Source organism: Pseudonocardia sp. C8 (assembly GCF_014267175.1).
Taxonomy (GTDB): Bacteria; Actinomycetota; Actinomycetes; order Mycobacteriales; family Pseudonocardiaceae; genus Pseudonocardia.
Window position 1 is genome coordinate 4,084,256 of record NZ_JACMTR010000002.1, and the last position, 56,500, is coordinate 4,140,755.

The window sequence follows — 56,500 nt, forward strand, 5'->3', positions numbered from 1 at the left end:
GGCGCCTCCGGGAGGTCCCCGACCAGGCGCAGCAGCAGCGCCGTCGTCTCCTCGGAACCCGGCGCCTCGCGGGGAAGGTCCTCGTGCGCGGCGCGGAACGCCAGCTCCAGGGGTGTGCTCACGGGCGGATGATGCCGGGCGCGGGCTGGTTCCGCGAGCCCACCACATCGTTTGCGCGCGAGGCCCCGCGGCGGCACGGCCGCTCGCGGGGCCCTGCGGGCTCGTCAGCGGCGGTCACCGCGCTGAGCGGTCACGGGGTGATGACCACCTTCAGCGCCTGGTTCGCGGCCGCGTTCTTGAACACGTCGTAGGCCTCGTCCATCTGGTCGAACGTGAACGAGTGGGTGCCCATCTTCTCGGCCGGGATCCGCCCGCTCGCGACCATCGTCAGCAGCGTCGGGATCGAGACGGTGTCCACCAGGCCCATCGTCAGCGTCACGTTCGAGATCCACATGTCCTGCATGGGCAGCTCGACCGGGGTGCCGTGCACGCCGACGTTGGCGATCGTGCCACCGGGCCGGACCAGCGACGCCGCGGTCAGGAGCGTCTCCGGGTAGCCGACCGCCTCGATCGCGACGTCCACGCCGAGGCCGTCGGTCAGCGCCGTCACGTCACCCACCGTGCCAGGGCCGACCTCGACCGCGTCGGTCGCGCCGAACTCCAGCGCCTTCTCCAGCCGGAACTTGTTGGAGTCGATCGCGATCACCCTCGATGCGCCCCACAGGCCGGTGGTCAGCACCGCGGACAGCCCGACCGCCCCGGCACCGACGACGGCGACGGTGTCCCCCGGCCGGACCCGCCCGGCGAGCACTCCCACCTCGTAGCCGGTCGGCAGCGAGTCGGCCAGGAAGATCGCCTGCTCGTCGCCGACGCCCTCGGGCACCGCGTAGAGGGAGGTGTCGGCGTAGGGCACCCGCACGAACTCGGCCTGGGTCCCGTCGATGAGGTGGCCGAAGATCCAGCCGATCCCACCGACGGTCTGGCAGTGCGAGGGCATTCCGCGCTGGCAGTAGGCACACCGACCGCACTTCGTGATGGCCGGGACGAGCACGCGGTCGCCGACCGAGAACCCGCTGACCGCGGCCCCGACCTCGGTGACCGTGCCGACCGCCTCGTGACCGAGGATCCGTCCGTCGGTGACGGCGGGTACGTCCCCCTGCAGGATGTGCAGGTCGGTGCCGCAGATCGTGGTGGTCTCGACCTTGACGACGACGTCGGTCGGGTCCTGGAGGGTGGCGTCCGGCACCTCCTCCCACGACTTGCTGTCCGGGCCGTGGTAGACGAGCGCCTTCATCCGGTGCCTCCGTGGTCGCAGGATCGTGCTGTGGCGCTGACCGACGCTAGTGACCCGTGACACAGTCGGGTGTCGCGTTATGAGACGGTCCGTCGCCGGCCGCGCCGGTCCCGATCGCCGGGTGTCCCGTCCGCGGGACAGTTCAGCCGATGTAGCTGATCCCGAACGCGTCGATCTTGCGGTAGAGCGAGGACCGCGCGATACCGAGCATCTCCGCTGCCTTGTACCGGTTCCCCCGGGACTCGTAGAGCGCCTGGATGATCGCGTCGCACTGGGCGGCCTCGAGCATCGACATCCTCGGGGCCCGGGCCGCGAAGCAGGACACCGGAAGATCCGGTGCCTGGATCACGCCGACCGGCTTGCGGGCGACGACGTAGCGCAGCACGTCCTCGAGCTCGCGGACGTTGCCCGGCCACGCGTATCCCTCCAGCACCCGTACGACCTGCAACGACATCCGCAGCGACCGCCCGCCCGACAGCGAGTGCAGGATCGACAGCGCGATCCCGCCGAGCTCGTCGGCGCGATAGCGCAGTGCCGGGACGCGGACGGTCTCGTGGAAGTGCCGCAGCAGCAACCCGTAGGGACGGGTCGCGTCGACCGAGGAGGAGTCGACGCACCCGATGACCACGAGCGCATCGGGCACGGCGACCAGCGTCCGCAGCGACTCGTCGAGCCTGCGCGCCGCCACCGGGCCGAGCAGGTTCATCTGGTGCAGCACCAGCAGGTAGGGCCGGCTGCCCCGCTCCCGGCGGACCCGGGCGAGGGCGTCCGGACCGTCCGCCCCGATCGCCGAGCAGTCGACGACCCGGACCCGGCCGTCCGGGTGCGCGCGGCGGAACTGCTCCACGGCGAGGGTCCGCTTCCCGGCCCCGGTCTCCCCGATCAGCAGCTGGTGCCGGCCCTGGCCGACCGCGGCCGCGACCTCCTGGCGGGCCCGGAGGTACGGGCTGAGCAGCTCCCGGTTGGCCCGCCGGCGGGCCTCGGCGTGCGCCCGCGTGCCGGCGGTGCGCAGGTCGGCCGCGTAGTCCCGCCGTGCGGTGGGCGCCACGTGCGAGCCCTGGCGGCGGACCGCCTCGGGCACGGTCACCGTCCGCGACTCGACGACCGGCCCACCGGCGACCACGCACCCGCCACCGGGCACGGGCTCGACCGTCACCTCCGCGCACCGGCCCGACGGCAGGTCGACGTGCCGGCTCGCGCCCTCGGCCAGGACGGCCCCGGCGAGCACCAGATCGCCGAGTGTCCGCTGGTCCTCCGCCGGGAGCCGGCGCACTCCCGGCGAGGTCAGCAGGAACGCCCCGTCGGTGGCGAGCACCCAGGCGTGCCCGTCGGCCAGCGCGAACCGCTGGTGGACCGCCCGCGCGGTGCGGTGCCGGCGGTCGCGGACGAGCCCACCGATGTCCGCGGCCAACCGCCGGGCGACGGCGAGGCCCATCTCCCCGGGGGGCTCGGCGACGTGCCCGAGGACGACGACGGCGTCGGCCGGGCCGCCGTCCTCCCGCGGGACGACGGCGGCGGCCTCGGCGAGCCACGTCAGGTCCGGGTGCAGGTGCTCCGGCCCGTCGACCCTGGCCGCCCCGCCGACGTGGGGGGCGAGCATCGCCGCGGTGGTCCCGACGTCGGTCTCGTCGTGCCGGAACCCGGGGGCCAGCAGGACGCCGTCGAGCAGCCCGGCCAGGCCGTCGTCACCGTCGCGCCGGACGCGGACGACGCCGTCCTCCCCGACCAGTGCGAGCGTGCACCGCAGGTGCGAGGCGAGCCGGAAGAAGCCGGTGAACGTCTCACCGGCCTCGGCGACCGCGGAGCCGGCCGGCTCGTGACCGACGAAGGCCGGTCTCCCGGTCCGGGACCGCTCCCACGACGCGTGGATCTCGGAGCGGACGGCGGCCGGTACCGGGTCGAGCCGGCCGTCGCGCAGGAACCGGCGCCGCGCGGACTCGACCGCGACCAGATCCATCGCCGTCGTCACGCCTGGGTGCCGAGCGGTTCCAGGTACCGGTCGACGTGGTCGATGCAGGTCGGAGCGACACCGAACAGCGCGAGGTGCCCGCACAGGTCGCTCTCGATCACCATCGCTCCTCGTTCCTCCGCCACCACCGGGATTCACGCCGACTCTCCCCGGAGGTGACGCCGGACACAAGGATCAACGCTGCGCGTCGGTCAGCTCCACAGCACCGTCAGGGCGAGCATGACCGCCACGATCAGGCAGCCCAGCACCACGAGGGCCAGCCAGGCCCCGGTCGCGGGTGCCGCGCCCTGCCCGGCGACGCGGGCGGACTCCGCCCGGCGCAGCTCTTCGATCCCGGCGCGGTCCAGGATCGGGACGGTGTGGTCGTCCGGGTTGACGTTCATGCCAATTCAACGCGCGACGGCGACGGGAGCCACCGAGGTCCAGCCCCTCGGGTGCCCTCTGCAAGATCGATGTCGCCGGCCGTGTCAGCTCGCCCCGATCAGGCGATGGATCATCCGTCCGTGGACCGTCATCGCGTCACCCTCTGTCCTCGGCGGATCCGCAGCAGGACCCAACCGACCGCGCCGGTGACGATCCCGACCACGAGCCCGGTCAGCAGGCTGCTGCCGAACGCGAACGCCCGCAGCACGATCGCCTCGGCCGTCGGCGACAGCGCGCCGGCCAGGGTTCCGCCCAGCCGCGGCGGGGAATCGAATGCCCACGGCCACAGCAGCTGATGCGTGACGCCGACCAGCACGCCGTAGATCAGCCCGACGACCACGAGGGTCGTGAACGGCTGCGGGACTCCTCGCCACACGACGACCACCAGCCAGACCGCGATCGGCACGAACACGAGTAGCGCGTTCGTCACGCCCCCGACCGGTCCCAGGTCGTGCGCCACCACGCGAGGCACGCCCAGCGCCGCGAGCCCGACCATCACCGCCGGTGACAGCCCGAACCGACCACCTTCACCGTCGCCCACCGTCTCCCCTTCACATCCCTGCTCACGGGTGGTCGCCGTGATGCCGGTACACCGGCTGCCGCGTCAGCGCGCCGCGGGGTCACCGCGCCGCCGGGTCGGTATCCGGAGCCGGCAGATGACCTCAGAGGCTTGCGGCGAGCGGTCGGTTGGCGCGCCGAACGGCCGGGAGAGTGTCGTGGCCAAGCGCTAGAATTCGAACATGCGAGCGAACTCGAGCGAGGACGGGGACCCGGTCACGGCCGCGCTGTTGGCGATGCTCGACCAGCTGTCCACGCTCGCCGACACCGACACCGACACCGACCCCACCGGCGGGGTGACCGCCGCGACCCGGATCGACCGGATCGCGCTGCTGGAAAAGCTCCGTGGCGCGGTCGCGGCCGCCCAGCACACCGAGGCGATCGGGTTCGCCCGCGCCCAGGTCGAGGACACGATCGCCCGCGGCGACATTCACCCCAGCAGGGTGCAGCGCGGGATCGCCGACCAGATCGCCCTCGCTTCTCGCATCTCGCCCACCGCGGGGTCGCGGCGGTTGAACACCGCCCGCATCTTGCGCGCCGACCTGCCCGGCGTGCGCGGGCTGCTCGTGCAGGGCCGGGTCTCCGAAGACCTGGCTGCCCAGGTGGTGTCGGAGATCCGGCACCTGTCGCCGGAGCTGCGCCGGCAGGTGGACGCCCAGATCGTCGCCGCCCGGGTCGAGGACCTGAATCCGCGCCAGGCCGCGTTGAAGGTCCGCGACCTGGCCTACCAGGCGGACAAGGCCGCTTATGTCCAGCGGGGTCGCACCGCCCGTAAGGACCGCCGGGTCACCCTGCGGCCGGCCCCGGACACCATGGCCGTGCTCTCCGCCCTGGTGCCGGTCGAGCAAGGCGTGGCCGCGCTGGCGGCGTTGCGCCGGCACGCCGATGCCACGGTCGGGGTCGGCGACGAACCGCGTAACCGGGACCAGGTGATGGCCGACACCCTGGTCGAACGCCTCACCGGCCAAGCCGAAGCCGCTGATGTGAACGTCGAGGTCGGCATCGTCATCCCGGTCGACGCCCTGATCGACCCCCGCTCCCCGGCCACCGCCCAGGTGGTCGGGCACGGCCCGATCCCGGCCTGCCTCGCCCGCGAGGTCCTGGCCGGCACCAAAGGCCGCCGCTGGTGGCGACGCCTGTTCACCCAACCGGCCGGCGGCCCGCTGATCGGCACCGACCCCCGGCGCCGCTACTTCGACGGCGTGCTCGCCGCGTTGATCCGGATCCGGGACGACGACCGCTGCCGGGATCCCTACTGCGGGGCACCGTGCCGCAACATCGACCACATCCACCCCGACGCCCAGGGCGGACCCACCAGCTACACCAACGGCCGCGGCACCTGCGTACGCGGCAACCAGGTCAAGGAACTGCCCGGCTGGACCGCCGAGGTCGTCCACGACGGGCTCGGCGACCAGCCGCACACCGTGCGGACCACCACCCCGACCGGGCACACCTACACCAGCCGCGCCGGACCCTGAACGATCAGACCCCCTCGGCCCGGGTGAGCACCAGCGGTCCGTACTCGGTGATGGCGATGGTGTGCTCGGAATGGGTGGTCCGCGATCCGTCGGCCGAGCGGATCGTCCACCCGTCGGGGTCGAATCGGATCCGGTCGGTGCCGCGCGCGAACCACGGCTCGAGGGCGAGTGTCAGGCCGGGCTGCAGCCGGAGGCCGCGCCCCGGACGTCCACGGTTGGGAACGTGCGGGTCCTCGTGCATCGTGCGCCCGAGCCCGTGCCCGCCGAACTCGAGGTTCACCGGGTAGCCGTGCTGCGCAGCGACAGCACCGATCGCCGCCGAGATGTCACCGAGCCGGTTGCCGGGCTGCGCCGCGGCGATACCGGCGTCGAGAGCCTCCTCGCTCGCACGCACCAGGCGCAGGTCCTCCGTATCCGGCGTCCCGACGATCACCGTGACCGCGGAGTCGGCCACCCAGCCGTCGATACCCACGGCCAGGTCCATGCTCAGGACGTCACCGTCGCGCAGCGCGTAGTCGTGCGGCAGGCCGTGCAGGACCGCATCGTTGACCGAGAGGCAGACGACGTTGCGGAAGGCGCCCCGCCCGAAGGACGGCGCGTAGTCCCAGTAGCACGAGTCGGCCCCGCGGTCGCGGATCATCCGCCGGGCATGCCGTTCGAGGTCGAGCAGGTTGATCCCCACCTGTGCACGGGCCGCCAGCTCGGACAGCACCTGGGCCACGAACCGGCCTGCGACGTGCATCCGCTCGATCTCGGCGGGGGTCTTGAGCTCGATCACGACACACTCCTGGGCGGGATACTTATACCGGTATTAGTATCACGCGCATGGTGCGTGTGCCATTGACGGCCGACGATCACGAGCGGGGCCGGCGCCTCGGCCGGCTGCTCAGGGAGGCGCGCGGCCCGCGGAGCATGACCTCGGTCGCCGCCTCGGCCGGCATCTCGGTGGAGACCCTCCGGAAGATCGAGAGCGGGCGCGTGCCCACCCCGGCGTTCTTCACGATCGCCGCGCTGGCCGCGGAGCTCGACCTCCCGCTCGGCGACCTCGCTGCGGCCTGCGAGGGACCACTCGTCGCCCGGTGAATCAGCGGGAGCCTCCGGCACTTCCCGCATTTACCTACTACTGAGGACGATGGACCCGGAGATCTCCGATACGCTCACCTCCGATACGATCACCGGTGAACGAGCAGGGAGCCAACAATGGCGGTACGCCTGCAGTCGATCAATTTTCCGGACTTCTTCATCCGGCACCAGAACTTCGAAGCGGAGCTGATGAAGCCCGACTCCCCCGGCTTCGCGGAGGACTTCCTGTGGGAGGAAAGGTTCCGCGGGAAGGATGATGCCGGCTTCACGCTGGTTCGCTTCGAGTCGATCAATCGCCCGAACCACTTCCTCCGGCACACGGACTTCCGGCTCGTCCTGCAGAGGGACGAGAACAACGAACTCTTCAAGAAGGACTCCACATTCCGCCGAAGAAACGGTCGGGCCGGTGACCCGGAGGACGGCTGGAGATCCTTCGAGGCGAGCAACTTCGAGAATCGCTTCATCCGGCACCGCAACTTTCACGTATTCGTGGAGTCGAACGAGAAGAACCCCAGCACCTTCAATTCGGACGCAACGTTCCGAAGGGTCGATGCGTAGGGGTCAGTGGCTCGCTTCGAGGTAGAGCCCGCGCTTGGAGATGTACTGGACGACCCCGTCCGGCACCAGGTACCACACCGGCCGCCCCGCGGCGACGCGCGTCCGGCAGTCACTCGACGAGATCGCCATCGCCGGCACCTCGACCAGCGTCACCGACCCCTCCGGCAGGTGCCCGTCGGCCAGCTCGTACCCGGGCCGGGTCACGCCGACGAAGTGCGCGTGGCTGAACAGCTCGTCGATCTTGTGCCAGGAGAGGATCTGCTGGAGCGCATCGGCGCCGGTGATGAAGAACAGCTGCGCGCCGGGCATCGCGCCCTGCAGGTCCGCGAGGGTGTCGGCGGTGTAGGTGGGGCCACCGCGGTCGACGTCGACCCGGCTCACCGAGAACCGGGGGTTCGACGCGGTCGCGATCACCGTCATCAGGTAGCGGTCCTCGGCCGGGGAGACCTCGCGGTGCGACTTCTGCCAGGGCTGCCCGGTCGGCACGAAGATCACTTCGTCGAGGTCGAAGCGGGCCGCGACCTCGCTGGCCGCCACGAGGTGGCCGTGGTGGATGGGATCGAACGTCCCGCCCATCACGCCGATCTTGCGCTGCATCGCCGCAGATTATGCGGCGCGCCCGTCCGGCGGAATCCCCGGTGCCCCCGGGTACAGGTGCCGGAACTGCAGGCTGATCCGCGGCCCGGAGGCCGCGACCTTCGGGACGCTGTGCTGCCAGGTCCGCTGGCACGTCCCGCCCATCACCAGCAGGTCCCCGGACGCCGGGGTGAACGACACCGACGGCCCGCCGCCGGCCGGGCGCAGCCGCAGCGGCCGGGCGGCGCCGAGCGACACGAGCGCGACGACGGCCTCCGCGCACTCCCGCGCGACCCGGTCGCCGTGCCAGGCGACGCCGTCGGCGCCGTCCCGGTACAGGTTCGCGCCGACCTGGGTGAACCGCACGCCGTAGCGGGCACCCAGCTCGACCGCCATGTCCCGCAGCCGCCGGGGCGGCTCGTCGCCGTCGGCGAGGAGCCAGCGGTGGGTCAGCCGCGGCTCGTCGACCATGCGGTCGTACATCCGCCGGCGATGCGCCCGGAACGGCACGCTCGCCCGCAGCCGGTCGAACAGCACGTCCGGGTCGGGCACCCAACCGGGCATCACGTCGACCCACGCGCCGTACCCCAGCTCGTGCCGGACCGTCGACGCGAGGCCGCAGCCACCGTCGCCGACCACGGTCGCGAACAGCGATCCCTGCCAGCCGACGTCCACACCCCCACCCTACGCCGGATCGAACGAAGGTTCGACCCGAATGGGGTGCACCTGCCGCTCGGCGGCGCTGGGCCCGCACCCACCGCGCCGGACCGCCTCCGCCGGCTGAGCCACGGTGACCCGCCGGTAACGTCGACCCCATGCGCGTTCCGGACACCGGTGACCGGGCTCCCCACCACTCCGGTCCCCGCTCCCCCGCCGACGGCCCGGACCTCCCGTCGTACCCGGCACCACCCACCCCGGCAGGCCCGGCCGGTCAGGCGGGCCCGACCGGGCGCCGCCGGCTGCGCGAGGGCGCGCTCCCCGACGAGCGGGGCGCCGGCGAGACACCGGCCCACGTGACGCCCGCGGGCCCGTGGCCGACCGTGCAGCCGCCGTCGACCCGCGCGGTCCTGGTCACCCGGGCGGCGGCCGTCGTCGCCGTCGTGTGGTTCTGCGTGGTGTACACGATCGCCACCGACGTCCTCTCCCGGGCGGAGTACCTGCTGACCGGTGTCGTCGCCGGCGGGCTCCTGTGCCTGGCCGGCGCGATGCTGCTGTGGCTGTACGCGCCGCGGACCCCGGCCCGCGTGGCGCCGGCACGCGGCCCCGAGATGGGCCTCGCGCGCGACCGCGCCGCCGCCCGGACGCTGCTGCGCTCCGGCGGCACCCCGGACGCCGAGCAGCGGCGCCTGATCGCGATCGAGGTCCTCGCCGACGCGAAGCTTCCGCTGGTCACCGGCGCGACCTTCGGGTTCCTCGGGCCGCTGGTCGTCGCGGTCGCGCACAACAGCGGCGGTGTCGGCTGGCTGGGCCCGGTCACCGCCGGGCTGATCCTCCTCGTGCTCGCCGGGCTCGGCTGGCGGACCGGGTCGGCCTGGGCGCTGCACCGGGCGGCCGACCGCAGGCACACCGTCCCGCGCTACGCCGACTCCGGTTCACCCTGGCGCCCCTGGCCCTGACCGGCCCCGGTCACGCGAACGCCGCGGTCACGAACGCCAGCTCGGGTTCCATGCCGTCCCGGTCGTCCGCGTGCCGGGCGACCGCGTGCCGGTGCCCGATCGCCGCGGCGAGCAGCCGGGCGGCTCCCCGGACCCGCTCCGGGTCACCGCCGGCCGCCGCGAGAACCTCGTGCACGGCCTGCTCCAGCTCGCAGGCGCGGCGTTGCAGGGCCTGGCGGACCGCGGGGTGGGTGTCCGCCTCCCGCCACAGCAGGTGCGACAGCACCGCCGAGGAGTCCAGCGCCCGGTCCAGCGCGGCCACCAGCGCACCCAGCCCGGCCCGGAGATCACCGGGCACGGCGACGTCGCAGCCGCGGACCGGGTGCGGCAGCCGCTCGACCAGGGCCTCCAGCAGGTCGGGCTTGCGCCGGAAGTAGTAGTGCACCAGCCCCTTGGGCACGCCGGCCTGCTCGGCGATCCGGGACGTCGGCGTCGCGTCGAAGCCGTGCTCGGCGAACAGGGACTCGGCCGCGTCCAGGATCCGCTCCCGGGCCGGGCCGCCGTCGGCGGGCGTGGAGATCGATGACACGCGCCGATCCTGCCGGGCGCGCCGGGGGGACCGCGACCGGCGCGGCCGCGGTCCCCTTACCGATGTGTCGACGGTCGCGTCAGTGTGCGGCCAGGCCGCGGTGCTCGGCCTGCGCCGCCGGGAGCGCGGCCGCGGCCACGGCCACGGCGAGCACGCCCGCGATCCAGGACGTCCACGACGCCCCGGTCATCTCGGTGTATCCCATCACCCACGGCGCCAGGAACAGCAGGACACCGATGACGCCGTGGGTCCATTCACTCGCCACCGAACCGGGCATGGCGAGCGACCAGAGCGACGTGGCGGCCAGCACCACGCCCAGTACGACCATCGTCCACGCGGCGGCCATGTTGGTCGCCGTCACCAGCGGGGCGAGAGCCGTGAGCACACCGATCACCAGGGCGGCCCAGTCCTGCCACCGCTGCCACGTGTGAGCCGTCCGTGCCATCGCGATCACCTTCTCCGTGAGAACCCTGTTGGGGTAGCACCGGTGTACGCCTGATTGGCCAGCCGGTCAAGAAACCGGACGAACGGGCCGTTACCGGACCGTGACCAGCGGCGTCAGACCGGCAGCAGGGCCTCGACGACGTCGGCCAGCTGGGCGGCCGTCCGGCACTCGTGCATCGGCAGCACCTCGCCGTACCGGTGCGCCGCCGAGTCCCCGCTGCCCCACATCCGTTCGGGCTCGGGGTTCAGCCAGTGCGCATGCCGGGCGCGGTCGCGCATCATCCGCAACCCGCGCAGGTTGGGGTCGCGATAGTTGGTCCGGCCGTCGCCGAGGACCAGCAGCGACGTCTTCGGGGTGATCGCGTCGGCGTACTGCTCGAGGAAGTCGCCGAACGCGCTGCCGTAGTCGGAGTGCCCGTCGAACGCGGTCAGCTGCGCCTCGCGCAGCACCCGCTGCATCACCCCGGCAAGCTCGGCGCCGGGCTCGAACAGGTGCGTGACCTCGTCGGTGCGCTCGACGAACGCGAACACCCGCACCTTCGAGAACTGCTCGCGCAGCGCCTGGACCAGCAGCAGCGTGAAGTGGCTGAACCCGGCGACCGACCCGGAGACGTCGCACAGCACCACCAGCTCCGGGCGACCGGGCCGCCGCGTCCGGTACGCCGGGTCCATCGGCACCCCGCCGGTGGACATCGACCGGCGCAGGGTCCGCCGCAGGTCCATCTGCCCGCGGTGCGCGCGTTTGCGGCGCACCGAGAGCCGGGAGGCGAGCCGGCGGGCCAGCGGGTGCACGGTGCGGCGCAGCTCGGCGAGCTGGACGGCGTTCGCGCTGAGGAAGTCCACCTGGTCCGGCTGCTTCGGCGTGGTCGAGCGGGCCACCTGCTCGCGGCCGCGCTGCTCGGCGGTACGCCGGCGGGCCTCGTCGCGGATCATGTCGCGGAAGCGGGCGATCCGGGCGCGGATCTCGCGCCGCCGCACCTCGGAGACGAAGTCGGTGTCCCCCTCCTGCCGCAGGCCGTCGAGGATCTGCGCCAGCAACGTGTCCGGCGACAGCGCGTTCAACGCCTGGTAGGCCGACCAGTGGGGCTTCGCGGCCTGCCCGCGCACGCCCTGCCCGGCGGCACCGGCGTTGCCGATCGCGTCCACCGCGGCCCGGGCCAGCTCGCGCAGTGTCTCCTCGTCGCCGTCGCGGAGCAGGTCGGCGAGGATCTCGCGGAGGGCGTCGACGTCGACGGCGCCCTGCCCGCCGCCGGCCTGGCCGTCGTCGACCCGCGGGACGTCGACCTCGGAGGCGCCCGCACCGAGCGCGGGCGGGAACCACAGGTCGAACAGGGCGTCGAAGGTGTCGCGCTGGCCGGACCGGCGCAGCAGCGCCGCGGCCAGGCCCTCCCGCAGCTGCTCGCGCTCCAGGAGGTCCAGCACGCCGACGACCTGCGCAGCATCCACGGTCTCGCCCGGCCCGACGGCGACGTGGTGCCGGCGCAGCGCCGCGACGAAGTCGACCAGGTGGCCGGGCAGGCCGTGCGCGGACGCGACCGGCGACGGCGGCGGGACGGTGCTCACCCGCCCATCATGCGCGACGATGCGGACCGTGCGCGACGCTCCGGCCGGCCGCCGAGCTCCGGCCGGAGCGCCGTCGTGCGCCGCGGTCCCACACCGCGGGGCTCGTGCCCGTCAGCCGCCCAGGTCGACCGGGACGACGTTCGGGTTGAACGGCTTCTGCCCGTCCACCAGCTCCAGCGAGCCGTCGTACCCGCCGGGCCCGTTGGCGTAGTCGAGCGCGGACCGCAGGTCGGAGACGCCGTTGGTGCCGGCGGCGGGCGCCAGGTTCAGCGTGGACAGTACGCCCAGCGCCGAGCCGTCCTTGGACAGGTAGCCCGAGCCGGAGTCACCGGGGATGCCCGGCCCGGCCGTGGCGACGGTGTGGGTCCAGCCCTCACCGGAGGTGCCGACCGAGGCGCCGGTCTTCGGCCGGAGCGCCGCGATGCCCCCGCGCAGCGAGGAGTTCCCGTAGCCGAAGAGCATCTCGCCGGCCGCGGTGCCGTCGGGGTCGACACCGGTCGGGCCGCCGTAGAACGGCATGGTCGGGTTGGCCTTGCCGACGTCGGCCGGGTCCAGCTTGACCAGCGCGAAGTCGTTGTACTGGCAGGCGTTGGGGTCCTTCTCGCCCTTCTCCTGCATGGTGAGCCAGGACGAGTACGCGAGGGTGCCCGGGTTGTCGGCGCCTTCGATCTCGACCGGCGTGCCGAGCGGCAGCGAGGGTGCCTCGCAGCCGTTCACCTCGGTCGAGGAGCCGGTGCCGGCGCAGTGCGCGGCCTGCCCGAGGAACACGTCGGTGCCGTCGGTGAACACGAAGTTCGCGGTGCACTGGGCGTCACCGTTGGTGTACGTCATGACGCCCGGGGTGATGGTCGCCTCCTCCGGGGCGGCGAAGCCGGGATCGTCCTGGGCCGACGCGGCTCCGGCCGCGGCGACGGTCAGGGCCAGCGCGGCGGCGGCCGCGAATCCGGCCCGGACGAGCCGGGGCCTGCGAGATGCGTGCGGGACGGGGCGGTCGGGGTCCGGCGGGACGGCGGTCATCGGCGTGGTGCCTCCGGGTCGCTTGGGGAGCGGTCTACCGGCACAACTCGCAGTGGGGACCGCTGGTTACGCGGCGCACCCGTCGAGTGCCGATCTTCACTCCATCGTGGGTCGCGGTGTACCGCCGATCGGCGGTGAGTGACCGACCGATCAGTTCAACCGCAGCTCGGCGACCGCCTTCTCCTCGTCCGAGCGGTACTTGAGCACCACGCCGAGTGTCGCCCGGACGGCGTCGTCGTCGAGGGTGTCCATCCCCAGCGCGAGCAGCGTGCGGCCCCAGTCGATCGTCTCCGCGACGCTCGGCACCTTGCGCAGCTCCATCGCCCGCAGCACCCGGACCGTACGGACCAGTGCATCGGTCAGCTGGCCGGTCAGCTCCGGCACCCGGGTGAGCACGATCCGGCGCTCCGTGTCGGCGTCCGGGAAGTCCAGGTGCAGGAACAGGCACCGCCGCTTGAGCGCCTCGGACAGCTCACGGGTCGAGTTCGAGGTGAGCAGCACGAACGGCCGCCGGTTCGCGGTGACCGTGCCCAGCTCGGGGATCGAGACCTGGAAGTCCGACAGCACCTCCAGCAGCAGCCCCTCGACCTCCACGTCGGCCTTGTCGATCTCGTCGATCAGCAGCACGGTCGGGTCGGTCCGGCGGATCGCGGTGAGCAGCGGCCGCGGGAGCAGGAACTCCTCGGAGAAGACGTCGTCGCGGGTCGCGTCCCAGTCCTCCTGTCCCTGACCGGCGGTGATCCGCAGCAGCTGCTTGGCGTGGTTCCACTCGTAGAGCGCCCGGGCCTCGTCGATGCCCTCGTAGCACTGCAGCCGCACCAGGCCGGAGCCGGTGGCCTGGGCGACGGCCTTCGCCAGCTCGGTCTTCCCGACCCCCGCCGGCCCCTCGACCAGGAGCGGCTTGCCGAGCCGGTCGGCGAGGAACACCGTGGTCGCGACGGCCGTGGACGCCAGGTACCCGGCCTCGCCGAGCCGCGCGGTCACGTCGGCGACGGAGCCGAACACGGGCTGGTGGGCTGCTGTACTCACGGCCGCCATCCTGCCCTGCGCCCGGCCGGGACGGCGCGCGCCCCGGGTCGCCGGGTGACCCGGATCACCGCGTCCTCAGCGGCCGCGGCGGGCGAACACCCACGCGGCAGCCACCGACGACACGGTGGCGATCCCCGCGCACCAGGCGAGCGCGGTCGCGGCCGTCGGGCCGAGATCACCGACCGGGGCGCCGTCCGGTCCGAGACCGACCAGCAGGCCGCGGACCGTCTCGATCACCGGTGTCACCGGCTGGTTCTCGGCGACGCCGTGCAGCCAGCCCGGCATCGTCTCCGGCGGGACGAACGCGCTGGAGACGTACGGCAGGAACAGCATGACGAAGCCCAGCCCCCCGGCCGCGGCGGGCGTGCGGGCGACGACTCCGACCAGGGTCGCCACGCAGGTGATGGCCACGACGTAGGCGGTGACCACCCCGACCGCCCCGAGCCAGCCGAGCGGACCCGCGTCCGGCCGGAAGCCGATCGCCGCCGCCACCGCGAGCACGATCGCCGTCGTCACCAGGTTCTTGAGCACGCTCGCCAGCACGTGCCCGGCGAGCACCGTCGCGCCCGTGACCGGCATCGACCGGAACCGGTCCATGATCCCGCCGGAGGTGTCCTGGACCAGCGCGATCGCGGTGCTGGAGGCCCCGTAGCCGGCGCAGAGCAGGATCACCCCCGGCGTGGCGTAGGTCAGGTAGTCGGTGCCGACCTCGATCGCCCCGCCGAAGACGTAGACGAACATCAGCATGATCATCGTCGGCAGGAGCAGCGCGACGAGCAGCTCGTCGGGATCGCGGCGGGCGAGCCGCAACACCCGGCCGGTCATGGTCATGGTGTCCGGCACGACCCGCAGCCACCCGGACACCGGTCGCGGATCTCCTGTCGTCGCGGTCACGCCGCCACCTCCTCGGGCACGCGGTCGCCGGCCGCCCGGGTGGCGTGCCCGGTCAGCGCCAGGAACGCGTCGTCCAGGGTGGGCGCGCGCAGCTGCCAGTGTTCGGGGACGACCCCGGCCGCCTCGACGCCGGCCAGGATGTGTCGCACGTGCCCGACCGAGCCGTCGGTGGGCACCCGCATCTCCCGTGCGGCGGGCGCGGCGACGCCGAGCTCGGACGCCACCCGGGCCACGTCCGTGACCGCGGCGAAGGTCAGCTCGACGCTCGCGTCACCCACCTCCCGCTTGAGCTGCGCGGGCGTGCCCTCGGCGACCACCCGGCCACCGTCGATCATGGCGACGCGGTCGGCGAGCCGGTCCGCCTCCTCCAGGTACTGGGTGGTGAGCAGCAGGCTGGTGCCGTCGGCGACGACGCGGGCGATGACGTCCCACATCCCGTGCCGGCTGCGCGGGTCCAGGCCGGTGGTGGGTTCGTCGAGGAACAGCACCCTCGGGTGCCGGAGCAGCCCGGCGGCCAGGTCGAGCCGGCGGTGCATCCCTCCCGAGTAGGTCCGCAGCTGCCGCCCGGCGGCACCGGTGAGTTCGAAGCCCTCGAGCAGCTCGTCGACCCGGGGCCGGACCGCGCGGCGGGGCAGGTGCGCCAGCCGCGCCATCATCGTCAGGTTCTCCCGGCCGGTCAGCTTCTCGTCGACCGCCGCGTACTGCCCGGTGAGGCCGATGACCTCACGGACCCGGCGGGCCTCGGTGACGACGTCGTGTCCGGCGACGAGCACGCTGCCGCCGTCCGGCCGGGTCAGCGTGCTGAGAACGCGGACCGTGGTGGTCTTCCCGGCCCCGTTCGGCCCGAGCAGCGCCAGCACCTCCCCCTGCTCGAGCCGCAGGTCGACGCCGTCCAGCACCCGGACGGGGCGGCGGGCACCGCCGTAGCTCTTGCACAGGCCCCGTACCAGCACCACGGGTTCGTCCATCTCGGTTCCTCCTACTGCTTATGCTGAAAACTGTTTATAGCATCAACAGCGTACGACGGACACGGTGGATCCGCGGCGAACCGGCCGCGGGAGGATGGGCGACATGGGCGAGCAGGAGGTGCCGTCGACCCTGCGACGGCTGTGGGGGCGAACCGACCGGCCCCGGCGCGGGCCGAAGCCGTCCCTGAGCGTGCAGCAGATCGTGACGGCGGCCGCGGACCTCGCCGACGCCGAGGGGCTGGGCGCGGTGTCGATGGCCCGGGTCGCGGAGTCCCTGGGCTTCTCGGCGATGGCGCTCTACCGGCACGTCGCGAGCAAGGACGAGCTGCTGGCCCTGCTGGCCGACCATCTCGCCGCGGAGCTGGCGATGCCCGAGCACGCCGGCGACTGGCGCTCCGGGCTGGAGGCGTGGACCCGCGCCCAGATCGAGGGGGTCCTCGCCCGGCCGTGGTTCCTGGAACTCCCGCTGGCCGTCCTGCCGCCCGGCCCGCACCGGATGCGGTGGATGGAGGAGGCGTTCGCGCTGCTGCGGGGGGTCGATCTGACCGGCGAGGAGAAGCTGGCGATCATCGGGTTGCTCGCCCAGCACGTGCTCGCCGAGGCCCGGGTGCAGTCCGAGGCCGCGCGGGCGGCGGCCACCGACGTGCGCCGCACCCGGGGGCTGCCGGTCGACACCCCGGAGTCCGAGCTGGACCCGGCGGATCTCGACGCGGCGAACCCCATGCACGACTTCGAGGCGGTGCTACGCCACCTCGCCGCCCCCGGGGACTACCCGGAGATGGCGGCGGCACTGGCCGGCACCGGCCCGTCCCCCGGCGGCGCACGCGACGTCGACGCCGACATCGACTTCGGGCTCGGGATCGTGCTCGACGGCATCGAGGCGTACGTGCGCCGCCGCACGAGCTGACCGGGTCCCCGCGAGGCTGTCGGGGGTCGGCGCCACCATGGTGGACGTGACCACCGCATCGACAGACCTGCGTGACCGCGCCGAGGCCGTCCTGGAACAGCTCGCAGGCGAGGGCGCCCGGCTGCGCGAGGACCAGTGGACGGCGATCGAGGCCCTCGTCGCGCAGCACCGGCGGGCGCTGGTCGTGCAGCGCACCGGCTGGGGCAAGTCCGCGGTCTACTTCGTGGCGACCGCGTTGCTGCGCGAGCAGGGCGCGGGGCCCACGGTGATCGTGTCCCCGCTGCTGGCGCTGATGCGCAACCAGATCGACGCGGCGATCCGGTCCGGGATCGTGGCCGTCACGGTGAACTCGGCGAACGCCGACGAGTGGGACGCGGTGTACGCCGACATCGCCAACGGCGACGTCGACGTCCTGCTGGTCTCCCCCGAGCGGCTCAACAACCCCGACTTCCGGGACCGGGTCCTGCCGAAGCTCGCCGCGACCGCCGGGATGCTGGTGGTCGACGAGGCGCACTGCGTGTCGGACTGGGGCCACGACTTCCGCCCGGACTACCGGCGGTTGCGCACGCTGATCGCCGAGCTGCCGCCAGGCATCCCGGTGCTGGCGACGACGGCGACGGCGAACGACCGGGTGGTCACCGACGTCTCCGAGCAGCTCGGCATGGGGACCGGGGGCGACACGCTGGTCCTGCGCGGGTCGCTGGACCGCGAGTCGCTGCGGCTGGCCGTGGTGCAGCTGCCCACCCCGGCCCGGCGGCTGGCCTGGCTGGCCGCGAAGCTCGGCGAGCTGCCCGGCGCGGGGATCGTGTACATGCTGACCGTGCAGGCCGCCGAGGAGGTGGCCGAGTTCCTGCGCGAGCGCGGGTTCGCGGTGCGGTCCTACTCGGGGAAGACCGACCCGGAGGAGCGGCTGGCGGCCGAGTCGGACCTGCTCGAGAACCGGGTGAAGGCCCTGGTGGCGACGTCCGCGCTGGGCATGGGCTTCGACAAGCCCGACCTCGGGTTCGTCGTGCACCTGGGCGCGCCCGCCTCACCGGTGGCGTACTACCAGCAGATCGGGCGGGCCGGGCGCGCGCTCGACCGCGCCGAGGTGGTGCTGCTGCCCGGCCGGGAGGACCGGGACATCTGGGCGTACTTCGCGTCGCTGGCGTTCCCGCCGGAGCCGCTGGTCCGCCAGACCCTGGCGGTCCTGTCCGAGCAGCCCCGCTCCACGGCCGCGATCGAGACGCAGGTGGACCTGTCCCGGACCCGGCTGGAGATGCTGCTCAAGGTGCTCGACGCCGACGGCGCGGCGAAGCGGGTCAAGGGTGGCTGGATCGCGACCGGGGCGGACTGGGTCTACGACACCGAGCGGCACCAGCGGGTGAACGAGGCACGCAAGGCCGAGCAGCGGGCGATGCTCGACTACATCGCGACGACCGAGTGCCGGCTGGTGTTCCTGCGCCGCCAGCTCGACGATCCCGACCCGACGCCGTGCGGGCGCTGCGACACCTGCACCGGCACCGTCTGGTCCGGCGAGGTGCCCGCCGACGGCGAGCAGGCCGCGCAGGAGCGGCTGTCCCGGCCCGGGATCGAGATCGCGCCGCGGAAGATGTGGCCGGCCGGCATGAAGGAGATCGGCGTCCCGCTCTCCGGGAAGATCCCGCCGGCCGAGCAGGCCGCGCCCGGCCGGGCGATCGGGCGGCTGTCCGACATCGGCTGGGGCACCCGGCTGCGCGAGCTGCTGGCCGGGCCCGACGAGCCGGTCCCGGCGGACGTGCTCGACGCGGTGGTGCGGGTGCTGGCCGGGTGGGGCTGGGAGCGGCGCCCGGTCGGCGTGGTCGGGATCGGCTCGCGCACCCGCCCCCACCAGCTGGAACACCTGGCCGCCCGGATCGCCGGGATCGGCCGGTTGCCGCTGCTCGGCACGCTGCCGCCGGCCGGCGAGCGGCCGGGGGCCCGGGAGAACTCGGCGCAGCGGCTCGCGGCGGTGTGGGAGGGCCTGGACACCGCGGCCCTGCCGGACCTGTCCGGGGTCGGCGGCCCGGTGCTGCTCGTCGACGACCTGGTCGACTCCGGCTGGACGATGACGGTGGCGGCGCGGGCGGTCCGGCGGGCCGGGGCTACGGAGGTGCTGCCGATGACGCTGGCGATCGCCGGCTGACGCGACGTTACCGACAAGTACGATCAGGGTGTGAACCCACCGGACGTCGTGCTGAAGGCGATGAACGCCGCCCACCGGCTCCTGATCACCCTCACCCGCGGGAAGGTCGGCTACTCGGCGGCCGGCATGCCGGTCGTCGAGCTGACCACGACCGGCCGGCGGACCGGCGAGCCGCGCACCGTGCTGCTCACGGCACCGCTGCACGGCGACGGGCGCTACGTCGTCGTCGCCTCCCGGGGCGGCGACGACCGGCACCCCGCCTGGTTCCTCAACCTGCGGGCGAACCCGGACGTGCGGGTGGCGGTGCAGGGCGGGCCGGCGGTGCCGATGCGGGCCCGGGTCGCGGACCCGCAGGAACGCGCGCGGCTGTGGCCGCAGATCGCCGGGCGGTACCGCAACTACGCCGGCTACCAGCGCAGCACCACCCGCGAGATCCCGCTGGTGCACCTCGAGCCGGCCTGACCGGCTCCGCATCCTCAGGATCGATGATTCTCCTGGGCGGTACCCGGATCCTAGGGTGATCGCCGTGCCGAGGACCGGAGTTCCGCGCTGAGCGCCGGGTCCGGCCTGCACATCTCCGTGTTCGGCGGCGTGCGGGCCACCCGCGACGGCGAGCCGCTCGCCCTGGGCGGGCCGCTCCCGCGCTCCCTGGTGGCCGCGCTCGTCGTCGCCGGCGGGCGCCCGGTCGGCGAGGACGCCCTCATCGACGCCGCCTGGGACGGCGTCCCGCCACCGGCGGCCCGGCAGGCGCTGCACACCTACGTCGCGCGGCTGCGCGGCGTCCTGGAACCGGAACGGTCCGCCCGGAGCGCCGCCACCGTGCTCGTCCGGGACGACACCGGGTACGCGCTCGCGCTGCCCCCGGACCGGGTCGACGCCTGGGCGCTGCGCGACCTGGCCGCCCGCGGCGCCGCGGCGCTCGCCGCGCAGCGGCCGCACGAGGCGCTCACGCTGCTGGACCGGGCCGCCGCGGCCGCGACCGGTGCCCCGTTCGCCGATCTCGACGGCCGGGCGTTCCTGCAGGCCGAGACGGCGGCGATGGACGAGCTGCGCACCGGTGTCCGGGAGGACCGGGCCGCGGCCGGGCTCGCCACCGGCGCGGACGCCGCCCTCCTCGGTGAGCTGGAGGCGCTGACCCGGGAGCACCCGCTGCGCGAGCGCGGCTGGGAGCTGCGCGCCCGCGCCCTCTACCGGGCCGGCCGGCAGGCCGACGCGCTCGCCGTGCTGCGCACCGCCCGGGCCACCCTCGCCGAGGAGCTCGGCGTCGATCCCGGGCCCGGCCTGCGGGAGACCGAGCGGGCCGTGCTCGCCCACGACCCGGCGCTGCTGCACCGCGCCCCGGCCGCCGACGCGCCGGTGCCGGCGGCCGCCCGCCCGCGCCGCGCGCTGCCGGCCCCGCTCACGCCGCTGCTCGGGCGGGACGCCGACCTCGCCGGGCTGGCCGCCGGCCTGGACGCGCACCGGCTGGTGACCGTCGTCGGGCCGGGTGGGGTCGGCAAGACCCGGCTGGCGCTCGCGGCCGCCCGGGAGCGGGCCGGGACGGTGTGGCTGGCCGAGCTCGCCGACCTCGCCGTGACCGGCGCGGACCTGCTGGCCCCGGTCGTCGCCGAGACCGCGGGAGTGGTCACCGCGCAGGCACCGGACGCGCTGGCGGCCGCGCTCGCCGGCACCGAGGCGCTGCTGGTGCTCGACAACTGCGAGCACGTGCTCGACGCCGTCGCCGGCCTGCTCGCGGTGCTGCTGCCGGCCTGCCCGGGGCTGCGGGTCCTGGCGACCAGCCGGGAACCGGTGGCGGTGCCCGGCGAGCACCTGCGCGTGCTCGACCCGCTGGCCCCGGCCGACGCGGAGGCGCTGTTCCTGGAGCGGGCCGGGGCGGCCGCGCCCGGCTGGACCCCGACCGCCGGCGACCGCGCCCGGGTCGCCGAGGTGTGCACGGCCCTCGACGGGCTGCCGCTGGCCGTGGAGCTGGCGGCGGCCCGCAGCCGCACGCTGTCGGTCCCGGAGATCGCCGACGCCCTGGGCGACCGGTTCGGGTTGCTCGTCGGCGGCCCGCGGACGGCGCCGGCCCGGCACCGCAGCCTGCAGCGCACCGTGGCCCTGTCGGTCGACGAGTTGACGGCGGCCCAGCGGGACCTGTTCGGGCGGGTGTCGCTGTTCGCCGGCGGGTTCGACGCCACCGCCGCGGCCGCCGTCGCCGGGCGCCCGGTCCGCGACGAGCTCGCGGCCCTGGTCGCGAAGTCGCTGGTTCGGGTCGACGTCACCGGCCCGGGCCCGCGCCGGTTCGATCTGCTGGAGACCCTGCGGGCCTTCGGCGGCACGGTGCTGGACGAGGGTGCCCGCCCGGACGCCACGGCCCGGCACCGCCGCTGGGTGCGCGACCTCGTCGCCGAGGCCGACCGGAACTGGCTGGGGCACGACGCGGCGCGCTGGTTCGGCCGGGTCCGGGCCGAGCAGCCGAACGTCCGGGTGGCGTTCGCCACCGCGCTCGCCGACGGTTCTGCGGAGGCCGTGGACGACGCGCTGCGCCTGGCCGGGGCGCTCGGCTGGTACTGGTACCGCTTCGGGCGGATCGCCGAGGGCATCGGCTGGACGTCCGCGGCGCTCGCGGCGGCCGGCCCGGACGCCGACCCGGCCGCCCTCGGGCTCGCCCACTTCGCGGCCGGGCCGCTGCGCTACCTCGCGGGCGACCACGCCGGGGCCGGCGCGGACGTCGTCGCCGGGCTGGAGCGGATGGACCCGGCGCTGCACCCGACGAAGGTCGCGCGCGGGCTCGCGTTCCGCGCGTACCTGGCCGCGGCGACCGACCCGGCCGCCGCGGCGGCGTTCATCGAGCGGGCGCACGCGGTGGCGCGCGCCGCCGCGGACGGCCCCGGCGAGTCCGAGACGCTGGCCGCGCTCGGTCAGCTCGCCCGGTTCGGCGGCGATCCCGCCACGGCGATCGCGCGGTTCGAGGCGAGCGCCGCGGTCGCCCGGGCGTGCGGGCACGGGTTCGCCGAGGGGTCCGCCCGCTGGAACCTGACCAAGGTGTACATGGACCGCGGTGACGCCGCGGCGGCGCTCGCCGAGGCGCTGCCGACCGTCCGGCTGATCGGCGACCAGCCGGACGTCACGTCGTGGCTGGTCGGGCTGCACGCGTTGGCCGGTGCGCTGGGCCTGTTCGGTGACGGCGAGCGGGGTGCCCGGCTGCTCGGTGCGGTCTCGGCGGTGGGTGGGGAGGTCGGCTTCCAGCCGGCGCAGATGGACCCGCAGGACTCCGATCGGAACGTGGCGCTGGTCCGGGCCGCGCTGGAGGCGGGGCCGCACCCGGCGGAGCGGTTCGCCCGGGCGTTCGGCGAGGGGGTCGCCGGCGGGCGGGCCGCCGTGGAGACCGTGCTCGCCGAGCTGGACGGCGCCCCGGCGGTGCTGCGGCCGGCGGACCGGAGCGCCTGACCCCGGCCCGGTTGCAAGCGCCGGTGCAAGTCGGCTGCCAGTGCCTCGGCGCAGAGTCCTCCCACCAGCCCTCCGGCCGACCGGGCCGGCGGGCACCGTCCGAGGAGGACCGCCGTGAGCACGGCCCTGCGCACCATCACCCGCCTGACCATGATCGGCGCCGCGACGACCGCGACACTGCTCTCGACCACCGCCTGCACGTTCTACTCGGTGCCGGCCGAGAGCGTGGAGAGCCAGATCGTCACCCAGCTCGGCGCCCAGGGCGTCGCGATCGACGGCGGCACCGCGGACTGCCCCACTGACCTCGACGCGACCGTCGGCACCACCCAGACCTGCGAGTTCCGCACCGGCGGTCAGCCGGTCGGCGCCGTCGTGCGGGTGACCGCGGTGAACGGCGACGACGTGTCGTTCGACATCAGCACCGAGGCCCGGCCGGTCCCGAAGGCGCTGCTGCAGGACATGGTGACCTCGTCGCTCGCCCGGCAGGCCGGCCTGCCGGTCGACGCGACCGCGTGCGAGGGCGACCTCCCGCCGACCACCGGCGGGAAGGTCGGTTGCACGGTGACCGTCGCCGGCGAGGGCATCCCGGTCGCGGTGACCGTCACCGGCATCAACGGCGGCAAGGTCGACTTCGAGATCGTGGAGGCCTGAGCCGACCACCCGGCCGCGCTCGACGTCGTCGCGATGACCGCGCCGGGTCAGGGGCCGGTCCCCCACGCGATCCGCAGCCGGGTGCCCGCGCCGTCGACGATCTCCCGGCCACCGTCCGGCACCGGAGGAGGATCGTCGGCCAGTTCCGGGACGACGGCGTCGACCCGCAGGTCCGCGGCGTGCGGGCGCCCGGCCCGCACCCAGCCCGCGGCGAGCGCGGCCAGCCGGTCGGCCGCGCCGTCCCCGCCCGGGCCGAACGACCGGATCGTCGCGGGCGGGTCGGCGACCAGCAGCGCGCAGCCATCCTCGGTCACCAGGCCCAGCCCGGCCCGCACCCCGGCCAGCCCGAACAGCGACCGCGCGAGGCACCCGCCGTCCGGGCCGAGCAGCCGGACCACGCGCGGGTCCGCGAGCGCGCACCACAGCCCGAGCCCGTCCCACAGGTCCGACACCGAGCCCGGTACCGGTGCGTCCCGGTCCCGGCCCGGCTCGTGCAGCGCCCGTTCCAGCACCTCCAGGCCGGCGTCCCCCTCGGCCACGTCCCGGCAGGCCGGCTGCACCGTCCAGCCGCCACCGGGCAGCACCGTGTCCCGTCCGGGGTCGGCGCCCGCCCCCCGGAGCCGGACGAACGCGCAGCTCCGCACGGACGTCGAGGTCAGCAGGCCCGGGCCGGTGTGGGTGAACGCGATCGACAGCTGGCTGCCGCGCACCGTCAGCGGCAGCAGCAGCCGCCCGTCCGGCACGAGCTGCGCGACCCACTCGGGGCGGATCGCGGTCGCGCCGACCGTCAGCTCGATCCGATCGTAGGGGGCCCCGGCGGGATAGCCGCCCGCGCCGTCCGCGGTGACCGCGGTGACCCGCTCCAGGCCCGCCGCGGCGAGGTTCTTCCGGGTGCCCTCGACGAGGTCGTCGTCGATATCGACGGTGATCACCGCCCCGTCCGGTCCGACGACGTGCGCGAGCAGGCCGGCGTTCCACCCCGCGCCGGCGCCGATCTCCAGCACCCGGTGCCCCGGTGCGGCCTCCAGCTGCTCCAGCATGATCGCCACCATCGAGGGCTGGGACACCGAGCTGACCGTGACGCCGCCGTCGGTCTTGATCGGGACGGCCTCGTCGGCGTAGGCGGCCGCCGGGTCGAGCCCCGGCAGGAACAGGTGCCGGGGCACCGCCTCCATGGCCGCGCGGACCCGCGGGCTGCGCACGCGGCCGTCCCGCACCAGGTCGGCGACGAGCCGCTCCCGGGCCTGCTCCGCCGTCGCCATGGCCGGCATCCTCGCGCTACCGCGCGCCGGACGCCAGCCGGACCTACAGCAGGACGAGGTCGTCCGCGTGGACGAGCTCCCGCCGCTGTTCGGGGGGCAGCTCCCGGGTCCGGCGGCCGATCATCGACGGCAGCTCGGTGGCGTCGTAGGACACCACGCCGCGGGCGATCGCCCGGCCGTGCGGGGCGAGCAGCTCGACGACGTCACCGGCCACGAAGTCCCCGGACACCCCGTGCACGCCGGCGGCGAGCAGCGACCGCCGCTTGGCCCGGACGGCCTCCACCGCGCCGTCGTCGAGGTCCAGGGCCCCGCGGACGTCGGCGGCGTGCCGCAGCCAGAACCGGCGCGCGCTCATCCGCCGCCCGGACGCCCGGAACGCGGTGCCGACCTTCGGTCCCTCCGCGCCGGTCTCGACCGCGGCGGCCGCCTCCTCCGCCGAGGTGAGCAACACCGGGATCCCGGCCGCGGACGCCATCGCCGCCGCCGTGACCTTGGTGGCCATCCCGCCGGTGCCGAGCCCCGACCCGGGCCGGGTGACGCTGATCCCGGCCAGCTCGGCGGGATCGTCCACCTCGGTGACCAGCGACGCCCCGGGGGTGCGCGGGTGACCGTCGTAGAGGCCGTCGACGTCGGAGAGCAGCACGAGGGCGTCCGCGCCGACGATGTGCGCGACGAGCGCGGCGAGCCGGTCGTTGTCGCCGACCCGGATCTCCTCGGTGGCCACGGTGTCGTTCTCGTTCACCACCGGCAGCATCCCCAGCTGCAGCAGGCGTTCCAGGGTGCGCTGGGCGTTGCGGTAGTGCGACCGGCGGATCATGTCGTCGGCGGTGAGCAGCACCTGCCCGATGCCCTGCCCGTACCGGGCGAACGACGCCGAGTACGCGTGCGCCAGCAGCAGCTGCCCGACCGAGGCGGCGGCCTGCTGGGTGGCGAGGTCGCGGGGCCGCTTGCCGAGCTGGAGCGGGGCGAGCCCGGCCGCGATCGCGCCCGAGGACACGAGCACCACCTGGCTGCCCGCCTCCCGGCGGGTCATCATCGCGTCGACCAGCGCGTCGAGCCGGGCCGGGTCGAGGCCGCCGGTGAGGCTGGTCAGCGACGACGACCCGACCTTCACCACGACCCGGCGCGCCGCCCCGATCGCGGCGCGGGTGCTCACTCCTCGATCTCGCGGTCCGAGGCGTACCGCGCCCCGGCCGCGAGCTCGGCGTCCGACAGGTGGGCCCGGCGCGCGGCACGGGCCCGCTTGCGGTCGGCGGCGCCGACCCGGTCGTTCGTCTCCAGGCGGACGTCGGTGCCGCGCCCGGTGAGCAGCGCCGCGACCCCGGCCGGGGTGGACGGCTCCCAGTCGAAGGTGACGTCGCCGATCGTGACCGGGCAGCCGGGGACGGCGCCCGCCCTGGCCAGCTCCTCCTCGACGCCGAGCCGGGCGAGCCGGTCGGCCAGGTAGCCGACGGCCTCGTCGTTGTCGAAGTTGGTCTGCCGGATCCACCGCTCGGGGCGCTCGCCGCGCACCACGAACCCGCCCTCGAGCTCGGGGTCGGGCCCGACGGTGAAGCCGGAGTCGTCGACCGCCTTCGGCCGGATGACGGTCCGGGCCGGCTCGGACTCCGGCTGCGCGGTCCGGGCCGCGGCGACCCGCTCGGCCATCGCGAACGTCAGCTCCCGCAGCCCGGCCCGGGACGCGGTGGAGATCGGGAAGACCGGCCAGCCGAACCGCTCGGTGAGGTCGTCGCGGACCATGTCGACGAGCTCCGCGGCGTCCGGGACGTCGATCTTGTTGAGCGCGACGAGCCGCGGCCGCTGGTCGAGCCGTTCCCCGAGCGCGCTGGTGCCGAGCTGGTCGGCGTAGTGCGCGAGCTCGGTCTCCAGGGCCTCGATGTCGGAGACCGGGTCCCGCTCGGTCTCGAAGGTGGCGCAGTCGACCACGTGGACCAGCACCGCGCAGCGCTCGATGTGCCGCAGGAACTCCAGGCCCAGGCCGCGCCCGCCGGCGGCGCCGGGGATCAGCCCGGGGACGTCGGCCACGGTGAAGCTCTCGTCGCCGGCGCTGACCACGCCGAGCTGCGGCACGAGCGTGGTGAACGGGTAGTCGGCGATCTTCGGCCGGGCCGCGGAGAGCGCGGCGACCAGCGACGACTTGCCCGCGCTGGGGAAGCCGACCAGGCCGACGTCGGCCAGCGACCGCAGCTCGAGGGTGTAGTGCACCTCCTCGCCGGGCTCGCCGAGCAGCGCGAACCCGGGCGCCTTGCGCGCCGTCGAGGCCAGCGCGGCGTTGCCGAGCCCGCCCCGGCCACCCTGCGCCGCGACGAACCGGGTGCCCGCCCCGACCAGGTCGGCGACGATCTCGCCGTCCTCGTCGAGGATCACGGTGCCGTCCGGGACGCGCAGTTCCAGGTCCGGCGCGTTGGCGCCGTTCTTGAACGAGCCCTGGCCCTGCGTGCCGTTCTTCGCGGTCGCGTGCGGGCGGTGGTGGTAGTCGAGCAGCGTGTGCACACCCTCGTCGACGACGAGGACGACCGAGCCGCCCCGGCCGCCGTTGCCCCCGTCGGGGCCGCCGAGCGGCTTGAACTTCTCGCGGTGCACCGAGGCGCAGCCGTTGCCCCCGGCTCCGGCGGTCGCGTGCAGCACGACGCGGTCCACGAACCGGGACATGCTCGGTGCCTCCCTACGATGTCGGATCGCCACACGACGAACGGCGGGCCACCCGTGGGGTGACCCGCCGTCGGCGCTGGCTGTGCTGGCGCGGGTCGCTCAGACCTCGGCCGGCACGATGTTGACGGTCTTGCGGCCGCGCTTGACACCGAACTGGACGGTGCCGGCGGCGAGGGCGAACAGCGTGTCGTCGTTGCCCCGGCCGACGTTCACACCCGGGTGGGTGCTGGTGCCGCGCTGGCGGATGAGGATCTCACCGGCCTTGACGGTCTGGCCGCCGAAGCGCTTCACGCCCAGGTACTGGGCGTTGGAGTCGCGACCGTTGCGGGAGCTGGACGCACCCTTCTTGTGTGCCATGACGCGGGCTCCTTACTTGCCGATCGCGGTGACCTGGACCTTCGTCAGCGGCTGGCGGTGGCCCTGACGCTTGTGGTACCCGGTCTTGTTCTTGAACTTGTGGATCCGGATCTTCGGACCCTTCGTGTGCTCGACGACCGTGGCGGTCACCGCGGAGGTGAGGCCGTCCACGTCGGTGGTCACCTGGTCGCCGTCGACGAGCAGCACGGCGGGCAGGCTGATCTCGGCGCCGGGCTCACCGTCGATCTTCTCGACGGTGACCACGTCGTCGACGGCCACCTTGTACTGCTTGCCGCCGGTCTTGACGATCGCGTACATCGCTGACGCACGACTCCTGAACATCGGGGGCGCTCGTTCGCGCTCGGGTCTTCACAGCTCGCGCCGGTCCCGGCGCGCACACCACTGCCCCCAGTTTCGAGCACAGAGGCGTGGTTTCTGTCGGTCAAGGGTACGCGACCCCGCTTCCGGGGCCGCACTCACCCCCCGTCCTGGGGCGGGCCCGCCGGGCGGGACGCCGCCCGGCGGCGGCGCCGGGGCCGGGCGACGGCCGGGGACGGCTCCGGCTGCTCGGGGACGGCCGGGGCGGGCGCCGCCGGGTCCGCCTCGGGAACCGACGACGCGGCCGGGACCGACGGCGCCGCCGGGGCGGTCGCGGCCTCCCCGGCCGGGGCCGGGGTGGTGATGACGACCGGTTCGGCGGCCGTGCGCGGGGCGCCCGCCGAGCGGCTGACCCGGCGCCGGCGCGGTGCCGGGGCGTCGCCGGCCGCGGGGGTGTCCGGCGCGGCCGGGACGGGGGCCGGGGTGGCGGCGGTGGTCGTGCCATCCCGGTCACCGGCGGTCGCGGGCGCGCCCGGGGTGGGTGCGGTCGGGGTGTCGCGGTCGCCGGCGGCGCGGTCCCCGGCCGGAGCCGGCGCGGGCGTCGCGCGGCTGTCCGGGGTGGGCGGTGCGGTCGTGCCGCTCTCCGCCACGGGTGCCGGGGTGGCGCCGCGCTCCCCCGACGGCGCGGTGGCGCCGCGCTCCGGCGACGGCGCGGTGGCGCCGCCCTCCCGCGAGGGCGCGGCGGCGCCGCCCTCGGGAGCAGGCCCGGCGGTGGGGCCGGCCTCGGTGTCCGTGGCCGGCGCGGGCGCAGCGTCGACCACGGTGCTGTCCCCGGTGCTGGGGACCGAGGAACCGGCGGATGCGCCGTCGTCACCCCGGAGGCTGCGGCCCGCGGCGACCGCCGCGACCCCGGCGACCGCGGAGCTGGTGTCGACGCTGCGGTCGGCCTGCCCGTTCCGCTCGGAGCTGCGGTCGGAGCCGGTGCTGCCGTTCGCCCCGCCGCCGGAGTCACCGCCCCCGCCGCCACGACGCCTGCGGCGGCGTCCCCCGCCGTCGCCGTTGCCGCCGTCGGAGCCGCTCACGCGGCCGTCACCGTGGGAGTGCTCCACCGGCAGGTCCGTCGAGACGATCACGCCCCGGCCCCGGCAGTGCTCGCACGGCGTGGAGAAGTTCTCCAGCAGCCCGCCGCCGACCCGCTTGCGGGTCAGCTGCACCAGGCCCAGCGAGGTCACCTCGGCGACCTGGTGGCGGGTCCGGTCCCGGGCGAGGCACTCGGTGAGCCGGCGCAGCACCAGGTCCCGGTTGGCCTCCAGCACCATGTCGATGAAGTCGACGACGATGATCCCGCCGATGTCCCGGAGCCGGAGCTGGCGGACGATCTCCTCCGCCGCCTCCAGGTTGTTCCGGGTGACGGTCTCCTCGAGGTTGCCGCCGGAGCCGGTGAACTTGCCGGTGTTGACGTCGACGACGGTCATCGCCTCGGTCCGGTCGATCACCAGCGTGCCGCCGGACGGCAGCCAGACCTTGCGGTCCAGCGCCTTGAGCAGCTGCTCGTCGATCCGGTGCTCGGTGAAGACGTCGGACGGCCCGGTGTGCCGGTGCATCCGGTCGGTCAGCTCGGGCGCCACGTGCTCGACGTAGCCGGAGACGGTGTCCCAGGCGTCGGCGCCGGACACGACCAGCTTCGAGAAGTCCTCGTTGAACTGGTCACGGACCACCTTGACCAGCATGTCCGGCTCCTCGTACAGGAGCGTCGGCGCCTTCGGCGCGCCCGGACCGGTCTTCTCGGAACGTTCCTTGACGACCTCCCACTGCGCCTGCAGGCGGCGGACGTCGCGCTCCAGCGCCTCGTGCGAGACGCCCTCGGACGCCGTGCGGATGATCACCCCGGCCTCGGACGGGACGATCTCCTTCAGCATCTCCTTGAGCCGCTTGCGCTCGGTGTCGGGCAGCTTGCGGGAGATCCCGGCGGCACCGCCGGAGGGCACGTAGACCAGGAACCGGCCGGCGAGCGAGATCTGCGTGGTCAGCCGGGCACCCTTGTGACCGACCGGGTCCTTGGTGACCTGCACCAGGACCTGGTCGCCGGACGACAGCGCCTGCTCGATCTTGCGGGCCTTGCCGTTGAGCCCGGCGGCGTCCCAGTTGACCTCGCCGGCGTAGAGGACGGCGTTGCGGCCGCGGCCGATGTCGACGAACGCCGCCTCCATCGACGGCAGCACGTTCTGCACCCGGCCGAGGTAGATGTTGCCGACCATGCTCGCGCTGCCGGAGCCGCCGCCGGTCATGAAGTGCTCGACGAGGACGCCGTCCTCCAGCACCCCGATCTCGGTGCGGTCGGCCAGCTGGCGGATCACCATCTGCCGGTCGACCGACTCGCGGCGGGCCAGGAACTCGGCCTCGGACAGGATCGGCGGGCGCCGGCGGCCCGCGTCACGGCCGTCCCGGCGGCGCTGGCGCTTCGCCTCGAGCCGGGTGGAGCCGCGGACGGCCTGGACGCCGTCGTCGGCCGCGTCGGTGCGGGCCTCGCGGACCTTCGTGACGGTGTTCGGCGGGTCGTCCTCGGAGCGGTCCTCGGCCTCGGAGCCCCCGCGACGGCGGCGGCGACGGCGGCGGCGGGAACCGGCCGACCCCTGGTCCTCGCTCGCGGTGGCCCCGGAGTCGGAGCCGGCCTCGTCGTCGGAGTCCTCGGTGGCGGTGCTGTCGGTGCCGGCGGTGCTGTCCTCGGACTCGTCGTCGGACTCGTCGTACCCGTTCTCGCCCTGCTCGTCGCCGCCCTTGCCGCGACCACGGCCGCGGCGGCCACGGCGGCGCCTGCGGCGGGCGCCGCCCTCGTCGTCGTCGGCGCTCTCGCCGGAGTCGGCGGCGTCCCTCGTGTCGGTGTCGTCGTCGGTGTCGTCGGCCGCCGCCTCGGGGGCCGGGGCCTCGCCTGCGGTCTCGCCCTCGTCGTCGCGCTTCTTCTTGCGGGACCTGCGGCCCTTCTTGCCGGTGTCGGCGGGCTCGTCGGCGGCCGGTTCGGCCGCGGGCCGCGCCGGGGCCGGGGTGGTCGCACTCGGCGCCTGGAACATCGGCACCGCGAACACCGGGGTGGGCGCGGCCTGCTCGGCGGGTGCCGGGCTCGGCGCGGGGTCGGGGGCCGCCGGCGCGGGGGCGAACGGGTCGAGCCCGGCCGGGCGCTCGGCGGGCGCGGGTGCCGCCTGCGAGGTGTCCGCGGCCGGGGCGCCGCCCGCGGCCGGCGCGGGCCCGGCGGGCGCGGGGACCTCGGTCGCGGTGGCCTCCGGGGCCGGAGCGGTGGCCTCCGGGGCCGCAGCGGCGGCCTCCGGGGCCGCAGCGGCGGCCGCGGACGCGTCGGCGGGCTCGGCCAGCTCCGCGACCACCTGCTCGGCGATCACCCGGGTGACGTTGGACTGCACGCTGCGGACCTCGTAACCGAGACCCGCCAGGGCGCCCAGGACGTCCTTGCTGGTGCGGCCGACCAACTTGGCCAGGGCATGCACCCTGATCTTCTCCGGGAGGTCCGGAGTGGGGACGGGCTCACCGGAGAGCCCGCCGGTGCCACCGGCGGGCGCGTCGTTCACGGACATTCAGCTCCTTCGCCCCCGGGCGCCTCGGGAGGAGGCGGCCGCGCAGGGACCTTGCGCGTACTCGTTCCGCAGCTCGCGCGGGTGCGCGGTGCGGCACATCTGGTGTCGCTGTCCCGGATCTCCGGGCTGGTGCTCGGCGGCGTGCCGGCGGCGGCGTTCGCGCCGTCCGTGTCAGGACCCGGCCGGGCGATCCCGGGTCGCCGGTGCCGCACCGAGCGGGTCCACCAGGTCACCCCCGTCGTCGAGCAGGCCCTGCGCCAACCGGGTGGCCGTCACCGGTACCGGCGGCGCCAGGTCTGCGACAACGGCAAGTGCACCCAGCACGTCGTCGGGTCGAACGGTCGGTGTCGTCTGCCGAACGACCGCCGTCAGTATCGCACAGTCCGGAGCCTGAGCCGGGGAACCCGCCGCTGCCGCCGCAGCGTCGGCGCTCACCTGCGGTTCGACCGTCAGCGCGGCCAGCGCGGCCCGCACGTCGATCTCCTTGCGCCCCGATGGCGTGACCCGGATCACGGTCACCGAGTCCCGGGCCATCAGCTCGGCGACCGCCTTCTCGACGTCGGCGCCGGGCACGCCCCGGATCTCGAGGCGCCACCGTCCGGCGTCGATCCGGTCGGCCAGCGCGGGTGGTTCGGCGACGGCGGCCTCCAGCACGTCCAGCCCGTCGGGCAGGGCCCGGTCCATCGCGTCCCGCACCAGCTCGGGGTCGACCTCGCGGGTGAGCCCCATCTCGACGTACTCGGCCTCGCTGGCCGCCCCGGTGGGGGCGGCGCCGACCCAGGACAGCCGCGGGTGCGGGCTGAACCCGTGCGAGTGCGACACCGGGACCCCGGCGCGGCGGACCGCCCGCTCGAAGCTGCGGGCGACGTCGCGGTGGGACAGGAAGCGCAGCCGGCCGCGCTTGGCGAACCGCAGGCGTACCCGTTGCACCGTCGGAGGTGCCGGGTTCGCTGCCGCTCCCGCCTTCACGCGCGCCATGGATCCGAGTCTAGGAGCAGACCGGTACCGCGAAGCCTTCGGGAGCACGCCCGCCGTGCTCGCGCAGGCCGCCCGGGACCTGGAGAAGAGCGGCGGCCGCGCGCCTCCGACTCGATCAGCACGGATCCGCCCCGCCGGCCCGACGACGGGTGCGGCAACACCCTTCCCGGGAGTCGATCAGCGCGTTCCGGTCCCCGCCGGGGCGACAGCGTGCGCACCGACCAACGCCCGCGAGTCGATCAACACCATCTCGCCCCGGTGGGGGCGATAACGTGCACGCCGACCGGCGCCCGCAACTCGATCAGCACAGTTCCGCCCACCTCGGGGCGAGAACGTGCGCCCCGGACCCCGCCACGGACTCGATCAGCACGTTCCTGCCTCCGCCGGGGCGACAACGCGCACGCCGACCCGCGCCCGCAACCCGACCAGCACAGTTCCGCCCACCTCGGGGCGAGAACGTGCGCCCGACGGACGCGCGCTACGGCTCCAGCACCAGCAGCGTGTCGCCGGCGGGCCGGAACCCGGCCCGCTTGTAGAACGCGGCGCTGCCGGCCGTCGGCGCCAGCATCAGCCGCCGGTACCCGCGCTCCCGGGCGTGCGCGACGACCGCGGACAGCAGCGCCCGCGGCACCCCGGCCTCGGCGAACGCCGCCAGCACGAACGCGTTCCCGACCTGCCCGGTCCGGGCGCCGCGTCCCCCCGGGCGGGGCATCTGCACGGTCTCCAGCACGTTGATCGAGCCGATCGGCGTCCAGCCGGCCCGGTCGCTGCCGGCCTCGGCGACCCAGAACGCGCGGCGGGGCTGCTCGACCCGCCACCACGCCGCGAACGCCTCCTCGAACGCCGGGTCGGCGACCGCACGCCCGGCCCGCTCCTCCAGCCACTGCCGGCGCAGCCGGGCCAGCGCGGCGACGTCCCGCTCGTCGGCGACCCGGACCCGCAGCCGCCGGCCGCCGTGCTCCCAGTCCGCGTCGCCGTCGAGGACGCCGGGGTCGGGGATCGAGGACAGTCCGTTCTGCTCAGTCACCCGCGCCCGGTCCCTGCAGCGATCCTGTGGCGGACGCCGTCGGGTTGACCACCGTCAGGGGCAGCAGCGTGGTGCCGCTGGGACCGACCTCGATGTCGGTGCCGGTGGACGGGCACACCCCGCAGTCGAAGCACGGGGTCCAGCGGCAGTCGTCCTGCTCGCGGCCGTCGAGGGCCTCCTGCCAGTCCTCCCACAGCCAGTCCCGCTCCAGGCCGGAGTCCAGGTGGTCCCACGGCAGGATCTCGTCGCCACCCCGCTCGCGGGTGGTGAACCAGTCGAGGTCGACACCCAGCGGTTCGAGCGCCTCCGCCGCGCAGTCGACCCAGCGCCGGTAGGAGAAGTGCTCGGACCAGCCGTCGAACCGGCCGCCGTCCCGCCAGACCTTCTCGATCACCGCGCCGACCCGGCGGTCGCCGCGGGCGAGCAGTCCCTCGATCAGCGAGGGCTCGCCGTCGTGGTAGCGCATGCCGATGTTGCGGCCGATCTTCCGGTCGGTGTTGACGGCCTCGCGCAGCTTGCGCAGCCGCGAGTCGACGACCTCCGGGTGGCACTGCGCCGCCCACTGGAACGGCGTGTGCGGCTTCGGCACGAACCCGCCGATCGAGATGGTGCAGCGGACGTCGTTGCGGCCGGACGCCTTCCGCCCCGCCTCGATCACCCGGTAGGCCATCCCGGCGATCTCGAGGACGTCCTCGTCGGTCTCGGTGGGCAGCCCGCACATGAAGTAGAGCTTCACCTGCCGCCAACCCTGCGAGAACGCCTCCGCGCAGGTGCGGATGAGGTCCTCCTCGGACACCATCTTGTTGATCACCCGGCGGATCCGCTCGGAGCCGCCCTCGGGGGCGAAGGTCAGCCCGGAGCGGCGCCCGTTGCGGGAAATCTCGTTGGCCAGGTCGATGTTGAACGCGTCGACCCGGGTCGAGGGCAGCGACAGCGAGGTGTTGGTCCCCTCGTAGCGGTCGGCGAGGCCCTTGGTGATGTCGGCGATCTCGGAGTGGTCGGCCGACGACAGTGACAGCAGGCCGACCTCGTCGAACCCGGAGGCGCGCACGGCCTCGTCCACCATCTCGCCGATCCCGCGCAGCGAGCGCTCCCGCACCGGACGGGTGATCATCCCGGCCTGGCAGAACCGGCAGCCGCGGGTGCAGCCGCGGAAGATCTCCACGCTGGCCCGCTCGTGCACCGTCTCGGCCAGCGGGACCAGCGGCTTGCGCGGGTAGGGCCAGTCGTCGAGCTCGGTGGTCGTGCGTTTCTGGACCGTGGCCGGGACCCGCTCGTCGGCCGGGGTCACGGACGCGATGGCGCCGTCGTCGCCGTAGGTCACGTGGTAGAGCGAGGGCACGTAGCAGCCCGGGGTCGCGGCCAGCCGGAGCAGCAGCTCGCGCCGCCCGCCGGGGCGGCCCTCGCCCTTCCAGGCCTTGACGACGTCGGTGACGTCACCGACGACCTCCTCGCCGTCACCCAGCGCCGCGACGTCGACGAAGTCGGCGACCGGCTCCGGGTTGAACGCGGCGTGCCCGCCGGCGACGACCACCGGGTGGCTCTCGTCGCGGTGATGAGCGTGCAGCGGGATGCCGGCCAGGTCGAGGGTGGTGAGCAGGTTCGTGTAGCCGAGCTCGGTCGCGAAGGACACGCCGAGCACGTCGAACGCGCCGACCGGGCGGTGGGCGTCGACGGTGAAGGCGGGCACGCCGGACTCGCGCATCAGCGCCTCGAGGTCCGGCCAGACCGCGTAGCAGCGCTCGGCCAGCGCGTCGTCCCGCTCGTTGAGGACCTCGTACAGGATCTGGACGCCCTGGTTGGGCAGGCCAACCTCGTAGGCGTCCGGGTAGAGCAGTGCCCACCGGACGGCCGCGGACTCCCACGGCTTGACCTGCGAGTTCCCCTCACCGCCGACGTACTGCACCGGCTTGGAGACGCGGGGCAGGATCGGCTCCAGGGCGGGGAAGACGGAGGTGGGTGCCACGCTGCACCAGGGTAGCCCCGTCCGATCCGGGCGTCCGGCCGGGTGGTGCGGCTAACCGCGTTCCTGCAGGGCGGCGCGGGTGGCGGCGTCGGCGGGCAGGAACGTCTCCAGCGCCAGCTCGGCCAGGGTGACGTCGTGCGGGGCGCCGAAGGTCGTCATCGTCGAGTGGAACGCCAGGGGCCCCCGCGGGGTGTCGAGCAGCAGCGGGAGCAGGACGTCCGATCCCGGCGCCGGGAGGGCCGTCTCCGCGGGGGCCGGGTAGCCGCGGCACTCGGCGAGCAGCGCCCCGAGGCGCCGGTCGGCGGTCATCCGGAGCTGGCGTTCCAGCCGGTGCAGCAGGTGCTCGCGCCACTGAGCGAGGTTCCGGATCCGCGGGGCGAGGCCGCCGGGGTGCAGGCAGGCACGGTAGATGTTCAGCGGCGGCCCGAGCGCGGCCGGGTCGAGCCCCTCGACCAACCCCGCGGCCGCCGGGTTCGCGATCCGGACGTCACCCCAGCGGTCCACGACCAGGGCCGGGTACGGGGCGTGCGCGTCGACCAGGCGTTCCAGGGCCTCCCGGACCGGGGCGAGTTCCGGGTCGTCGAGCTCGCGCTCGGCGTAGGCCGGCGCGAAGCCGGCGGCGAGCAGCAGCGCGTTGCGTTCCCGGAGCGGGAGGTCCAGCTCCTCGGCGAGCGCGCCGAGCAGCTCGCGGCTGGCCCCGGACCGGCCGGTCTCGACGAAGCTCAGGTGCCGGGGTGAGACGCCCGCGGCGAGTGCGAGGTCCATCTGGCTGCGCCGCCGCCGGGCCCGCCAGAACCGGAGCAGCTCTCCCGGCCCCGCGTTCCGCGCCGGGCGGACGTCCGTGCTGGTCACGACGGCCACGGTAGCCCGGGGCGCGCACCGGAACGATTACCTCGCGGGTCGTCGCGTCCGCTCCCGTGACACCGCAGGCTCGTCGGTGTCCGACGACCGACCCCGACGAGGGAGCACGACGATGACCGACTTCACCATCCTGGCCCGCCGCTACGTCGCGGCCTTCGGCGAGACCGACGCAGGCGCCCGCAAGGAGCTCGTGGCCGCGCTGTTCGCCCCGGACTGCCGCTACGTGGACCCGATGGCCGACGTGACCGGGCACGACGGCGTCGACGGCTTCCTCGCCGTGGCCCAGGAGAAGCTGCCCGGCTTCGAGTTCCGGCTGCTCGGTGACGTCGACGCGCACCACGACCGGGCCCGGTTCCGCTGGGGCGCCGCCCCGCCGGCGGCCTGGGCCGCGGGCGGCGAGCCGCCGGTGATCGGGTTCGACGTCGTCGTGGCCGGCGACGACGGCCGGATCACCCAGGTGCACGGCTTCCTCGACGCCGTCCCCGCGGCGTGACCGCATGGCCCGCCGGTCCGGCGCGGACCGGCGGGCCACCGGGACGTGCTCAGCGCTTGCCGTTCGGCAGGGCCAGCCGGTTGATCGTGCCCAGCACCTGCAGGTACTGCTTCCACAGCGGCCCGCTCGTGTACTCCAGGCCGTACTCCTCGCACAGCGCCCGCACCTCCGGGGCGATCTCGGCGTAGCGGTTGCTGGGCAGGTCGGGGAACAGGTGGTGCTCGATCTGGAACGACAGCTGGCCGGTCATCAGGTGGAAGTACCGGCCGCCGTCGAGGTTGGCCGAGCCGAGCAGCTGGCGGACGTACCACTCGCCGCGGCTCTCGTCGTCCAGCTGCTCCTCGCCGAACTGGACCGCACCGGTCGGGAAGTGCCCGCAGAAGATCACCGCGTGCGACCAGACGTTGCGCACCACGTTCGCGGTGAGGTTGCCGGCCAGCACGGGCAGGAAGAACGGCCCGGCCAGCGCCGGGAACGCCACGTAGTCCTTGAGGATCTGCCGCCCGGCCTTGCGGCCGATCGACTTGATCTGCTGCCAGACCCGCGACCACGGCTTCTCCCCCGCGACGAGCTTCTCGACCTCCAGGTCGTGCAGGGCGACGCCGTACTCGAAGAACAGGCTCAGCAGGAAGTTGTAGACCGGGTTGCCCAGGTAGTACGGGTTCCACTTCTGCTCCTCGGACAGGCGCAGGATCCCGTAGCCCACGTCGCGGTCCTTGCCGACGACGTTGGTGTAGGTGTGGTGCATGTAGTTGTGCGAGTGCTTCCACTCGGCCGAGGACGAGACGTTGTCCCACTCCCACGTCGATGAGTGGATCTTGGGATCGCGCATCCAGTCCCACTGGCCGTGCATGACGTTGTGCCCGATCTCCATGTTCTCGAGGATCTTGGCGATCGAGAGCATGGCGGTGCCGGCGATCCAGGCCGGCGGCAGGACACCGGCGAACAGCAGCGCGCGGCCGCCGATCTCCAGCGCCCGCTGCTTGCGGATGACGTCGCGGATGTAGGCGGCGTCGGAGGCGCCGCGCTCGGCGAGGACGCGGTCCCGGATCGCGTCCAGGCGGCGGCCGAGCTCCTCGATCTGCTCGGCGGTCAGGTCGGTCGTGGCGACGACGTCCTCGCGGCGGCTGGACGGGACGAGCTCCAGGACGGGGCGCTGAGGCTGCCGTACGCGACCGGTCTCCTCCGGGCCGGGCTCGGCGCCGGTGGCGGGGGTGTCGAGCGTGGCGGTCATCGTGGACCTCCTCGGGTCGGTGTGGAGAAGTCGGGAGATGTCAGGGCAGGTCGATGCGGGCGGTCCCGCAGGCGGAGTTCACGCAGGTCTGCACCAGGTCGCCGGGCTCGCCGTGCGCCTCGCCGGTCCGCAGGTCGCGGACCCGGCCCTCGCGCAGCGGCAGCACGCAGCCGAAGCAGATGCCCATCCGGCAGCCACTGGGCATGATCCGGCCGGCGGCCTCGCCGGCCTCCAGCAGGCTCTGGCCGGGGGCCACCTCGACCGCGGACCCGCCGAGGTCGACGGTCCCGCCGGTGCCCTCGGCAGCCCGGGCCGGCGGGGTGAACCGCTCGGCCACGACCCCGTCCCAGGCCTCGGTCAGGGCGTCGAGCAGTCCCGCCGGCCCGCAGGCGTAGATCGCGCGCCCGGCCCGGTCGGGCACGGCCGCGTCCACGCTCGCCGGGTCGAGCCGCCCGGTGACGGCGCTGTGCCGTGTGACGACCCGCAGCGACGGGTGCCGGGCGGCGAGCCCGGCCAGCTCCGCGCCGAAGATCGTGTCCTCCGGGGTGCGCGCGCTGTGGACGAGCACCGTGTCCGGCACGGTGCCACGCCGGTCGAGGGTGCGGAGCATGCTCATCACCGGTGTGATGCCGCTGCCCGCGGTCACGAACAGCAGCTTCGACGGCAGCGGTTCGGGCAGCGTGAACGTCCCGGACGCCTGCTCCAGCTCGACGATCGTGCCGATCGGGAGGTCACGGACCAGCCGGGTGGACACGACACCACCCGGGACCTCCTGGACGGTGACGGTCAGGTGCTCGGAGCCCTCCGGCCCGGACAGCGAGTAGCTGCGCCGGTACCGGACACCGTCGACGTCGACCCCGACGCCGACGTACTGGCCGGCCCGGTGCCCGGCCCAGGCCCGGCCGGGCTCGATCGTCACCGACACCGCCCGGTCGGTCTCGCGGCGGCGGGCGACGACCCGCCCGCGCAACGAGCTCGTCGACCACAGCGGGTCGACCAGGGTCAGGAAGTCCTCCGGGAGCAGCGGCGTGGTCAGGGCACGCGCGGCGTCGAGGAGGCGGCGGCGCCCGGACGGCGCCGGCGGAGCGGATCGGAACATGACATCGACTCTGCACAACTTGATGTCACATAGCAAGTCCACCCCCACGGTATGTCGTGTCACATCAACTACTGCTAGCGTGCGTGTCATGGTGGACGGGACCGACACCCGCGACGGGCAGACCATCGACGAGCTGGCCAGGGCCAGCGGCGTGACCGTGCGCAACATCCGGGCCTACCAGTCCCGCGGGCTGATCCCGCCGCCGGAGGTCAGGGCCCGGACCGGCTACTACGGCCCGGAGCACGCGGCCCGGCTCGAACTGATCAAGGACCTGCAGGACGAGGGCGTCAAGCTCGACACCATCAAGAAGCTGCTCGACACGACCGGGGGCTCCACCGAGCAGGTCGTGCAGTTCATCCGCACCGTGCGGGAGCTGTTCGCGCCCGAGGACCGGCAGATGGTCCGGCTGGCCGAGCTGGCCGAGCGCTACGAGACGACCGACCCGTCGCTCGCCAAGCGCGGTGTGAAGATGGGCCTGCTCCGCGAGGTCGGAGAGGACACCTACGAGGAGATCAGCCCGCGGCTGATGAACGCCGCCGCCGAGCTCACCGGCCTCGGCATCCCGATCAACCGCTCGCTCGACGTCGTCGAGCAGCTCCGCAAGCACGCCGACGCCGTCGCCAAGCTGTACGTCGACCTGTTCCTCGGCGAGATCTGGCAGCCCTTCGACGCGTCCGGCCGGCCCGACGACCAGTGGCCGCGGGTCTACGAGACGATCGAGCGGATGCGCCGCATCTCCGGCGAGGTCATGATCGCGGTGCTGGAGCTCGCCGTCGCCGAGCGGGTCGACGTCACGTTCGGGCGCGACATCGTCCGGAACGTGCGGACCAGCAGCGCCGGGCCCACCACGACGCCCGCGGACGACGCCGGCTCCGACGGCCCGGCCGAGGCCTAACCGCGCTCCTCGATCAGGTAGGCCATGAGCAGCGTCGAGCGCAGGGAGCCGTCCCGGCGGCGGTAGTGGTTACGCCGGACCCCTTCGACCTGGAACCCGGCCCGGGCGTACAGGGCGATGGCGCGGGCGTTGTCCGTCCAGACCTCGAGCTCGACCTTGTGCATCCCGCCGGTGCGCGCGTGCTCGACGATCGCGTCGAGCAGGGCCCGCCCGCCACCGCGGCCGCGCGCCCGTGGGAGCAGCGCCATCCCCAGGCCGAGGACCCCGGGCACGCCCATCTCCTGCGCCCCGGCCGTGCCGACGACCTCGCCGTCGTCCTCCAGGACCCACAGGCCACCCGCGCCGGCCTTCGCGAACGCGTCGCGGTACCACTGCGCCCGGGCGTCCACGTCGACCGGGGCCTCCGCCCCGATCGTGCCCTCCTCCGCGACGGCCGCGATCACGCGCGCCATCGCGTCGGCGTCGTCCTCGGTCGCGGCGCGGACGATCACCGGGACGGGTTCCCGGGCCGTCGTCAGCTCGTCAGCCCGGCGGCCCGCATCGCGGCCCGGACGTCCTCGTGGTGCCACTCGTCGAGCGGCACCAGCGGCAGCCGGATCCCGCCGGGCATCAGGCCCAGCTCGGCCAGCGCCCACTTCACCGGGATCGGGTTCGGCTCGGAGAACAGCGCCGAGTGGAGGCCGGCGAGGTCGGCGTCGAGCGCGGCCGCGGTCTCGGCGTCACCGGCGACGGCCGCCTTGCACATGCGCGCCATCGGCTCCGGGGCGACGTTCGCGGTCACCGAGATGTCGCCGTGGAAACCGGCCAGCATCGAGGCGCGGGCGGTGCCGTCGTCGCCGGAGTAGAGCGCGAAGTCGTCCAGGCCGAGCGCGACGAGCTCGCGGACCCGGTCCAGGTCGCCCTTGGCCTCCTTGAGCCCCACGATGTTCGGGATCTCGGCGAGCCGGGCCACCGTGGTCGGCAGCAGGTCGCAGGCGGTGCGGCCGGGCACGTTGTAGAGGTACTGCGGGATCGCGACGGTCTCGGCGATCCGCTTGAAGTGCTGGTAGAGGCCCTCCTGCGGGGGCTTGTTGTAGTACGGGGTGACCAGCAGCGCGCCGTCGGCGCCGGCCGCCCGGGCCGCCCGGGTGAGGTGGATGGCCTCGTCGGTGGAGTTGGCGCCGGTCCCGGCGATGACCGGCACCCGGCCGTTCGCCACCTCGATGGTGCGGCGCATGACCTCGGTGTGCTCGAGCACCGACAGCGTCGAGGACTCACCGGTGGTGCCGACCGAGACGATCGCGGACGTGCCCGCGTCGATCTGGCGTTCGACGAGCTCACCGAGCGCGACGTGGTCGACCTCGCCGTCGTCGTGCATCGGGGTCACGATCGCGACGATGCTTCCGGTGATCATGCCGGCCCTCCCTCGTACCGCTGCTGCTCCACGACGGTAGCAAGCGGGACACCCGCCCCCGGCGGGTCGTGACGTCTCACCCGAGCGCGAGGCGGACCGGCTCGACCGAGCGGGCGGTCCGGCGCACCGCCTGCAGCCCGACGACGACCGCCGCCACGATCACGACGACGGTCACCGCGACCGGCCGGTCGTTCCCCGCGATCCCGGCGAGCCCCCACACGACCGCCGCGGCGAACCCGGCGAAGCCGCACGTCGAGCCGATCACCGAGAGCGCGCCCGCGGTGAGGACCACCAGGAGCAGGATCGCCCCCGTCTGCGGCACGGCACCGTCGGCCGGCACGCCGACCGCGACCCCGGCCGTCATCAGGCCCAGGACGAGCGCCACCGCGGACCAGCCCAGATAGATCGCCACCGGCAGCCGGAACGCCAGCCGCTCCACCCAGCCGTCGGCCCGCTCCCGGGCCAGCCGCCGGTAGGCGACCCCGAGCACCACGACCAGGCCGATCAGCAGCAGCTCGGCGGTGACCACCCACCGCTGGGAGAAGGCCAGGATCCACAGCGGGTTCAGCACCGCCGACACGGCCAGCCACCAGCCGACCCGGCGGTGGATCGCCCGCCCCTGCTGCCCCGGGAGCAACGCGAACCCGGCCGCCAGCAGGAACCCCAGGTAGATCAGACCCCACACGGAGAACGTCCATCCGGCCGCCAGCAGCGGGGTGTCGTACGACCGGGCCACCTCCCCGATCCCCGCGCCGCCGACCGCGGAGACCAGCACCTGCACGACCGCCAGCACGGCCACGACCACGCCGCGGACGAGGTCCGCGGTGGTCGGGCGTGGGGTGAGCACCGTCATGCCGCACATCGTGGCCCCCAGCGGCGCGCCCTGCCATCCGGCCGACGGGCGACGCGTTCGGGCCGGGCGGCGAGGCACGTCACACCACCACCCCGCACCGGACCCAGCTGTCGCGGCGACCCGCTCGGGGCGGGTCGGCGAGGCGCGTCACACCACCGCCCCACACCGGACCCGGCTGCACCGGCGACCCCGCTCGGGGCGGGTCGCGAGCCGGCGTCAGAGCCGGCGGACGAACAGGTGGATGTCGCGGGCGTCGTCGGCGGACAGCCGCACCCCGGCCGGGAGCCGGCCGTACTCGGTGAAGCCCCTGGCGGTGTAGAACGCCGGCAGCGGCGTGCCGCCCCGGGCACCGAGCGTGAGCATCTCCAGCCCCATCTCCCGGCCCTCGGCAACGGCGGCGTCCAGCAGCGCCGTACCGAGCCCCCTGCCCTGCCGGTCCGGGTGGACCATCAGGCGCTGCACCTCGGCACGGTGGGCGGCGATCCCCGTGCCGGGGGCCACGAACACCGTGCCGTCCGGGTCCGTCACCGAACCCGCGACGATCATGCGCGCGGCCCCGGCCCGGACGGCGTCGACCGTGGCGGCGGCCAGGTCCCGGATCTCGCCGGGATCCCAGCCCGCCACGAAGTCGACGGCGCCGCCGGCCTCGGTCACCGCGATCCAGAGGTCGCCGAGCGCCGCCGCGGCGCCCGGGTGCGGGTCGACGACCCGGCGCAGGGTCGCCGGGGCGCCGGTCGTCACAGGGTCGGGAACCAGAGCTTGATCTCCCGGTCGGCCGACTCCGGGGAGTCCGAGCCGTGCACCAGGTTCGACCCGGTCTCCAGGGCGAGGTCACCGCGGATGCTGCCGGGCGCGGCCTTCTCCACCGGGTCGGTGCCCCCGGCCACCTGCCGCCAGGCGGCGATGGCGCGCGGGCCCTCGACGACCGCGGCCACGACCGGGCCGGAGGTGATGAAGGAGAGAAGGTCCTCGAAGAAGGGCTTGCCGTCGTGCTCGGCGTAGTGCTGGGCGGCGAGCTCGCGGTCGACGGTGCGCAGGTCGAGGGCGACGATGTCGAGGCCCTTGCGCTCGATCCGGGAGACGATCTCGCCGACGAGCTTGCGCTGGACCCCGTCGGGCTTGACGAGGACGAGAGTGCGTTCAGTCACGGGCGACAGGGTAGCGACGGGGCGTGCCGGGCCCGCACCCGGTGAGGTCCGCGAGTGCCGCGGCGATCGCCTCGAGGTCGCGCATCGATCCCTCGGACACCGCGACGACGAGCTCGACGACCGCGTCCTGGTCGATCCGCGGCGGGTACCCGTTGAGGACGAGGAAGACCGCGGTGGTCGCCCACGCGAGGCGCTTGTTCCCGTCCACCAGAGGGTGGTTCGCGCAGATGCTCTGCAGCAGCGCCGCAGCCTTGAGCGGCACGGTCGGGTAGGCGTCCTGACCGAACAGCGACGTCGCCGGCCGCGCGAGAGCCGACTCCAGCAACCCGAAGTCGCGGACGACCGGCTCCTGTCCGAGTGCAACCTCGGCGAACCGCAGGACGTCGGTCAGGTCCAGGTACCGGGTCACATCCGGCCGAGGCGGTCGAGGGCCTCACGGAAGTTCTCCGTCACCCACGAGGCCGCGCGGTCGACGGCGTCGTCGTGGTCGTGCCGCTCGACGTACTCCCGGACGGCGGCTCGCACGACTTCCTGCATCGAACGTCCCTCGGACTCCGCGCGCTCGCGCAGCGCGGCGGTCTCGGCCTCGGTGAGGCGCAGCGTCATGGCCACGGCCCGATGATACCGGCGGTGATACCGCGATTCAGTCGTCGTCGCGCTGCTGTGACGGCAGCGTCCCGGCCGCCATCCGGCGCGCCACCTCCCGGCGCATCCACACCAGGATCGCCCAGACGATCACGAACGCGGCCGCGACGATCGTCAGGGACGGCACGAACACCAGCGACGCGACGACCAGCAGCACCTGCAGCACGAGCGCGGCCGCCAGACCCCACGGCCTGCGCTGCAGACCGGACGCCAGGATCATGGCTACGGCCAGGCCGGTGATCACGCCGAACCCGAGCCCGGTGGAGCCGCTGCCGAACCGCGGGAGCACCAGCAGCGAGAGCAGCACGACGATGGCCTCGAGGATCAGCGTCGCCGCGAACACCCCGCGGGCACCCTTCATCGGGTCGGTCGGCGGCGGCCGGACACCGTCCGGGACGCCGTCGATCCCGCCGCTCACTCCGGTTCCTTGCCGAACAGGCCGCGGGCCTCGCCCGCGGTGACCACCGACCCGGTGACGACGACGCCGACCCCGGACGCGCCGGCCTCCTCGGCGAGCTCGACGCCCTGCTCGATTGCGGCCTGCAGCGACGGCTCGACGCTGACCCGCTCGGAGCCGAACACCTCGGCGGCGAGCGCCCCCAGCTCGTCGGGGTCCATCGCGCGCGGCGACGAGTTGGTGGTCACGACGACCTCGTGCAGCACCGGTTCGAGGGCTTCGAGGATGCCGCGGGCGTCCTTCCCCTGTAGCACGCCGAGCACCCCGACCAGCCGGGTGAACCGGAACTCGCCGGTCAGCGAGGTCGCGAGGGCCTTCGCACCGGCCGGGTTGTGCGCGGCGTCGAGCAGCACGGTCGGGGTGTCCGGCCCGCCCTGCACCGGCTCGAGGCGGCCCGGCGAACGCAGCGACGCGAACGCGGCCCGGACGGCGTCCGGGTCGAGCGGCTGCGCGGTTCCCGCCCCGACCAGCGCCTCGGCCGCGGCGAGCGCGACCGCCGCGTTCGACGCCTGGTGCTCGCCGTGCAACGGGAGGAAGACCTCGTCGTAGCGGCCGGACAGGCCCTGCAGGTCCAGTCGCTGCCCGCCGACGGCGATCTCCCGCTCCCGGACGCCGAACTCGGCGCCCTCCCGGGCGACCTGGGCGCCGACCTCGGCGCAGCGCTCGATGAGGACCTCGGCGACCTTCCTGTCCTGGGCGGCGAGCACGGCGACCGAGCCCTCCTTGATGATCCCGGCCTTCTCCCGGGCGATGTCGAGGATGTCGTCGCCGAGGTACTCGGCGTGGTCGAGGCCGATCGGCAGGACCACGGCCACGTCGGCGTCGGCGACGTTGGTGGCGTCCCACCGCCCGCCGAGGCCGACCTCGATCACCGCGGCCTCGACCGGGGCGTCGGCGAAGGTCGCGAACGCCATCCCGGTCAGCACCTCGAACTTGCTCAGCGCCGGCCGGTCCCCCCGGTTCGCGTCGACCAGCTCGACGAGGGGCTCGACCTCGCGGTAGGCCTCGACGTAGCGCTCGGGGGTGATCGGCCGGTTGTCCAGGTTGATCCGCTCGGTGGCCCGCTGCAGGTGCGGGCTGGTGTAGCGGCCGGTGCGCAGCCCCACCTCGGTGAGCAGCGCGTCGATCATCCGCGACGTCGACGTCTTGCCGTTGGTGCCGGTCAGGTGCACGACCGGGTAGCCCCGCTGCGGGTCGCCGAGCGCGTCGCAGAGCGCCTGCATCCGGTCCAGGGACGGCTCCATGACCGACTCCGGCCAGCGCCGGTCCAGCGCCGCGTCCACCGCGAGGAACTCGGCGTACCCGGCCACCGTGGACTGGGCGGGGACGACGTCCGGGTTGTCCCCGCCGCGGATCTGGTCCAGGACCGCCGCGATCACGGCCTCCTGGGCGTCCTTCTCCGGCTCGGGGTCCTCGGACCGGGCGGCGGCGTCGGAACGGTCCTCGTCCTCGCCGTCGCCCTCCTCCGCGGCCGGGGGCTCACCGGGCTCCTCCTCGGAGCCGAACCCGCCCTCGGCCCAGCGGTCGCCGCCGTAGGTCGGCGAGTCCTCCTCGTCGAACTGATCGTACCCGTCCGGCTGCGATCCGCGTGCCATGCGGCTCAGGCCTCCGGCAGCGCGGCCAGCCGCGCGCCGATCCGCTCGATGTCGGCCAGCGCCGTGGCGTGCCGGGAGCGGATCCCGTCGACGATCTCGGCCGGCGCCTTCTCGGTGAACTTGGGGTTGTTCAACTTCTTCTCCGCCTGGTCGCGTTCCTTCTCGGCGGCGGCGAGATCCTTGCCGAGCCGGGCCCGCTCGGCGGCGACGTCGATCGCGCCCGAGGTGTCCAGCTCGACGGTGACCGGGCCACCGGAGGTCGCGACCTCGAACGTGGCGGTGGCCGAGAAGTCGGCGCCCGCGTCGTCGAGCCGGGTGAGGAACCGGACCGCACGTTCGTGCGCGGCCAGGCCGGCGTCGGTGAGCCCGACGAGCCGCGCAGCGACCGACCGGCGGTCGGGCAGCCCCTGCTCGGTGCGGAACCGGCGGACCTCGGTGATCACCTTCTGGATGTCGGTGACCCGGGCGGCCGCGGCCGCGTCGACGGCGGCGCCGGTGTCGTCGGCGGTCGGCCAGGCCGCGGTCACGACGGTCTCCCGGCCGGTCAGCGCGGTCCACAGGGCCTCGGTGACGAACGGGACGATCGGGTGCAGCATCCGCAGCAGCGCGTCGAGGACGTGGCCGAGGACCGCCCGGGTGCCGTCGGCGGTGTCCGGGTGGTCGAGCTGGGTCTTGCACAGCTCGACGTACCAGTCGGCGAGCTCGTCCCACGCGAAGTGGTAGAGTCCCTCGGTCGCCTTCGCGAACTGGTAGTCGTCGAGCAGCTCGTCGGTCTCCGCGCGGACCTCGGCGAGCCGGCCCAGGATCCAGCGGTCCGCGTCGGTGCGCACCGATTCGGCGGGCAGCGGCGCGTCGGCCGTCGCGCCCTTGGACAGCGCGAAGCGGGTGATGTTCCAGAGCTTCGTGGTGAAGTTCCGGGACCCGGCCACCCACTCCTCGGACAGCGACATGTCGGTGCCCGGGTTCGACCCGCGGGCGATCGTGAACCGCAGCGCGTCGGCGCCGTAGGCGTCCATCAGGTCCAGCGGGTCGATGACGTTGCCCTTGGACTTGGACATCTTCTTGCCGTGCTCGTCGCGGATGAGCCCGTGCAGGTAGACGTCCCGGAACGGCGCCCGGCCCATCGCGTACGTCCCGAACATCATCATCCGGACGACCCAGAAGAACAGGATGTCGTAGCCGGTGACCAGCACGGAGTTCGGGTAGTACCGCGCCAGGTCCGGGGTCTCGTCCGGCCAGCCGAGCGTGGAGAACGGCCACAGGCCGGAGGAGAACCAGGTGTCCAGGACGTCCGGGTCCTGCCGCCAGCCCTCGCCGGTCGGCGGCTCCTCGTCCGGGCCGACGCAGACGACCTCGCCGGCCGGGCCGTACCACACCGGGATCCGGTGCCCCCACCACAGCTGGCGGCTGATCGTCCAGTCGTGCATGTTGTCGACCCAGTCGAAGAAGCGCTTCTCCTGCTCCTTCGGGTGCAGCACGGTCTCCCCGGAGCGGACGGCGTCACCCGCCGCCCGGGCCAGCGGCTCGACCTTGACGAACCACTGCAGGCTCAGCCGTGGCTCGATCGGGACGCCGGTGCGCGAGCAGTGCCCGACCGAGTGCACGTAGGGCCGCTTCTCGGCGACGATCCGGCCCTGGGCACGCAGCTCCTCGCGGATCGCGGCGCGTGCCTCGAACCGGTCCATGCCGTCGAACCGGGTACCGGACCCGGCGATCGTGCCGGTCTCGTCCATGATCGTCGGCATCGGCAGGTCGTGCCGCCTGCCGATCTCGAAGTCGTTCGGGTCGTGCGCCGGGGTGACCTTGACGGCGCCGGTGCCGAACTCCGGGTCGACGTGGTCGTCGGCGACCACCGGGATCCGGCGCCCGGTGATCGGCATCTCGATCTCGGTGCCGACCAGGTGGGCGTAGCGCTCGTCGTCCGGGTGGACGGCGACCGCGGTGTCCCCCAGCATCGTCTCGACCCGGGTGGTGGCGACGACGACGGAGCGGTCGCCGTCGCCGTAGCGCATCGAGACGAGCTCACCCTCGACCTCGGCGTGGTCGACCTCGATGTCGGAGATCGCGCTGTGCAGCGCCGGGGACCAGTTGACCAGGCGCTCGGCCCGGTAGATCAACCCGTCGTCGTACATCTGCTTGAAGACGCAGGTGACTGCGCGGGACAGGCCCTCGTCGAGGGTGAAGCGCTCGCGGGTCCAGTCGACGCCGTCACCCAGGCGCTCCATCTGGCCCAGGATGGTCCCGCCCGACTCGGCCTTCCACTCCCAGACCTTCTCGACGAACGCCTCGCGGCCGATCGCGTGCCGGTCCGGCTCGCCGGCGGCGGCCATCCGGCGCTCGACGACGGACTGGGTCGCGATGCCGGCGTGGTCCATCCCGGGCAGCCACAGCGCGTCGTAGCCCTGCATCCGGCGGCGCCGGGTCAGCACGTCGATCAGCGTGTGGTCCATCGCGTGGCCCAGGTGCAGGCTGCCCGTGACGTTCGGCGGCGGGATGACGATGCAGAAGGCCGGCTTGTCGGACGCCGGGTCGGCCTGGAAGTACCCGCGGTCCACCCAGCGGCGGTACATCGCAGCCTCTACCTCGCCCGGATTCCACTTGGCGGGCAGGTCGGCAGTACGCGCTGGCAGGGTCTCGGTCACATGTCAAGTCTACGAGCCGGTACCGACGGCATTCCGGGCCCCCGGGCCCCCTCACACCGGGCGACTCAGCCGGGCACCAGCACGCACCACGCCCGCGGCCACCCCAGCACCGCGACCGCGCCCCCGCCGGCGAACGTCCGGGGATCGAACCCCCGCACCCGCCCGGACGACGGCTCGTACACCCGCCACCGGCCGTCCGCACCTGCGCCGACGACCAGCACCCAGTGCCGCGGCAGCCACCGCGACCCGACCAGCAGCGGCACCGGCCGTCCGGCGGACGCCGCGCCGGCCACGTCGGTGCCGACGCCCCGGGTCCACGGCCGCACCCGGTAGGGGCCCGCCGCCGGGGCGTGCCGGCGCAGCCAGGCCCGCATCCCCCACGGGGTCGTGCCGAGCGCACGCGGCCAGAGCCGGTTGGCCTGGCGGTGAGCGAGGCGCTGCGCGGCGGCGAACCGGTCCGCGGCCGGGCCCGGCCATCCCGACCCGGTCAGCGCGGCCGTCACGAGGAGCACCGACGGCCCGCAGGACACGCCGTCGGCCTGCCGGCCCAGGACGGCCCCGACGGCGTCCGCACGGTGCATGCCGCGATCCTGCCCGGGCGCGGCGCCGCCGTCACGGCGGGGCGCCCGATGTCCTGCCTACGCTCGCCCCATGAGCTCCCTGTCACCCGAGGTCGTCGCGTTCCTGCGCCACGGCACCCGCACCGGCATGCTCGGCTGGACGGCGAAGGACGGCCGCCCGCTGGCCGCGCCGGTCTGGTTCCTGGTCGAGGACGGAACGCTCGTGTTCAACACCGGCGCGGGCACCGCGAAGGGACGCGCGATCTCCCGCGACCCGCGGGTGGTGCTCACCGCGGACCTGCCGGAGCCGCCGTACGCGTTCGTCCAGGTCCAGGGAATCGCCGAGACCGACGACGACCCGGCCGAGCTGCTCCGGACCGCCACCGCGCTGGGCGCGCGCTACATGGGGCCGGACCGGGCGGAGGAGTTCGGCCGGCGCAACGGGGTCCCGGGCGAGCTCGTCGTCCGGATCCGGCCGACGAAGGTGGTCTCCTCGCTGGACATCACGGCCTGAGCCACGCCCGTCGCCCGGCCGGGTGGAACCCGGCCGCGGCACCGGCGCGCCCGGCCCGGCCGACGGCCCGGACCCTCCACGGTGGCCCGGTGTTGACGCGCGATCCGCTGGCAATGCTTGCTCTGCTGATGCGCGATCCGCTGGCGCTACTCGCTGTGCAGCGAACCCGCATGCCGGCGCTCGCCGTGCTCGTCTCCGCACTCGCCCTGGTCGCGGGGCTCGCCCCGGCGGCGGCCGACCCGCCACTCCCCCGGGCCGCGCCGGAGGCGACGCCGCACTCCCCCGCCCGGCCGGTCGGCGGACGCGCGGTCGACGGGTTCTACGCCGACCCCACCATCGCCGTGCACGACCGGACGTACTACCTGTATCCGACCACCGACGGTGAGGCCTACAAGGACGCGTCGTTCACGGTCTGGACGTCCACGGACCTGGCCACGTGGCGGAAGCGCGGTGAGGTGCTGCGGCTCGGCCCGGACGTCGCCTGGGCCGACAAGCTCGCCTGGGCTCCGGAGATCGCCGAGCGCGACGGCCGCTGGTACCTCTACTTCACCGGTGACATGAAGATCGGTGTCGCGGTGGCGGACTCCCCGCTCGGCCCGTTCCGCGACAGCGGGCGGCCCCTGGTCTCGGAGAACCCGGGCGGCCGCGGGCAGGCGATCGACCCGGCCGTGCTCGCCGCCCCGGACGGCACCCGCTGGCTGTACTGGGGCAACGGCCAGGCGCACGTGGTGCCGCTGAACCCGGACATGGTCTCGTTCGACCCGAAGAAGGTCACCGTCATCCGGGGCCTGGACGGGTTCGGCGAGGGCCTGCACATGGCCTACCGGGCCGGGACGTACCACCTGACGTGGTCGATCGGCCACTTCACCTCCGAGGACTACCGGGTCGGCTACGCCACCGCGCCGAGCCCGACCGGCCCGTTCACCAACCACGGTGTGATCCTCGCGAAGGACCTCGACCAGGGTGTCCGGGGCCCGGGCCACGGGTCGATGCTGCGGATCCCGGGCACCGACGAGTGGTACTACGCCTACCACCGCTTCGCGATCCCCGGCGGCGACGGCACTCACCGCGAGGTCACCCTCGACCGGGTCCCGATCACCCCGGAGGGGCGGTTCGGCCGGATCGCGCCGACCCTCGCCGGGCCGGCACCGCGGCCGGTTCCCTTGACCTGAAGCCAGGTCCAGCTCCTAGCGTCCTCCTCGGACGACCGATGAGTTCGCCGGCTCCGGCCGGTCGGACTCCATGACGGACGACGAGTGACGGGGTGAGGGACGTGACCACGACGGCACCGGCGCTGGATCTGCGCCACGGGACGCAACGGGTGTTCGCGCACCTGCTCGCGAGCACGCTGACGGTCTCGGTCGTCAACTTCACGGTCTGGTTCGCCGTGACGTTCTGGGTGTTCCTCGAGACCCGGTCGATCATGGCGACCGGGATCATCGCCGGGATCTTCCTGGCCGCGACCAGCCTGACCGGCATCCCGTTCGGCGGGATCGTCGACCACTTCGGCAAGAAGGCGGTCCTGCAGGCGTCCGCGGCGGTGTCCGCGACGATCTACCTCGGCTGCCTGGGCACCTACCTGCTCGTCCCGGCCGAGGAGTTCCGCGACCCGGGGAGCCCGGTGCTGTGGGCGTTCGTCGTCGCGCTGATGCTGGGCGTGATCACCGGGAACCTGCGGACGATCGCCCTGCCGACCCTGGTGACGCTGCTCGTGCCGGCCCCGGTGCGGGACCGCGCCAACGGCCTGGTCGGGACGGCGACCGGGGTGTCGTTCCTGGTCACCTCGGTGCTGTCCGGCCTGCTGGTCGCCTTCGACGGGATGCGGTCGGTGCTGGTGGTGGCCGTCGTGGCGCTGGGCGCGTCGCTGCTGCACCTGGCCCGGGTCCGGGTCCCGTCCGCGCCGGCGGCGGCCCCGTCGGCGGACGGCGGCGGGCGCGGTATCGACCTGCGCGGGACGCTGCAGGTGGTCCGCTCGGTGCCCGGCCTGCCGGCGCTGATCGTGTTCACCTGCGTGAACAACCTGCTCGGCGGGGTGTTCATGGCGCTGATGGACCCGTACGGCCTGTCGCTGGTGTCGGTCCAGGCGTGGGGCCTGCTGTGGGGCGCCCTGTCCACCCTCGTGATCATCGGCGGGCTGCTGGTCGCCCGCACCGGGCTCGGCTCGCGACCGGTCCGGACGCTGCTGCTGGTGAACGCGGTGCTGTGGACGTCGACGATGCTGTTCCCGCTGCAGGCCTCCATCGTCACGCTCACCGTGGGGATGGCCGTGTTCATGCTCCTGATGCCCTACGCCGAGGCGGCCGAGCAGACGGTGCTGCAGCGGGTGGTGCCCTACCACCGGCAGGGCCGGGTCTTCGGGTTCGCGCAGAGCGTCGAGCAGGCGGCCTCGCCGCTGACCGCGTTCCTGCTCGCTCCGGTGACCGAGCTCGTCGTGGTGCCGTTCATGACCGACGGCGCCGGAGCACGCACCGTCGGGCCGTGGTTCGGCACCGGGGCCGACCGCGCGATCGCCCTGGTGTTCGTGGTCGCCGGGCTGCTCGGGCTGGTCCTGACCCTGGCGGCGCTGGCGAGCGGCCCGTACCGGCGGCTGTCGACGGCCTACCTGACGGCACCCCGGGCCGAGCCCGCACCGCACGCGGAGCACGCGCCGGCGCCCGGGCCGCACACGGAGCACGCCCCGGCGCCCGCGCCCGGCCCGCGAACCGGGGACGGACTCACCGGGCCCGCGCCGGACCCGGTTCCCTGCGCGGCAGCCTGACCTCCGCCCCGCCGCGCCTGGTACTCATGGAGCTTTGGTCCTGTGGCACGGGACCAAAGCTCCATGAGTCCCAGTAGGGGCGGGGTGCCGGGCGGGTGGCGCGTCAGCCGAAGAGGGCCGGGATCTTGAGCACGAGCTGGTAGAGCCCGTACGCGAACGGCACGCCGACCCAGAGCCAGGCCAGGGTGGCCCCGCCCCACTGCACCGGCCCCCACGTCGGGGCCTCGTCCGCCGCATGCTTGCTCATTCCTGGCTCCCCTTCACCTCGGTCGTCTCCCGGTCCGCCGCCTCGGGTCCGGTCAGGTGGTGCTTCGGATCGACCGGCCGGATCAGCTCGTTGCACGCGAACGCGATCACCAGCAACACGATCATGATCATGAATGCGGTGGTGTAACGGGCCGGCCCCGCGACCCCGGCAGCGATCCGGGCGTCGGCGACCGCGTTGACGATCAGCGGCCCGAGCACGCCCGCGGTCGACCAGGCCGTCAGCAGCCGGCCGTGGATCGCCCCGACCTGGTAGGTGCCGAACAGGTCCCGCAGGTAGGCCGGGACGGTGGCGAACCCGGCGCCGTAGAACGACAGGATCAGGATCGAGGCGATCAGGAACAGCGCCCGGCTCTGGTTCGGCACCAGCGTGATCAGCAGGTACAGCAGCGCGCCGACACCCAGGTAGATCCGGTACATGTTCTTGCGCCCCAGGACGTCCGACAGCGACGACCACGCGATCCGGCCGGCCGAGTTCGCCAGCGACAGGATCGAGACGAAGCCGACCGCGGCCCCGGCGAGCGCCTGCGGCGGGGTGGAGTCCCGGAAGAAGTCCTGGAAGATCGGGTTCGCCCGTTCCAGGATACCGATCCCCGCGGTGACGTTGAAGGTCAGCACCACCCACAGCAGCCAGAACTGCGGGGTGCGGAGCGCCTCGTTCGCCGACACGTGGTTGGTCGTGATCATCTTCGAGGTCGTCGCCGTCGCCGGGTCCCACCCGGGCGGCGACCAGCCCTCGGCCGGAACCCGGATCAGCAGCCAGCCCACCGACATGAAGACCAGGTAGATCAGCCCCATGACCAGGAACGTCGTGCCGATGCCGGCGACCGACGGGTCGGGACCGGTCGCGTCGAACGCCGACAGCAGCGACGCCGTCAACGGCGACGCGATCAGCGCACCGCCGCCGAACCCCATGATGGCCAGCCCGGTGGACAGGCCGGGCCGGTCCGGGAACCACTTGATCAGCGTCGAGACCGGCGAGATGTAGCCGACGCCCAGCCCGATCCCCCCGACGAAGCCGTAGCCGAACACGACCAGCCAGTACCAGCCGATGTAGAGCCCGAGCGCCGAGATCAGGAATCCGGACACGAAGCAGGACGTCGCCACCACCATCGCCCAGCGGGGCCCGTTCTCGTCCACCTTGGTGCCGAACAGCGCCGACGACAGGCCCAGCATGATGATCGCGAGGGTGAACGGCAGCGCCGTCGCGACCCCGGACAGGTCCAGCCCGTTGCCCAGGGGGACCTTGAACGCGCTCCAGGCGTAGGCCTGGCCGATCGCCAGGTGGATGGACAGCGCGGCGGGCGGGACCAGCCACCGGCTCCAGCCCGGTGGCGCGACGATGCGCTCCCTCGCGAGAAAGCCGGCGGCCATCAGGTGTCTCCTTCGTCACGGCGTCCGCGCCACGCTAAGTAGCGGGCGGCACCTCGGCAACCCGGGGCACTCGGGCGCCCGGGTACCCGCGGCCGGCGTCGGCGACACCCGGTGCCGATGCTCGCTCCGCACGCTCCGCTCGGTGCCGACGCTCGCTCCGCACGCTCCGCTCGGTGCCGATGCTCGCTCCGCAAACTCCGCTCGGTCAGTGGCGACGAGCCGGTCGGGCCCGCACACGACGACGCCGGCCCCACCGTGTGGTGGAGCCGGCGTCGGTGTCGGTGTGCGCCACTCAGGCCGTGCGGTCGCGGCGCTCCCGGCGCGGGGGCTGCCGCGGCACGATCGTCGGGTTGACGTTCTCCTTCACCGTCTGCGCGGTGACCACGACCTTCGCCACGTCGTCGCGGCTCGGGATGTCGTACATGACCGGGAGGAGGACCTCCTCCATGATCGCCCGCAGGCCGCGGGCCCCGGTGCCGCGCAGGATCGCCTGGTCGGCGACGGCGTCCAGGGCGTCCTCGGCGAAGTCGAGCTCCACGCCGTCCATCTCGAACAGCTTGCGGTACTGCTTCACCAGGGCGTTGCGCGGCTCGGTGAGGATCTTGACAAGGGCGTCCTTGTCGAGCGAGGTCACCGAGGCCACGATCGGCAGCCGGCCGATGAACTCGGGGATCAGGCCGAACTTGATCAGGTCCTCGGGGAGGGTCTCGGCGAAGCTCTCCGCGGGATCGAGCTCCTTCTTCGAGCGGATGTCGGCGCCGAACCCGATGCCGGACTTGCCGACCCGCTCCCCGATGATCCGCTCCAGCCCGGCGAACGCACCGGCCACGATGAACAGCACGTTCGTCGTGTCGATCTGGATGAACTCCTGGTGCGGGTGCTTGCGGCCGCCCTGCGGCGGCACGCTCGCCGTCGTCCCCTCCAGGATCTTCAGCAGCGCCTGCTGCACGCCCTCGCCGGAGACGTCCCGGGTGATCGACGGGTTCTCCGACTTCCGCGCGATCTTGTCGACCTCGTCGATGTAGATGATGCCGGTCTCGGCGCGCTTCACGTCGTAGTCGGCGGCCTGGATCAGCTTCAGCAGGATGTTCTCGACATCCTCGCCGACGTACCCGGCCTCGGTCAGCGCGGTCGCGTCCGCGATCGCGAACGGCACGTTGAGCAGCTTGGCGAGGGTCTGCGCGAGGTAGGTCTTGCCGCACCCGGTGGGACCGAGCATCAGGATGTTCGACTTGGCGATCTCGATGCCGTCGGTGCCGTCGCCACCGCTGGCGCGGTTCCGCTCGCCGGCCTGGATGCGCTTGTAGTGGTTGTAGACGGCCACCGACAGCGTCCGCTTGGTCGCGGACTGCCCGACGACGTACTGGTCGAGGAAGTCGTGGATCTCGGCGGGCTTGGGGAGCTCGTCGAGCTTCACCTCACCGGCCTCGGCCAGCTCCTCCTCGATGATCTCGTTGCAGAGATCGATGCACTCGTCGCAGATGTAGACGCCGGGGCCGGCGATGAGCTTCTTGACCTGCTTCTGGCTCTTCCCGCAGAACGAGCACTTCAGCAGGTCCCCGCCGTCGCCGATGCGTGCCATAGGTGTCGATCCCCAGTCCTGGTCCGGCGTTCTCGCGTCGTGCCCGTCGTTCCCCGACCCGTTCACGGTATCCAGTGACGACGGTACCTGCCCGGACCCACTGCCGGGACCTCCGAAGAGTCCGTTTCGGCGTCGGGTCGGCGGGCGGTCACCGGGGGCCGGTGGCCCGGCCCCCGGTGACCCGGGATGTCGTTACCTGCCGCCCGTGGCGGACAGCTTGCGGCTCTGCACGATCTCGTCGACCATGCCGTACTCCTTGGCCTCCTCGGCCGTGAGGATCTTGTCCCGGTCGATGTCGTCGTGCACCTGCTCCGCCGAGCGGTTGGTGTGCCGGGCGATGACCTCCTCCATCCGCCTGCGGATGCGGGAGATCTCCTTGGCCTGGATCTCCAGGTCCGACGCCTGGCCGTACACACCCTCGGTGGCCGGCTGGTGAATCAGGATCCGGGCGTTCTCGACCGCCATCCGGCGGCCGGGCGTGCCCGCGGCGAGCAGGACGGCCGCGGCGGACGCCGCCTGCCCGAGGCAGACGGTCTGGATGTCCGGCCGGATGAACTGCATCGTGTCGTAGATCGCCATCAGCGACGTGAACGACCCGCCCGGCGAGTTGATGTACAGCGAGATCTCGCGGTCCGGGTCCAGCGACTCGAGCACCAGCAGCTGGGCCATGGTGTCGTTCGCGGAGGTGTCGTTGATCTGCTCGCCGAGGAAGATGATGCGCTCCTCGAAGAGCTTGTTGTACGGGTTCGACTCCTTGACCCCGTAGCTCGTGCGCTCCACGTAGGACGGCAGCACGTACCGGGCCCTGGCCGGGTCCGGCG

General features: G+C 74.0%; 56 protein-coding genes (2 of these 56 cut by a window edge). 14 read left to right on the plus strand and 42 right to left on the minus strand.

Features of this window, described 5'->3' with window-relative positions; genetic code table 11:
- The 5 genes from H7X46_RS19465 to H7X46_RS19485 all read right to left on the minus strand — a co-directional run.
- Window positions 1-122, minus strand: the beginning of a protein-coding gene (locus H7X46_RS19465; RefSeq protein WP_186360763.1) for a class I SAM-dependent methyltransferase. The gene continues 622 nt to the left of window position 1, outside the view; 122 of the gene's 744 nt are visible here — the first part of the coding sequence; its start codon is at window positions 120-122; its stop codon lies off the left edge, out of view.
- Window positions 123-250: 128 nt separating this feature from the next.
- Window positions 251-1,294, minus strand: a complete 1,044-nt coding sequence (locus H7X46_RS19470; RefSeq protein WP_186360764.1) for an alcohol dehydrogenase catalytic domain-containing protein — start codon at window positions 1,292-1,294, stop codon at window positions 251-253.
- Window positions 1,295-1,436: 142 nt separating this feature from the next.
- Entirely contained in the window at window positions 1,437-3,251 is a 1,815-nt protein-coding gene (locus tag H7X46_RS19475) for a helix-turn-helix domain-containing protein (protein WP_186360765.1), read from the minus strand.
- Between the two features lie 203 nt (window positions 3,252-3,454).
- A complete protein-coding gene (locus H7X46_RS19480) occupies window positions 3,455-3,646 on the minus strand; it encodes a hypothetical protein (protein WP_186360766.1) in 192 nt (63 codons plus the stop codon).
- A gap of 128 nt (window positions 3,647-3,774) precedes the next feature.
- Window positions 3,775-4,227: a hypothetical protein gene (locus H7X46_RS19485; protein ID WP_370588862.1), complete on the minus strand. Its 453-nt coding sequence runs from the start codon at window positions 4,225-4,227 to the stop codon at window positions 3,775-3,777.
- A 199-nt stretch (window positions 4,228-4,426) separates the two neighbouring features.
- On the opposite strand from H7X46_RS19485, the gene H7X46_RS19490 reads away from it, so the two are divergent.
- Window positions 4,427-5,722, plus strand: coding sequence for a DUF222 domain-containing protein (locus tag H7X46_RS19490; RefSeq protein ID WP_186360767.1), 1,296 nt, complete (start codon window positions 4,427-4,429; stop codon window positions 5,720-5,722).
- A gap of 4 nt (window positions 5,723-5,726) precedes the next feature.
- Here the strand turns inward: H7X46_RS19490 and map are convergent, their stop codons facing one another.
- Entirely contained in the window at window positions 5,727-6,500 is a 774-nt protein-coding gene (gene map / locus H7X46_RS19495; RefSeq protein WP_186360768.1) for a type I methionyl aminopeptidase, read from the minus strand.
- Between the two features lie 47 nt (window positions 6,501-6,547).
- Here map and H7X46_RS19500 point away from each other — a divergent pair, with 47 nt between their 5' ends.
- A complete protein-coding gene (locus H7X46_RS19500) occupies window positions 6,548-6,805 on the plus strand; it encodes a helix-turn-helix domain-containing protein (RefSeq protein WP_186360769.1) in 258 nt (85 codons plus the stop codon).
- 117 nt (window positions 6,806-6,922) lie between these two features.
- Window positions 6,923-7,363 (plus strand): AbfB domain-containing protein, encoded by a 441-nt coding sequence (locus H7X46_RS19505; protein WP_186360770.1) that lies wholly within the window; start codon window positions 6,923-6,925, stop codon window positions 7,361-7,363.
- Window positions 7,364-7,366: 3 nt separating this feature from the next.
- Here H7X46_RS19505 and nadD read toward each other — a convergent pair whose 3' ends face one another.
- Together nadD and H7X46_RS19515 are read right to left on the minus strand one after the other, a co-directional pair.
- The gene (gene nadD, locus H7X46_RS19510) at window positions 7,367-7,960 is read right to left on the minus strand and encodes a nicotinate-nucleotide adenylyltransferase (RefSeq protein ID WP_186360771.1); all 594 of its coding nucleotides are present in this window, start codon (window positions 7,958-7,960) and stop codon (window positions 7,367-7,369) included.
- Between the two features lie 9 nt (window positions 7,961-7,969).
- Entirely contained in the window at window positions 7,970-8,614 is a 645-nt protein-coding gene (locus H7X46_RS19515) for an alpha-ketoglutarate-dependent dioxygenase AlkB (RefSeq protein ID WP_186360772.1), read from the minus strand.
- Window positions 8,615-8,754: 140 nt separating this feature from the next.
- Here H7X46_RS19515 and H7X46_RS19520 point away from each other — a divergent pair, with 140 nt between their 5' ends.
- Window positions 8,755-9,555 carry a hypothetical protein gene (locus H7X46_RS19520; RefSeq protein ID WP_186360773.1) on the plus strand — a complete coding sequence of 267 codons (801 nt, stop codon included), beginning with the start codon at window positions 8,755-8,757 and terminating at the stop codon, window positions 9,553-9,555.
- Window positions 9,556-9,565: 10 nt separating this feature from the next.
- Here H7X46_RS19520 and H7X46_RS19525 read toward each other — a convergent pair whose 3' ends face one another.
- From H7X46_RS19525 to H7X46_RS19555, 7 genes are all read right to left on the minus strand, one after another.
- Window positions 9,566-10,123, minus strand: a complete 558-nt coding sequence (locus tag H7X46_RS19525; RefSeq protein WP_186360774.1) for a TetR/AcrR family transcriptional regulator — start codon at window positions 10,121-10,123, stop codon at window positions 9,566-9,568.
- 79 nt (window positions 10,124-10,202) lie between these two features.
- A complete protein-coding gene (locus H7X46_RS19530) occupies window positions 10,203-10,568 on the minus strand; it encodes an SPW repeat protein (protein WP_186360775.1) in 366 nt (121 codons plus the stop codon).
- 113 nt (window positions 10,569-10,681) lie between these two features.
- Window positions 10,682-12,130 (minus strand): VWA domain-containing protein, encoded by a 1,449-nt coding sequence (locus tag H7X46_RS19535; RefSeq protein ID WP_186360776.1) that lies wholly within the window; start codon window positions 12,128-12,130, stop codon window positions 10,682-10,684.
- A 111-nt stretch (window positions 12,131-12,241) separates the two neighbouring features.
- The gene (locus tag H7X46_RS19540) at window positions 12,242-13,147 is read right to left on the minus strand and encodes a serine protease (RefSeq protein ID WP_255426174.1); all 906 of its coding nucleotides are present in this window, start codon (window positions 13,145-13,147) and stop codon (window positions 12,242-12,244) included.
- Between the two features lie 150 nt (window positions 13,148-13,297).
- On the minus strand, window positions 13,298-14,176 hold the full coding sequence (locus H7X46_RS19545; RefSeq protein ID WP_370588863.1) for an AAA family ATPase: 879 nt from the start codon (window positions 14,174-14,176) through the stop codon (window positions 13,298-13,300).
- Window positions 14,177-14,251: 75 nt separating this feature from the next.
- A complete protein-coding gene (locus H7X46_RS19550; RefSeq protein ID WP_370588864.1) occupies window positions 14,252-15,070 on the minus strand; it encodes an ABC transporter permease in 819 nt (272 codons plus the stop codon).
- Window positions 15,067-16,038 carry an ATP-binding cassette domain-containing protein gene (locus H7X46_RS19555; RefSeq protein WP_186360778.1) on the minus strand — a complete coding sequence of 324 codons (972 nt, stop codon included), beginning with the start codon at window positions 16,036-16,038 and terminating at the stop codon, window positions 15,067-15,069. The genes H7X46_RS19550 and H7X46_RS19555 overlap by 4 nt, the downstream gene beginning before the upstream one ends.
- Window positions 16,039-16,141: 103 nt before the next feature.
- Here H7X46_RS19555 and H7X46_RS19560 point away from each other — a divergent pair, with 103 nt between their 5' ends.
- The 5 genes from H7X46_RS19560 (at window position 16,142) to H7X46_RS19580 (ending at window position 23,168) form a co-directional block, all read left to right on the plus strand.
- Window positions 16,142-16,945 (plus strand): TetR/AcrR family transcriptional regulator, encoded by an 804-nt coding sequence (locus tag H7X46_RS19560; protein ID WP_222131364.1) that lies wholly within the window; start codon window positions 16,142-16,144, stop codon window positions 16,943-16,945.
- 37 nt (window positions 16,946-16,982) lie between these two features.
- The gene (locus H7X46_RS19565; protein ID WP_186360779.1) at window positions 16,983-19,088 is read left to right on the plus strand and encodes an ATP-dependent DNA helicase RecQ; all 2,106 of its coding nucleotides are present in this window, start codon (window positions 16,983-16,985) and stop codon (window positions 19,086-19,088) included.
- 60 nt (window positions 19,089-19,148) lie between these two features.
- A complete protein-coding gene (locus H7X46_RS19570) occupies window positions 19,149-19,550 on the plus strand; it encodes a nitroreductase/quinone reductase family protein (protein WP_186362779.1) in 402 nt (133 codons plus the stop codon).
- 129 nt (window positions 19,551-19,679) lie between these two features.
- Window positions 19,680-22,517 carry an AfsR/SARP family transcriptional regulator gene (locus tag H7X46_RS19575; RefSeq protein ID WP_186360780.1) on the plus strand — a complete coding sequence of 946 codons (2,838 nt, stop codon included), beginning with the start codon at window positions 19,680-19,682 and terminating at the stop codon, window positions 22,515-22,517.
- A 114-nt stretch (window positions 22,518-22,631) separates the two neighbouring features.
- Window positions 22,632-23,168 carry a DUF4333 domain-containing protein gene (locus H7X46_RS19580; protein ID WP_186360781.1) on the plus strand — a complete coding sequence of 179 codons (537 nt, stop codon included), beginning with the start codon at window positions 22,632-22,634 and terminating at the stop codon, window positions 23,166-23,168.
- 47 nt (window positions 23,169-23,215) lie between these two features.
- Here the strand turns inward: H7X46_RS19580 and H7X46_RS19585 are convergent, their stop codons facing one another.
- The 10 genes from H7X46_RS19585 to H7X46_RS19630 all read right to left on the minus strand — a co-directional run bounded on the left by H7X46_RS19585 (window position 23,216) and on the right by H7X46_RS19630 (window position 36,164).
- Window positions 23,216-24,430, minus strand: coding sequence for a methyltransferase domain-containing protein (locus H7X46_RS19585; RefSeq protein WP_186360782.1), 1,215 nt, complete (start codon window positions 24,428-24,430; stop codon window positions 23,216-23,218).
- 43 nt (window positions 24,431-24,473) lie between these two features.
- Window positions 24,474-25,586: a glutamate 5-kinase gene (gene proB / locus H7X46_RS19590; protein ID WP_186360783.1), complete on the minus strand. Its 1,113-nt coding sequence runs from the start codon at window positions 25,584-25,586 to the stop codon at window positions 24,474-24,476.
- Window positions 25,583-27,082 (minus strand): GTPase ObgE, encoded by a 1,500-nt coding sequence (gene obgE / locus H7X46_RS19595; protein WP_186360784.1) that lies wholly within the window; start codon window positions 27,080-27,082, stop codon window positions 25,583-25,585. The genes proB and obgE overlap by 4 nt, the downstream gene beginning before the upstream one ends.
- A 99-nt stretch (window positions 27,083-27,181) precedes the next feature.
- Window positions 27,182-27,439 carry a 50S ribosomal protein L27 gene (gene rpmA, locus H7X46_RS19600; protein ID WP_186360785.1) on the minus strand — a complete coding sequence of 86 codons (258 nt, stop codon included), beginning with the start codon at window positions 27,437-27,439 and terminating at the stop codon, window positions 27,182-27,184.
- A 12-nt stretch (window positions 27,440-27,451) separates the two neighbouring features.
- Entirely contained in the window at window positions 27,452-27,757 is a 306-nt protein-coding gene (rplU, locus tag H7X46_RS19605) for a 50S ribosomal protein L21 (protein WP_186360786.1), read from the minus strand.
- Between the two features lie 158 nt (window positions 27,758-27,915).
- The gene (locus H7X46_RS19610; RefSeq protein ID WP_186360787.1) at window positions 27,916-31,341 is read right to left on the minus strand and encodes a translation initiation factor IF-2 N-terminal domain-containing protein; all 3,426 of its coding nucleotides are present in this window, start codon (window positions 31,339-31,341) and stop codon (window positions 27,916-27,918) included.
- 171 nt (window positions 31,342-31,512) lie between these two features.
- On the minus strand, window positions 31,513-32,319 hold the full coding sequence (locus H7X46_RS19615; RefSeq protein WP_186360788.1) for a TIGR03936 family radical SAM-associated protein: 807 nt from the start codon (window positions 32,317-32,319) through the stop codon (window positions 31,513-31,515).
- Between the two features lie 478 nt (window positions 32,320-32,797).
- On the minus strand, window positions 32,798-33,346 hold the full coding sequence (locus H7X46_RS19620) for an N-acetyltransferase family protein (RefSeq protein ID WP_370588865.1): 549 nt from the start codon (window positions 33,344-33,346) through the stop codon (window positions 32,798-32,800).
- Window positions 33,339-35,312, minus strand: a complete 1,974-nt coding sequence (locus H7X46_RS19625; RefSeq protein WP_186360789.1) for a TIGR03960 family B12-binding radical SAM protein — start codon at window positions 35,310-35,312, stop codon at window positions 33,339-33,341. The genes H7X46_RS19620 and H7X46_RS19625 overlap by 8 nt, the downstream gene beginning before the upstream one ends.
- A 51-nt stretch (window positions 35,313-35,363) precedes the next feature.
- A complete protein-coding gene (locus H7X46_RS19630; RefSeq protein WP_370588866.1) occupies window positions 35,364-36,164 on the minus strand; it encodes a helix-turn-helix domain-containing protein in 801 nt (266 codons plus the stop codon).
- 121 nt (window positions 36,165-36,285) lie between these two features.
- On the opposite strand from H7X46_RS19630, the gene H7X46_RS19635 reads away from it, so the two are divergent.
- A complete protein-coding gene (locus tag H7X46_RS19635; protein WP_186360790.1) occupies window positions 36,286-36,666 on the plus strand; it encodes a nuclear transport factor 2 family protein in 381 nt (126 codons plus the stop codon).
- A gap of 49 nt (window positions 36,667-36,715) precedes the next feature.
- Here H7X46_RS19635 and H7X46_RS19640 read toward each other — a convergent pair whose 3' ends face one another.
- Window positions 36,716-37,900, minus strand: a complete 1,185-nt coding sequence (locus tag H7X46_RS19640) for a fatty acid desaturase (protein WP_186360791.1) — start codon at window positions 37,898-37,900, stop codon at window positions 36,716-36,718.
- 40 nt (window positions 37,901-37,940) lie between these two features.
- Window positions 37,941-38,999, minus strand: a complete 1,059-nt coding sequence (locus H7X46_RS19645; protein WP_186360792.1) for a ferredoxin reductase — start codon at window positions 38,997-38,999, stop codon at window positions 37,941-37,943.
- An 88-nt stretch (window positions 39,000-39,087) separates the two neighbouring features.
- On the opposite strand from H7X46_RS19645, the gene H7X46_RS19650 reads away from it, so the two are divergent.
- Window positions 39,088-39,894, plus strand: coding sequence for a MerR family transcriptional regulator (locus H7X46_RS19650; RefSeq protein ID WP_186360793.1), 807 nt, complete (start codon window positions 39,088-39,090; stop codon window positions 39,892-39,894).
- On the opposite strand, the gene H7X46_RS19655 is transcribed toward H7X46_RS19650, so the two are convergent.
- The 11 genes from H7X46_RS19655 to H7X46_RS19705 all read right to left on the minus strand — a co-directional run bounded on the left by H7X46_RS19655 (window position 39,891) and on the right by H7X46_RS19705 (window position 49,208).
- Entirely contained in the window at window positions 39,891-40,385 is a 495-nt protein-coding gene (locus H7X46_RS19655) for a GNAT family N-acetyltransferase (RefSeq protein ID WP_186360794.1), read from the minus strand. The genes H7X46_RS19650 and H7X46_RS19655 overlap by 4 nt on opposite strands.
- Window positions 40,386-40,408: 23 nt before the next feature.
- Window positions 40,409-41,287, minus strand: a complete 879-nt coding sequence (dapA, locus tag H7X46_RS19660; protein ID WP_186360795.1) for a 4-hydroxy-tetrahydrodipicolinate synthase — start codon at window positions 41,285-41,287, stop codon at window positions 40,409-40,411.
- Between the two features lie 76 nt (window positions 41,288-41,363).
- A complete protein-coding gene (locus H7X46_RS19665; protein WP_186360796.1) occupies window positions 41,364-42,140 on the minus strand; it encodes a hypothetical protein in 777 nt (258 codons plus the stop codon).
- Between the two features lie 216 nt (window positions 42,141-42,356).
- Window positions 42,357-42,881, minus strand: a complete 525-nt coding sequence (locus H7X46_RS30815; protein ID WP_186360797.1) for a GNAT family N-acetyltransferase — start codon at window positions 42,879-42,881, stop codon at window positions 42,357-42,359.
- Entirely contained in the window at window positions 42,878-43,288 is a 411-nt protein-coding gene (gene ndk, locus H7X46_RS19675; RefSeq protein ID WP_186360798.1) for a nucleoside-diphosphate kinase, read from the minus strand. Before ndk ends, H7X46_RS30815 begins: the two co-directional genes overlap by 4 nt.
- Window positions 43,281-43,697 carry a Fic family protein gene (locus H7X46_RS19680; RefSeq protein ID WP_186360799.1) on the minus strand — a complete coding sequence of 139 codons (417 nt, stop codon included), beginning with the start codon at window positions 43,695-43,697 and terminating at the stop codon, window positions 43,281-43,283. The genes ndk and H7X46_RS19680 overlap by 8 nt, the downstream gene beginning before the upstream one ends.
- Complete coding sequence (locus H7X46_RS19685; protein WP_222132190.1) at window positions 43,694-43,894, minus strand: ribbon-helix-helix protein, CopG family; 201 nt, start codon at window positions 43,892-43,894, stop codon at window positions 43,694-43,696. Before H7X46_RS19685 ends, H7X46_RS19680 begins: the two co-directional genes overlap by 4 nt.
- Before the next feature lie 37 nt (window positions 43,895-43,931).
- The gene (locus H7X46_RS19690; protein ID WP_186360801.1) at window positions 43,932-44,351 is read right to left on the minus strand and encodes a DUF4233 domain-containing protein; all 420 of its coding nucleotides are present in this window, start codon (window positions 44,349-44,351) and stop codon (window positions 43,932-43,934) included.
- Entirely contained in the window at window positions 44,348-45,985 is a 1,638-nt protein-coding gene (locus H7X46_RS19695; protein WP_255426175.1) for a folylpolyglutamate synthase/dihydrofolate synthase family protein, read from the minus strand. Before H7X46_RS19695 ends, H7X46_RS19690 begins: the two co-directional genes overlap by 4 nt.
- 5 nt (window positions 45,986-45,990) lie before the next feature.
- A complete protein-coding gene (locus H7X46_RS19700) occupies window positions 45,991-48,627 on the minus strand; it encodes a valine--tRNA ligase (protein WP_186360802.1) in 2,637 nt (878 codons plus the stop codon).
- A 65-nt stretch (window positions 48,628-48,692) separates the two neighbouring features.
- Window positions 48,693-49,208: a hypothetical protein gene (locus H7X46_RS19705; protein ID WP_186360803.1), complete on the minus strand. Its 516-nt coding sequence runs from the start codon at window positions 49,206-49,208 to the stop codon at window positions 48,693-48,695.
- Window positions 49,209-49,278: 70 nt separating this feature from the next.
- Between H7X46_RS19705 and H7X46_RS19710 the strand changes: the two genes are divergently transcribed.
- The 3 genes from H7X46_RS19710 (at window position 49,279) to H7X46_RS19720 (ending at window position 52,459) form a co-directional block, all read left to right on the plus strand.
- The gene (locus H7X46_RS19710; RefSeq protein ID WP_186360804.1) at window positions 49,279-49,701 is read left to right on the plus strand and encodes a PPOX class F420-dependent oxidoreductase; all 423 of its coding nucleotides are present in this window, start codon (window positions 49,279-49,281) and stop codon (window positions 49,699-49,701) included.
- An 89-nt stretch (window positions 49,702-49,790) separates the two neighbouring features.
- On the plus strand, window positions 49,791-50,873 hold the full coding sequence (locus H7X46_RS19715) for a family 43 glycosylhydrolase (protein WP_370588867.1): 1,083 nt from the start codon (window positions 49,791-49,793) through the stop codon (window positions 50,871-50,873).
- Window positions 50,874-50,974: 101 nt separating this feature from the next.
- Window positions 50,975-52,459 (plus strand): MFS transporter, encoded by a 1,485-nt coding sequence (locus H7X46_RS19720; RefSeq protein ID WP_222131365.1) that lies wholly within the window; start codon window positions 50,975-50,977, stop codon window positions 52,457-52,459.
- A 103-nt stretch (window positions 52,460-52,562) separates the two neighbouring features.
- Here the strand turns inward: H7X46_RS19720 and H7X46_RS19725 are convergent, their stop codons facing one another.
- The 4 genes from H7X46_RS19725 to H7X46_RS19740 all read right to left on the minus strand — a co-directional run.
- Entirely contained in the window at window positions 52,563-52,706 is a 144-nt protein-coding gene (locus H7X46_RS19725) for a hypothetical protein (protein WP_186363006.1), read from the minus strand.
- Window positions 52,703-54,097: an OFA family MFS transporter gene (locus H7X46_RS19730; protein ID WP_186360805.1), complete on the minus strand. Its 1,395-nt coding sequence runs from the start codon at window positions 54,095-54,097 to the stop codon at window positions 52,703-52,705. The genes H7X46_RS19725 and H7X46_RS19730 overlap by 4 nt, the downstream gene beginning before the upstream one ends.
- Before the next feature lie 292 nt (window positions 54,098-54,389).
- On the minus strand, window positions 54,390-55,679 hold the full coding sequence (clpX, locus tag H7X46_RS19735) for an ATP-dependent Clp protease ATP-binding subunit ClpX (RefSeq protein WP_186360806.1): 1,290 nt from the start codon (window positions 55,677-55,679) through the stop codon (window positions 54,390-54,392).
- Window positions 55,680-55,871: 192 nt separating this feature from the next.
- Window positions 55,872-56,500, minus strand: partial view of an ATP-dependent Clp protease proteolytic subunit gene (locus tag H7X46_RS19740; RefSeq protein WP_255426176.1) — the 3' portion only. 64 nt of this gene lie beyond the right edge of the window; the window shows 629 of its 693 coding nt (coding positions 65-693); its start codon lies off the right edge, out of view; it ends in the stop codon at window positions 55,872-55,874.

Coding starts and splice junctions, on each gene's coding strand:
- H7X46_RS19470 (WP_186360764.1), bottom strand. CDS start 1,294: ATGAAGGCGCTCGTCTACCACGGCCCGGACAGCAAGTCGTGGGAGGAG.
- H7X46_RS19475 (WP_186360765.1), bottom strand. CDS start 3,251: ATGGATCTGGTCGCGGTCGAGTCCGCGCGGCGCCGGTTCCTGCGCGAC.
- H7X46_RS19480 (WP_186360766.1), bottom strand. CDS start 3,646: ATGAACGTCAACCCGGACGACCACACCGTCCCGATCCTGGACCGCGCC.
- H7X46_RS19490 (WP_186360767.1), top strand. CDS start 4,427: ATGCGAGCGAACTCGAGCGAGGACGGGGACCCGGTCACGGCCGCGCTG.
- H7X46_RS19500 (WP_186360769.1), top strand. CDS start 6,548: ATGGTGCGTGTGCCATTGACGGCCGACGATCACGAGCGGGGCCGGCGC.
- H7X46_RS19505 (WP_186360770.1), top strand. CDS start 6,923: ATGGCGGTACGCCTGCAGTCGATCAATTTTCCGGACTTCTTCATCCGG.
- nadD (WP_186360771.1), bottom strand. CDS start 7,960: ATGCAGCGCAAGATCGGCGTGATGGGCGGGACGTTCGATCCCATCCAC.
- H7X46_RS19520 (WP_186360773.1), top strand. CDS start 8,755: ATGCGCGTTCCGGACACCGGTGACCGGGCTCCCCACCACTCCGGTCCC.
- H7X46_RS19530 (WP_186360775.1), bottom strand. CDS start 10,568: ATGGCACGGACGGCTCACACGTGGCAGCGGTGGCAGGACTGGGCCGCC.
- H7X46_RS19540 (WP_255426174.1), bottom strand. CDS start 13,147: ATGACCGCCGTCCCGCCGGACCCCGACCGCCCCGTCCCGCACGCATCT.
- H7X46_RS19555 (WP_186360778.1), bottom strand. CDS start 16,038: ATGGACGAACCCGTGGTGCTGGTACGGGGCCTGTGCAAGAGCTACGGC.
- H7X46_RS19560 (WP_222131364.1), top strand. CDS start 16,142: ATGGGCGAGCAGGAGGTGCCGTCGACCCTGCGACGGCTGTGGGGGCGA.
- H7X46_RS19565 (WP_186360779.1), top strand. CDS start 16,983: ATGGTGGACGTGACCACCGCATCGACAGACCTGCGTGACCGCGCCGAG.
- H7X46_RS19570 (WP_186362779.1), top strand. CDS start 19,149: ATGAACGCCGCCCACCGGCTCCTGATCACCCTCACCCGCGGGAAGGTC.
- H7X46_RS19585 (WP_186360782.1), bottom strand. CDS start 24,430: ATGGCGACGGCGGAGCAGGCCCGGGAGCGGCTCGTCGCCGACCTGGTG.
- obgE (WP_186360784.1), bottom strand. CDS start 27,082: ATGTCCCGGTTCGTGGACCGCGTCGTGCTGCACGCGACCGCCGGAGCC.
- rpmA (WP_186360785.1), bottom strand. CDS start 27,439: ATGGCACACAAGAAGGGTGCGTCCAGCTCCCGCAACGGTCGCGACTCC.
- rplU (WP_186360786.1), bottom strand. CDS start 27,757: ATGTACGCGATCGTCAAGACCGGCGGCAAGCAGTACAAGGTGGCCGTC.
- H7X46_RS19610 (WP_186360787.1), bottom strand. CDS start 31,341: ATGTCCGTGAACGACGCGCCCGCCGGTGGCACCGGCGGGCTCTCCGGT.
- H7X46_RS19615 (WP_186360788.1), bottom strand. CDS start 32,319: ATGGCGCGCGTGAAGGCGGGAGCGGCAGCGAACCCGGCACCTCCGACG.
- H7X46_RS19635 (WP_186360790.1), top strand. CDS start 36,286: ATGACCGACTTCACCATCCTGGCCCGCCGCTACGTCGCGGCCTTCGGC.
- H7X46_RS19640 (WP_186360791.1), bottom strand. CDS start 37,900: ATGACCGCCACGCTCGACACCCCCGCCACCGGCGCCGAGCCCGGCCCG.
- H7X46_RS19645 (WP_186360792.1), bottom strand. CDS start 38,999: ATGTTCCGATCCGCTCCGCCGGCGCCGTCCGGGCGCCGCCGCCTCCTC.
- H7X46_RS19650 (WP_186360793.1), top strand. CDS start 39,088: ATGGTGGACGGGACCGACACCCGCGACGGGCAGACCATCGACGAGCTG.
- dapA (WP_186360795.1), bottom strand. CDS start 41,287: ATGATCACCGGAAGCATCGTCGCGATCGTGACCCCGATGCACGACGAC.
- H7X46_RS19665 (WP_186360796.1), bottom strand. CDS start 42,140: ATGACGGTGCTCACCCCACGCCCGACCACCGCGGACCTCGTCCGCGGC.
- H7X46_RS19685 (WP_222132190.1), bottom strand. CDS start 43,894: ATGACGCTGCGCCTCACCGAGGCCGAGACCGCCGCGCTGCGCGAGCGC.
- H7X46_RS19695 (WP_255426175.1), bottom strand. CDS start 45,985: ATGGCACGCGGATCGCAGCCGGACGGGTACGATCAGTTCGACGAGGAG.
- H7X46_RS19705 (WP_186360803.1), bottom strand. CDS start 49,208: ATGCACCGTGCGGACGCCGTCGGGGCCGTCCTGGGCCGGCAGGCCGAC.
- H7X46_RS19710 (WP_186360804.1), top strand. CDS start 49,279: ATGAGCTCCCTGTCACCCGAGGTCGTCGCGTTCCTGCGCCACGGCACC.
- H7X46_RS19725 (WP_186363006.1), bottom strand. CDS start 52,706: ATGAGCAAGCATGCGGCGGACGAGGCCCCGACGTGGGGGCCGGTGCAG.
- H7X46_RS19730 (WP_186360805.1), bottom strand. CDS start 54,097: ATGGCCGCCGGCTTTCTCGCGAGGGAGCGCATCGTCGCGCCACCGGGC.
- clpX (WP_186360806.1), bottom strand. CDS start 55,679: ATGGCACGCATCGGCGACGGCGGGGACCTGCTGAAGTGCTCGTTCTGC.